The organism is Microcoleus sp. F10-B2 (genome assembly GCF_036704965.1).
In the GTDB taxonomy this organism is placed as follows: domain Bacteria; phylum Cyanobacteriota; class Cyanobacteriia; order Cyanobacteriales; family Microcoleaceae; genus Microcoleus.
The window spans coordinates 1-57,671 of record NZ_JAUBTB010000003.1; the positions used below are offsets into that span (position 1 = coordinate 1).

Annotated in this window: 51 protein-coding genes; 24 read left to right on the top strand and 27 right to left on the bottom strand. The window is 44.6% G+C overall.

The genetic code is table 11. The features are described 5' to 3' along the window. Positions 1 to 459: 459 nt before the first annotated feature. Positions 460 to 2,118 carry an alpha/beta hydrolase gene (locus QUA99_RS01635; RefSeq protein ID WP_333236493.1) on the top strand — a complete coding sequence of 553 codons (1,659 nt, stop codon included), beginning with the start codon at positions 460 to 462 and terminating at the stop codon, positions 2,116 to 2,118. Between the two features lie 937 nt (positions 2,119 to 3,055). On the opposite strand, the gene ilvC is transcribed toward QUA99_RS01635, so the two are convergent. Next, entirely contained in the window at positions 3,056 to 4,105 is a 1,050-nt protein-coding gene (gene ilvC / locus QUA99_RS01640) for a ketol-acid reductoisomerase (protein ID WP_333236491.1), read from the bottom strand. A 308-nt stretch (positions 4,106 to 4,413) separates the two neighbouring features. Here ilvC and gloA2 point away from each other — a divergent pair, with 308 nt between their 5' ends. Both gloA2 and QUA99_RS01650 read left to right on the top strand, forming a co-directional pair. Next, on the top strand, positions 4,414 to 4,800 hold the full coding sequence (gene gloA2 / locus QUA99_RS01645; protein ID WP_333236489.1) for an SMU1112c/YaeR family gloxylase I-like metalloprotein: 387 nt from the start codon (positions 4,414 to 4,416) through the stop codon (positions 4,798 to 4,800). 125 nt (positions 4,801 to 4,925) lie between these two features. Next, positions 4,926 to 6,218: an endonuclease/exonuclease/phosphatase family protein gene (locus tag QUA99_RS01650; protein WP_333236487.1), complete on the top strand. Its 1,293-nt coding sequence runs from the start codon at positions 4,926 to 4,928 to the stop codon at positions 6,216 to 6,218. On the opposite strand, the gene QUA99_RS01655 is transcribed toward QUA99_RS01650, so the two are convergent. The 4 genes from QUA99_RS01655 to QUA99_RS01670 all read right to left on the bottom strand — a co-directional run bounded on the left by QUA99_RS01655 (position 6,185) and on the right by QUA99_RS01670 (position 11,047). Continuing rightward, positions 6,185 to 7,867 carry a dynamin family protein gene (locus tag QUA99_RS01655; protein ID WP_333236485.1) on the bottom strand — a complete coding sequence of 561 codons (1,683 nt, stop codon included), beginning with the start codon at positions 7,865 to 7,867 and terminating at the stop codon, positions 6,185 to 6,187. The two genes, QUA99_RS01650 and QUA99_RS01655, sit on opposite strands and share 34 nt — an antisense overlap. 14 nt (positions 7,868 to 7,881) lie before the next feature. Then, the gene (locus tag QUA99_RS01660; RefSeq protein ID WP_333236483.1) at positions 7,882 to 9,960 is read right to left on the bottom strand and encodes a dynamin family protein; all 2,079 of its coding nucleotides are present in this window, start codon (positions 9,958 to 9,960) and stop codon (positions 7,882 to 7,884) included. Positions 9,961 to 9,993: 33 nt separating this feature from the next. Beyond that, positions 9,994 to 10,326, bottom strand: coding sequence for a hypothetical protein (locus tag QUA99_RS01665; RefSeq protein ID WP_333236481.1), 333 nt, complete (start codon positions 10,324 to 10,326; stop codon positions 9,994 to 9,996). Between the two features lie 199 nt (positions 10,327 to 10,525). Next, positions 10,526 to 11,047, bottom strand: a complete 522-nt coding sequence (locus QUA99_RS01670; RefSeq protein ID WP_333236479.1) for a pentapeptide repeat-containing protein — start codon at positions 11,045 to 11,047, stop codon at positions 10,526 to 10,528. A gap of 228 nt (positions 11,048 to 11,275) precedes the next feature. Here QUA99_RS01670 and QUA99_RS01675 point away from each other — a divergent pair, with 228 nt between their 5' ends. After that, complete coding sequence (locus QUA99_RS01675) at positions 11,276 to 12,814, top strand: SagB/ThcOx family dehydrogenase (protein WP_333236477.1); 1,539 nt, start codon at positions 11,276 to 11,278, stop codon at positions 12,812 to 12,814. 265 nt (positions 12,815 to 13,079) lie between these two features. Here QUA99_RS01675 and mnmE read toward each other — a convergent pair whose 3' ends face one another. Further along, a complete protein-coding gene (gene mnmE / locus QUA99_RS01680) occupies positions 13,080 to 14,465 on the bottom strand; it encodes a tRNA uridine-5-carboxymethylaminomethyl(34) synthesis GTPase MnmE (protein ID WP_333236475.1) in 1,386 nt (461 codons plus the stop codon). A gap of 134 nt (positions 14,466 to 14,599) precedes the next feature. Then, complete coding sequence (locus QUA99_RS01685; protein WP_333236474.1) at positions 14,600 to 14,725, bottom strand: hypothetical protein; 126 nt, start codon at positions 14,723 to 14,725, stop codon at positions 14,600 to 14,602. 515 nt (positions 14,726 to 15,240) lie between these two features. Here QUA99_RS01685 and QUA99_RS01690 point away from each other — a divergent pair. Both QUA99_RS01690 and QUA99_RS01695 read left to right on the top strand, forming a co-directional pair. Next, on the top strand, positions 15,241 to 17,439 hold the full coding sequence (locus QUA99_RS01690) for a tetratricopeptide repeat protein (protein WP_333236472.1): 2,199 nt from the start codon (positions 15,241 to 15,243) through the stop codon (positions 17,437 to 17,439). Continuing rightward, positions 17,396 to 19,810 (top strand): tetratricopeptide repeat protein, encoded by a 2,415-nt coding sequence (locus tag QUA99_RS01695; protein WP_333236470.1) that lies wholly within the window; start codon positions 17,396 to 17,398, stop codon positions 19,808 to 19,810. Before QUA99_RS01690 ends, QUA99_RS01695 begins: the two co-directional genes overlap by 44 nt. A 301-nt stretch (positions 19,811 to 20,111) precedes the next feature. Here QUA99_RS01695 and QUA99_RS01700 read toward each other — a convergent pair whose 3' ends face one another. Then, on the bottom strand, positions 20,112 to 21,545 hold the full coding sequence (locus QUA99_RS01700) for a protein adenylyltransferase SelO family protein (protein ID WP_333236468.1): 1,434 nt from the start codon (positions 21,543 to 21,545) through the stop codon (positions 20,112 to 20,114). A 311-nt stretch (positions 21,546 to 21,856) separates the two neighbouring features. Continuing rightward, positions 21,857 to 23,473: a Ppx/GppA phosphatase family protein gene (locus QUA99_RS01705; RefSeq protein WP_333236466.1), complete on the bottom strand. Its 1,617-nt coding sequence runs from the start codon at positions 23,471 to 23,473 to the stop codon at positions 21,857 to 21,859. Positions 23,474 to 23,683: 210 nt separating this feature from the next. On the opposite strand from QUA99_RS01705, the gene QUA99_RS01710 reads away from it, so the two are divergent. Further along, entirely contained in the window at positions 23,684 to 24,568 is an 885-nt protein-coding gene (locus QUA99_RS01710; protein WP_333236464.1) for a 4-hydroxybenzoate solanesyltransferase, read from the top strand. A gap of 69 nt (positions 24,569 to 24,637) precedes the next feature. Here QUA99_RS01710 and QUA99_RS01715 read toward each other — a convergent pair whose 3' ends face one another. From QUA99_RS01715 to QUA99_RS01730, 4 genes are all read right to left on the bottom strand, one after another. Then, entirely contained in the window at positions 24,638 to 26,728 is a 2,091-nt protein-coding gene (locus tag QUA99_RS01715) for a WD40 domain-containing protein (protein WP_333236462.1), read from the bottom strand. A gap of 9 nt (positions 26,729 to 26,737) precedes the next feature. Then, a complete protein-coding gene (locus tag QUA99_RS01720; protein ID WP_333236460.1) occupies positions 26,738 to 27,364 on the bottom strand; it encodes a DUF1822 family protein in 627 nt (208 codons plus the stop codon). After that, positions 27,357 to 27,707 (bottom strand): hypothetical protein, encoded by a 351-nt coding sequence (locus QUA99_RS01725; protein WP_333236458.1) that lies wholly within the window; start codon positions 27,705 to 27,707, stop codon positions 27,357 to 27,359. The genes QUA99_RS01720 and QUA99_RS01725 overlap by 8 nt, the downstream gene beginning before the upstream one ends. Positions 27,708 to 28,426: 719 nt before the next feature. Beyond that, positions 28,427 to 29,344: a hypothetical protein gene (locus tag QUA99_RS01730; protein WP_333236456.1), complete on the bottom strand. Its 918-nt coding sequence runs from the start codon at positions 29,342 to 29,344 to the stop codon at positions 28,427 to 28,429. 293 nt (positions 29,345 to 29,637) lie between these two features. Between QUA99_RS01730 and QUA99_RS01735 the strand changes: the two genes are divergently transcribed. Beyond that, positions 29,638 to 30,366: a hypothetical protein gene (locus QUA99_RS01735; RefSeq protein WP_333236454.1), complete on the top strand. Its 729-nt coding sequence runs from the start codon at positions 29,638 to 29,640 to the stop codon at positions 30,364 to 30,366. A gap of 104 nt (positions 30,367 to 30,470) precedes the next feature. Continuing rightward, complete coding sequence (locus QUA99_RS01740; RefSeq protein ID WP_333236452.1) at positions 30,471 to 30,752, top strand: hypothetical protein; 282 nt, start codon at positions 30,471 to 30,473, stop codon at positions 30,750 to 30,752. 293 nt (positions 30,753 to 31,045) lie between these two features. Here the strand turns inward: QUA99_RS01740 and QUA99_RS01745 are convergent, their stop codons facing one another. Continuing rightward, on the bottom strand, positions 31,046 to 32,200 hold the full coding sequence (locus tag QUA99_RS01745) for an ISL3 family transposase (protein ID WP_333236450.1): 1,155 nt from the start codon (positions 32,198 to 32,200) through the stop codon (positions 31,046 to 31,048). A 74-nt stretch (positions 32,201 to 32,274) separates the two neighbouring features. Between QUA99_RS01745 and QUA99_RS01750 the strand changes: the two genes are divergently transcribed. Further along, entirely contained in the window at positions 32,275 to 36,039 is a 3,765-nt protein-coding gene (locus QUA99_RS01750) for a S8 family serine peptidase (protein ID WP_333236448.1), read from the top strand. A 113-nt stretch (positions 36,040 to 36,152) separates the two neighbouring features. Here QUA99_RS01750 and QUA99_RS01755 read toward each other — a convergent pair whose 3' ends face one another. Next, a complete protein-coding gene (locus tag QUA99_RS01755; RefSeq protein ID WP_333236446.1) occupies positions 36,153 to 36,278 on the bottom strand; it encodes a hypothetical protein in 126 nt (41 codons plus the stop codon). On the opposite strand from QUA99_RS01755, the gene QUA99_RS01760 reads away from it, so the two are divergent. Next, positions 36,277 to 36,645 (top strand): GIY-YIG nuclease family protein, encoded by a 369-nt coding sequence (locus tag QUA99_RS01760; RefSeq protein ID WP_333236444.1) that lies wholly within the window; start codon positions 36,277 to 36,279, stop codon positions 36,643 to 36,645. The two genes, QUA99_RS01755 and QUA99_RS01760, sit on opposite strands and share 2 nt — an antisense overlap. Then, positions 36,642 to 36,887, top strand: coding sequence for a hypothetical protein (locus tag QUA99_RS01765; protein WP_333236442.1), 246 nt, complete (start codon positions 36,642 to 36,644; stop codon positions 36,885 to 36,887). Before QUA99_RS01760 ends, QUA99_RS01765 begins: the two co-directional genes overlap by 4 nt. 150 nt (positions 36,888 to 37,037) lie before the next feature. Here QUA99_RS01765 and QUA99_RS01770 read toward each other — a convergent pair whose 3' ends face one another. Then, entirely contained in the window at positions 37,038 to 37,364 is a 327-nt protein-coding gene (locus QUA99_RS01770; RefSeq protein WP_333236439.1) for a type II toxin-antitoxin system RelE/ParE family toxin, read from the bottom strand. Continuing rightward, positions 37,361 to 37,624, bottom strand: coding sequence for a type II toxin-antitoxin system ParD family antitoxin (locus QUA99_RS01775; protein WP_333236437.1), 264 nt, complete (start codon positions 37,622 to 37,624; stop codon positions 37,361 to 37,363). The genes QUA99_RS01770 and QUA99_RS01775 overlap by 4 nt, the downstream gene beginning before the upstream one ends. A gap of 370 nt (positions 37,625 to 37,994) precedes the next feature. Between QUA99_RS01775 and QUA99_RS01780 the strand changes: the two genes are divergently transcribed. The 4 genes from QUA99_RS01780 to QUA99_RS01795 all read left to right on the top strand — a co-directional run bounded on the left by QUA99_RS01780 (position 37,995) and on the right by QUA99_RS01795 (position 39,525). Further along, positions 37,995 to 38,267, top strand: coding sequence for a hypothetical protein (locus QUA99_RS01780; protein WP_333236435.1), 273 nt, complete (start codon positions 37,995 to 37,997; stop codon positions 38,265 to 38,267). Positions 38,268 to 38,405: 138 nt separating this feature from the next. Continuing rightward, positions 38,406 to 38,744, top strand: a complete 339-nt coding sequence (locus QUA99_RS01785) for a PASTA domain-containing protein (protein ID WP_333236433.1) — start codon at positions 38,406 to 38,408, stop codon at positions 38,742 to 38,744. Further along, positions 38,741 to 39,142 (top strand): hypothetical protein, encoded by a 402-nt coding sequence (locus QUA99_RS01790; RefSeq protein ID WP_333236431.1) that lies wholly within the window; start codon positions 38,741 to 38,743, stop codon positions 39,140 to 39,142. Before QUA99_RS01785 ends, QUA99_RS01790 begins: the two co-directional genes overlap by 4 nt. Before the next feature lie 188 nt (positions 39,143 to 39,330). Then, complete coding sequence (locus QUA99_RS01795; protein WP_333236429.1) at positions 39,331 to 39,525, top strand: hypothetical protein; 195 nt, start codon at positions 39,331 to 39,333, stop codon at positions 39,523 to 39,525. A 113-nt stretch (positions 39,526 to 39,638) separates the two neighbouring features. Here QUA99_RS01795 and QUA99_RS01800 read toward each other — a convergent pair whose 3' ends face one another. The 3 genes from QUA99_RS01800 to QUA99_RS01810 all read right to left on the bottom strand — a co-directional run bounded on the left by QUA99_RS01800 (position 39,639) and on the right by QUA99_RS01810 (position 40,549). Further along, entirely contained in the window at positions 39,639 to 39,896 is a 258-nt protein-coding gene (locus QUA99_RS01800) for a type II toxin-antitoxin system prevent-host-death family antitoxin (protein WP_333236427.1), read from the bottom strand. Then, positions 39,893 to 40,216 (bottom strand): addiction module toxin RelE, encoded by a 324-nt coding sequence (locus tag QUA99_RS01805; protein ID WP_333236425.1) that lies wholly within the window; start codon positions 40,214 to 40,216, stop codon positions 39,893 to 39,895. Before QUA99_RS01805 ends, QUA99_RS01800 begins: the two co-directional genes overlap by 4 nt. Positions 40,217 to 40,339: 123 nt before the next feature. After that, positions 40,340 to 40,549, bottom strand: coding sequence for a toxin-antitoxin system, antitoxin component, Xre family protein (locus QUA99_RS01810; RefSeq protein WP_333236423.1), 210 nt, complete (start codon positions 40,547 to 40,549; stop codon positions 40,340 to 40,342). A gap of 66 nt (positions 40,550 to 40,615) precedes the next feature. Here QUA99_RS01810 and QUA99_RS01815 point away from each other — a divergent pair, with 66 nt between their 5' ends. From QUA99_RS01815 to QUA99_RS01830, 4 genes are all read left to right on the top strand, one after another. Further along, a complete protein-coding gene (locus QUA99_RS01815; RefSeq protein WP_333236421.1) occupies positions 40,616 to 41,113 on the top strand; it encodes a TIGR00725 family protein in 498 nt (165 codons plus the stop codon). An 8-nt stretch (positions 41,114 to 41,121) separates the two neighbouring features. Then, positions 41,122 to 41,643: a hypothetical protein gene (locus QUA99_RS01820; protein WP_333236418.1), complete on the top strand. Its 522-nt coding sequence runs from the start codon at positions 41,122 to 41,124 to the stop codon at positions 41,641 to 41,643. Positions 41,644 to 42,127: 484 nt separating this feature from the next. After that, a complete protein-coding gene (locus QUA99_RS01825; protein ID WP_333236416.1) occupies positions 42,128 to 43,012 on the top strand; it encodes a substrate-binding domain-containing protein in 885 nt (294 codons plus the stop codon). Positions 43,013 to 43,017: 5 nt separating this feature from the next. Then, positions 43,018 to 44,982 carry an ATP-binding protein gene (locus tag QUA99_RS01830; RefSeq protein ID WP_333381134.1) on the top strand — a complete coding sequence of 655 codons (1,965 nt, stop codon included), beginning with the start codon at positions 43,018 to 43,020 and terminating at the stop codon, positions 44,980 to 44,982. Between the two features lie 43 nt (positions 44,983 to 45,025). On the opposite strand, the gene wecB is transcribed toward QUA99_RS01830, so the two are convergent. After that, entirely contained in the window at positions 45,026 to 46,156 is a 1,131-nt protein-coding gene (gene wecB / locus QUA99_RS01835; protein WP_333236411.1) for a non-hydrolyzing UDP-N-acetylglucosamine 2-epimerase, read from the bottom strand. A 261-nt stretch (positions 46,157 to 46,417) separates the two neighbouring features. On the opposite strand from wecB, the gene QUA99_RS01840 reads away from it, so the two are divergent. Continuing rightward, positions 46,418 to 47,008 carry a pseudouridine synthase gene (locus QUA99_RS01840; RefSeq protein WP_333236409.1) on the top strand — a complete coding sequence of 197 codons (591 nt, stop codon included), beginning with the start codon at positions 46,418 to 46,420 and terminating at the stop codon, positions 47,006 to 47,008. Positions 47,009 to 47,088: 80 nt separating this feature from the next. On the opposite strand, the gene QUA99_RS01845 is transcribed toward QUA99_RS01840, so the two are convergent. Further along, complete coding sequence (locus QUA99_RS01845; protein ID WP_333236407.1) at positions 47,089 to 47,934, bottom strand: hypothetical protein; 846 nt, start codon at positions 47,932 to 47,934, stop codon at positions 47,089 to 47,091. A 195-nt stretch (positions 47,935 to 48,129) separates the two neighbouring features. Here QUA99_RS01845 and ctpB point away from each other — a divergent pair, with 195 nt between their 5' ends. The 3 genes from ctpB (at position 48,130) to QUA99_RS01860 (ending at position 51,833) form a co-directional block, all read left to right on the top strand. Further along, positions 48,130 to 49,449 (top strand): carboxyl-terminal processing protease CtpB, encoded by a 1,320-nt coding sequence (gene ctpB, locus QUA99_RS01850; protein WP_333236406.1) that lies wholly within the window; start codon positions 48,130 to 48,132, stop codon positions 49,447 to 49,449. Positions 49,450 to 50,064: 615 nt separating this feature from the next. Then, on the top strand, positions 50,065 to 50,958 hold the full coding sequence (locus tag QUA99_RS01855; protein ID WP_333236404.1) for an FkbM family methyltransferase: 894 nt from the start codon (positions 50,065 to 50,067) through the stop codon (positions 50,956 to 50,958). A 122-nt stretch (positions 50,959 to 51,080) separates the two neighbouring features. After that, positions 51,081 to 51,833 carry a cupin domain-containing protein gene (locus QUA99_RS01860; protein WP_333236402.1) on the top strand — a complete coding sequence of 251 codons (753 nt, stop codon included), beginning with the start codon at positions 51,081 to 51,083 and terminating at the stop codon, positions 51,831 to 51,833. 67 nt (positions 51,834 to 51,900) lie between these two features. Here QUA99_RS01860 and QUA99_RS01865 read toward each other — a convergent pair whose 3' ends face one another. From QUA99_RS01865 to QUA99_RS01885, 5 genes are all read right to left on the bottom strand, one after another. Further along, positions 51,901 to 53,205 (bottom strand): Nramp family divalent metal transporter, encoded by a 1,305-nt coding sequence (locus QUA99_RS01865; protein ID WP_333236400.1) that lies wholly within the window; start codon positions 53,203 to 53,205, stop codon positions 51,901 to 51,903. Positions 53,206 to 53,518: 313 nt separating this feature from the next. Beyond that, complete coding sequence (locus tag QUA99_RS01870) at positions 53,519 to 54,439, bottom strand: vitamin K epoxide reductase family protein (RefSeq protein ID WP_333236398.1); 921 nt, start codon at positions 54,437 to 54,439, stop codon at positions 53,519 to 53,521. Between the two features lie 69 nt (positions 54,440 to 54,508). Further along, positions 54,509 to 56,509: a heavy metal translocating P-type ATPase gene (locus QUA99_RS01875; RefSeq protein WP_333236396.1), complete on the bottom strand. Its 2,001-nt coding sequence runs from the start codon at positions 56,507 to 56,509 to the stop codon at positions 54,509 to 54,511. A gap of 241 nt (positions 56,510 to 56,750) precedes the next feature. Then, positions 56,751 to 57,083 (bottom strand): type II toxin-antitoxin system RelE/ParE family toxin, encoded by a 333-nt coding sequence (locus tag QUA99_RS01880; protein WP_333236394.1) that lies wholly within the window; start codon positions 57,081 to 57,083, stop codon positions 56,751 to 56,753. Continuing rightward, a complete protein-coding gene (locus QUA99_RS01885) occupies positions 57,080 to 57,331 on the bottom strand; it encodes a type II toxin-antitoxin system ParD family antitoxin (RefSeq protein WP_333236391.1) in 252 nt (83 codons plus the stop codon). Before QUA99_RS01885 ends, QUA99_RS01880 begins: the two co-directional genes overlap by 4 nt. Positions 57,332 to 57,671: the final 340 nt, after the last annotated feature.

A 57,671-nucleotide genomic window follows, 5' to 3' on the forward strand; every position in this document is an offset into this window, starting at 1 on the left:
GCGGGGAAAGAGGAAGAAGGAAAGAGGAAGAAGGAAGGAGCCAGAAGAAGTGTTTTTACAAATATGAGATGCTCCCGGACAAGCGCAACTACATACCTAAAATTTAAGCTTTATTTGTGACAATTGTGTAAGTCTTATATTTAATCCTAATCCAACGGAATTGCTAGCAAAAATTCCGCACTTTTGCGCGGTTGGGAAATACACGATAGCGCTCTTTTCACTCGCGAAGTTTGTATTTTTTGGGAGGCAGATTAAAAAATCCTTCAACTCATCATCATTAGCACCCGCAGAAGAAGTGCACTTAGGTACGGAATGTGCGATCGCCAAGTAAATATGCGTAGAGGTCTTGCCGAGCGCACTCCGATGGAGGCAATTTCTCGGCATCTAGGACAATTTCTCGGTATCTGGGAGAATTTTGAGAATATGGTGATCTATCCTCTCTAGTTCAATAAGGTAAAAATGAGCATCAGACCAAATTTCAGATGGTTTTCTTCAGTGGCGAGTGTTTTGGGTTCGATTTCGATTAATCCTTTCAGCGGCGCGACATCTTCTGTAAAAGCTGCAGAAACGGTTGTTGTCCGCAAAGGTATTTTAGAATCGTCAATATCGGTTGCGGATTTGCGCGAACTAGCAGAAACAGGAAAAGTCCCGGGCAAACTGCAAGCTTATGCCAATCTCCTGTCTGAGGAACAGCGGAGTAAAATTTTTCGGGCGCTGCAAGCGAAAATTCCCCTAAATGTAGTCGGCCTGAGCAACTTGCTCAATACGGGCATCGGCACTGCCATCCTGACGGATTTGACTACAGTCATACCCAGGCGCGACGGTGGGGGTGTGGAAGCGCTGCGAGCGGCTTTGGTGCAGGGAGCGAACGCGCCGGAAGGCTTATCGGTATTGAGTTTCCTTGAATCTTATCCGAGTTCGCCGGTGGTGGTGGATCTCGATCGAGCTTTCGCAGTTTTGGGAAATATGAACGCAAGTTTTTGGCAAACTCAGCGCTTTATGGCAGCGATCGCACCTCAGTTAGCAGCGGTTAAACCCGCGTTTAACCTGCCTTTCGATCCCACCCAGCCCGGTTCTAATTCCGTGCGGGTACGGGCGCTAGATTTGAACGATAGCGCCCGCAATCGGCGTATTCAAGTCGATGTTTATTGGTCGAAAGCTGCGACGGCCGACAAACCGACGATCGTCTTTTCTCACGGGTTGGGCTCCGTGCGCACGGATTTGCGCTACTTAGCCGAGCATTTGGCGTCTCACGGCTATGTGGTAGCTGCTTTAGAACATCCGGGCAGCAATGAAACGAATACTAATGCTGCAATTGCGGGTAAGTCTCCCTTGCTAGCTCCTCAAGAGTTTTTAGACCGTCCCAAAGACATCAGTTTTGTACTCGACGAACTGACAAAATTGAACCAAACTGATGATAATTTGCAGGGGAAAATCGCGATCGACCGATCGGTAATAATTGGCTATTCCTTCGGCGGCGCCACAGCCTTGTCCGTGGCCGGCGCCGAACTGCAATTGAGCGGACTCAAACAGCGGTGTCAGGGGGATTTGATTGGGTTTAGCTTGGGCGAAGGCATTCAGTGCGCGGCGGCCGGATTGCCCGAAGAACGGTATCAATTGCGGGATGGGAGGATTAAAAGGGCGATCGCCATGAATCCGATCGCATCATTATTATTTGGAGAAACGGGTTTAAGTGCAATTCAAATCCCCACATTAATAGTAGCATCTTCTGCAGACAAAACAACTCCCGCCTTAGCCGAACAAATTGCCGGATTCCCAAAAATTCCATCTCCCAAATGGCTAGTCGGTTTTGTAGGAGGAACCCACTTAAGCGTCAAAGATCCGAGTACAACTTTAGACCAAGTTCGCAGGCCGAACACAGTAATTAGCGGCGATGAAGTTGTGGGCGACCGAGCTGCTAGCATACGCAATTATATTAAAGCTGTAAGTTTGGCTACCGCCGCGCAACTAACTGCCGAAGCTGACAAATATGCAGTTTTTCTAACGCCCGAATACGCGCAATTTGCTTCGACCAACGCAATTCCGGTGCGGCTGGTAACAGAAATTCCCCCTGAAACTAATGCAGTTATCCAAACTTTCATTCAACGAAATAAGTAGTGATTAGTGATTAGTGATTAGTCATTAGTCATTATTCATTAGTCATTAAGTAATATGATGTCCGGTCGATTCCCTCCGCTTCGCTTCGCCCGAAATTAGGTAAGGGCGGGTAAACCTGCCAATATCTGCCAACAATCTCCAATCTCAAAAACCCGCCCAGGCCGGGATATTACGGTCAATCGATCGGACATGATATAATATCAAATCCGGTGACATCGGAATTGATATTACCCACAGTCAGGACACCGCGCCGTGCCGTTTTCCTACAATTAATCGGGCGATGGTTACATCTTTCATCGAAGAAGATTGATGATTTTGGGGCACGGCCGTGTCCGAGATTGCTGAGGTGTATTTTTATTCTTGAGCCGTTGCTGATATTTTTTGTCCGTGCCAGGGCAAAATATAACAAACTGCTTCCCAAACTCTACTCCCAAACTGCCATGCCTAAAAAAAATCTTATCCCGCTATTGCTTCTGTTGGCAGCCCTGTTTACCCTTTACGGTGACACTTTAACTTTTCTCCCCAAACCTGTAAGAGATACTAGCGTGGCAAGCCGAAAGTTCTTCGTCGGGTTGTGGCCAGATTGGTTGAGGCCGAGAGATTTCAACGAGAAAAGGCAACAGGATATTGATAAATTGCAAAAAAGTCCTAGCCCGAGTCGATAGTTTTGAGCTACCAGCGAGAAACCCGGTTTCTTTAACAATACCTAGCCATTTTCTTGTAGCTTGGGTGAAGCGAAGCACAACCAAACAAGACGATTTGAGATTGTAGATTTTAGATTTTTCCTTCAATCTCAAATCGATTTAACTTGAGATTTTAGATTTTCCTCCCAGCGGTAAGGTGTGCATTGCACACCCTACAGATAGAGGTTATGCGTCCAGGACTATTTTAGATCGAGCCTCCCATCTAAAATCTAAAATCTAAAATCTAAAATTGATTAAGCGTGCTTTTTCAACCAGCTAAACATAGCTCGCAAATCTTTACCAACTTCTTCAATAGGATGTTCTGCTTCCTGACGGCGCATGGAGGTAAAACCTGGCTTGCCGGCTTGGTTTTCCAAAACGAATTCGCGGGCAAATTGGCCGGATTGAATTTCGCTGAGAATTTTACGCATTTCGGCGCGGGTTTGATCCGTGACGATGCGGGGGCCGCGAGTTAAATCGCCGTATTCTGCGGTATTGGAGATACTGTCGCGCATTTTGGCGAGGCCTCCTTCTACTACTAAGTCAACGATAAGTTTAACTTCGTGCAAACATTCAAAATAAGCTAATTCCGGTTGGTATCCGGCGTCAACTAAAGTTTCAAATCCAGCTTTAATTAATGCGCTCAAACCGCCGCACAAAACTACTTGTTCGCCAAAAAGATCCGTTTCTGTTTCTTCGCGGAAAGTGGTTTCCAGGATGCCGGCTCTGGTGCCGCCGATACCTTTAGCATAGGCCATTGCCCGATCGCGCGCTTGACCGGAAGCATCTTGATATACTGCAAACAAACTCGGAACGCCTTCCCCTTGTTCGTAAGTCCGGCGCACCAAATGTCCGGGGCCTTTGGGCGCAACCATTACTACGTCTACATTGGCAGGGGGAACAACTTGGCCGAAGTGAATGTTAAAACCGTGAGCAAATGCTAAAACATTTCCTTCTGAAAGGTTCGGTTCGATTTGTTCTTTGTAAATAGTTTTTTGAACTTCATCGGGCAATAAAATCATGATGAAGTCAGCGGCGGCGGCTGCTTTGTCTACCGGGTGAACTGTTAAACCCGCGTCGGTTGCTTTGGCGGCAGATTTGCTACCGGGATACAAACCGACAACGACATTCAGGCCGCTGTCTTTGAGGTTGAGGGCGTGGGCGTGTCCTTGCGAACCGTAGCCGATGATAGCAATCGTTTTGTTGGCTAAGAGGTCTAGGTTAGCGTCGGTGTCGTAATACATACGGGCCATAGTGCTTGTTTCCTGAGATGCAAATTGGGTGATTGACTGCAAAACTCTCATTTTATCAAGGTAGGGTACTTTTTTTGCATAATTTTTTTGGGTTAAGATTTGGGCGGGGGAAAATAAAGGTCGATCGCGCTGAATTTAGCAGGGTTTGTCGCCGAGTCTGCGATCGTCAAATATAATTGTCAATAGCGTGCTGTGCATTTGGAAAAACCTCACATCTTGCACCATTCTCAAGAACAGGTAAGATGCCTGTGAAGCGAAGAGTGAGTTTTATTGTGGAACAGGCATCTTGCCTGTTCATAAAAAGCTTATTGAGAATTGTGCAACATCTCAGAAAAACGCAACTAACTAACTTTTTTCAGATGAAAATAAAAGCAATACATCATGTGGCGATTATTTGCTCGGATTACGAAGCCTCGAAAAAATTTTATGTAGAAGTATTGGGATGTTCGATTATCAAAGAAACTTTCCGAACCGAGAGGAATTCTTACAAACTAGATTTGCGAGTCGGCAACGGCGACACCATTGAGCTTTTCTCATTTCCCCATCCTCCTGAAAGAATTAACAATCCTGAAGCTTGTGGTTTGAGACATTTAGCTTTTGCAGTTGAGGACATAGAATCATCCGTTGCTTACTTAAAATCCCAACAAGTAGAAGTAGAAAATATTCGCCTTGACGAGATTACCGAAAAACGGTTTACATTTTTCCGAGATCCCGACAACTTACCGTTAGAAATATATGAAAGTTAAGGAGTATCTCTATTTTGTCAAGCCGTTATTAAGTCAACCAGTCCGTAGTGCTGACTATACAAACTGCAATCATTCATTCCCAATCTAAAATCTAAAATCTAAAATCTAAAATCTAAAATTGTATAATGGACTCTATCATCAGAAACACAATCACGGTCGGATTGCCGACTTTAATGCTCTTTATAGCCATAGTAGCTACAGGGAAAACAGGTGACGCAGCCGTTTGGTCGGGTTTGGTCAAAGTAGGTGGTTCCTTTGGTATGCTGATCGGTTTAGGTGTGTTGGTATTGGCAGGATTTGTTGCCAATTCGTTTAGTTATTTTGTGATAGATAGCTTGCTGGTGAGATTTTATCAAAAGCGGCGAGAGTTGCACCCGCCAGAACAACTGGTAAGAGAAATTGATAAATTGCCGATTACTAACGACCTTAAAATCAAGCTAAAATGGGCGGTGATGCACAGCATACCCAACAAAAACCTTAGCTTAAAGCACGTAATTTTAAAATGGTTTATTATCGCAGCAACTGTAAATGCCCTATTTTCAATAGTCGGTTATTTAGGAAAAATCAACATTTTTTTTGAATTGAGTTCTCATTTTAAACTACAATATCTGCTGGTTGGTTTCTCTACTTTGATATTCTTCGCTCTGGTGCGCTCAAAAAAAAGATGGTTGCTGGTGAGCGCATTTTGTATTATCCTTAACTTGGCGGAAATTGTTCCTTGGTATTTTCCAGCGCCAGCATTTGCAGGAGCAACTCCCGCACACAACTTGCGGATTTTGCATTCAAATGTTTTAACGAGTAACCGACGCTATTCTGAGGTGATCTCGCTGGTTAAAGCAGAACAACCTGATATCGCGGTTTTTGTAGAAGTCAGCCCATCTTGGGCAAAACAGTTAGCAGTTTTAAGCGAGATATTTCCTTACTCTTGCCATTATCAAGAATCTGAGAGATTTGGCAGTGCAATATACAGCAAGCTGCCTTTAAACAATCCTTTTGTTAAAGCCTTTTCAAAGCAAAGAAAGAGCTTGTTGGCGGATGTTCAATTTCAAGGTAAAATCATTTCTTTGATTCTTGCTCATCCGACTGTGCCGATCAAACAGCACAGTTTTATCGATCGCAACCAACAGCTAACAGCCATCGGCGAGTATGCAGGCCAAGTAAAAAATCCGCTAATTGTGGTTGGGGATTTCAATACCACAATGTGGTCGCCATTCTACAAAAATATGGTCAAAACCGGAAACTTGCGAAATGCGCGATCGGGCTTTGGCATTTTACCGACTTGGCCGACTTTTATGCCGCTGGCTTATATTCCGATCGATCACTTTCTAGTCAGCAAAGAAATTGGTGTTTTAAAGATTCGTACTGGCCGCAATGTCGGTTCGGATCATTTGCCGTTAATTACAGATTTGGTCATTTGAAGGCCGGATTCGATATTTTCTAACAAATTATTGATTAACTGTATCTGGTATTGCTGAATATTTGTCTGTAGCGGCTCTTTGCTGTCTTGAAAACAGATAACTTTTCCGGCGATTTCCTTGTAGTGTTGCAGCATGGAAAAAGTATCGGTGCTGAAGCGAGCGAGATAGTTTTTAGCAGCCTCGCTGCAAATTTCCTTTACTTGATTTAGATAAGCTTCTGACGATTCAGGCGGCTTTTCATACCCAGTTCTTTTATTCAAAATATAGCTAGCACCGCCGACTACTGCGGCTCCCACAGGCCCGCCCAACAGCCAACCTAAGCCGGTGGCGATCGCCACTGGAGTCACTTCGCTGTCGATCGACTTTTGTGGTGGAGGTGGTGGCGGTTCCGGTAAGCTGACTTGCGGGGCTGGAGGAAAGGAAATCAAAAGTGCGATCGGCTGTTCTTTCTCAAAGAATTCGCAAGCTTGATTTACCCATTCTGCGATGGTTTGCTGCTGATGTAACGCCTCTCGCTGAAATTTTAGCTTCCACGCATCAAAACTCCCTTCCTGAAGCGACAGCGCCATTTCCGATTGATACCGCTGTAAAAGTGTGGGCTGGTAAAGCCAAATCTCGAAGTCAGAAACGCTGGCTTGAAAGCCTTTTGATATCAATTTTTCGGCTTTTTGTTTAATTTCAATTTTGTTTTTGTGCTTTTGTTGAGCTGCGGCTATTTCTGCGGTGACAGTTTCAGATTTCCCTCGGAGAGATTGGCAAATTTTAGCAGCTATAGCTTCAATTCTAGGCAACTTAACTGCTAGTTGTTCTTGTTGAGCTGCCACAATACTTTGCAAAGCCGATTCAAACGCGGCAATTCCTGTAGTTTGGGCGGCCGCCACATCTCCTTTCAGCCTCGCCCTCAAAGCCGGCAAAGCATCGACGCGGTAGATATTGCTGATATTGTTCGGCAAATTGGAGCGAAAACTTTCGGCAACAAACAACAACCGATTGTATACTTGTTTTTGGTCGTCTGGTTCGAGTAGATTGAGAAAATTGGCAACAAAGAGTACAGTGTTGATGTGGCGATCGCTCAACCAATCTCTTAAATTCTCCCGTTCACCTAAAGTCATCAATTTGCGAGCATCTAAAACCTGCACAACTAAATCAGCCGTTAGCAATTTATCCCGAACCAAATTATCCTGTTCTTCCCGGTCATTGGTTCCCGGCAAATCCAGCAATTCCACACCTGTTTTCAGGAAGGGATGGGGACAATAAACATTCACCGCGGCCACATCATCCCGCATTTGTCTCGCGTCATCAAGGATGGCATAGCGTTTCAAAACATCAGTCCCCGGTTCGCTAACTTCCGTGCCGTCTTTCAGGGTAATTTTTGCGTGCAATTCCTCGCCGTAGTTGACATAAATGGCAGCACCTGTAGTGGGCACAAGGTCGATCGGCAAAGCACGATTTCCAAGCATTGCATTGAGCAAAGTTGACTTGCCGTAATTAAACGGGCCAAAGACAGCAATTTGAAAAGTTGGTTTGGCGAGATAGTCGCAGATTGAGGTTGTATCTCGATACAGTTGCGAGTTTTTGTCAAGTTCGAGAATACCGAGTGCTGATTTGAGATAGTCGGTCAGGTTTTGATAAATTTCGGGTTGTTGCATATTGTTGTTTTATTTCATCTAGCTGATGCTAGGAAAGCTTGATATAGCGATTCAATACTCTGCGACTCGGCAGAAACATCAGCCTCCAATTTTTTCAACCGCTCAGATTCAGCCTGACAATTAATCTCGCGAGATTCCTTTTGTTCGAGCAAATTATCTAACTCCGCTTTCCGAGAATTAATATCCGCATTCATGCGATCGCCCACTTCCCGCCCGTAAACATCAAAACACTCTTTCACAGCATCGTGAATCGGCTGCCACTGCTCTTGAGCCACCTGCGGCAGATATTTCACCAACTCTTTTTTCGCCGCTTTCACTAACTCTTTGCGAGCTCCGTCTGCTTGCAAAAACCCAACACCCATCCCCAATAAAGCCAAGTACAGCGGTCCCAAAACAATCCCCGTCAAACTAGCAAGAATCGTACTAACGCTTAACACAGTAATTAAATTCAGCAAGATATTTTTCCAATCAAAACCCGCTCCTGCCATTGCTACGCCCGCCAGATTTCCGGTCGTTAACGAGAACAATCCCATCGCCCATTTTGCCCAAGCTGGCGAGTTATCTTCGTTGGAGTTACTGACTGCTGCTGGTATTTTTTGCCCGGTCAGTTTTTCGGTGATTTTTTCAGTCACTTTCGTGTAAGATGCTCCGTAATTTGCCGCACTTTTCGATAGCTGCGAAAATGCTGAATTCATCTCTTGTTCTGCTGTGAGAGTCCAAGCTGCTAATTTGTCGTTGATGTACTGTTCTAATGCTCGTTTTAGCGATGCTTCAAAGGCTTCTCGCTTGCCTTGGCTGAAGAAATCCAGAAATTTCAGATCCGGTTGATACCGCAAGAAATCTGTTTCAAAGGTATTTTCTAAATTGAGAACGTAGGCGCGGAAAGAATCTGCGATCGCCCGCGATTTACTATCTCTAACGCTGATAATTTCTTGTTGAAATTCATCGCGAATCTGAGTCAGCTTTTTAAACTCCGGCTCAACGGAATTAATCTTTTCTTTCAACTCATTGACATCGCGATCGAGTAATGGTAAACGGCGTCCAACAGCTTCGCGGACGCGAGCAGAAATTTGACGCGCCAGAGTCCTCGCCGGACGCAATTCTGAAATCGCTCTTTCCTGCGTCAAAAACGTATTCAGTGCCGCCATGAACTCGGGAAAACCAGTTCCTGCCAAATCCGCATCCGGGTTTTTGATCCGCAACCTGAGCGCCTTAATTGAGCTAATTGCAAACACTCGCTCGTCGTAAATATCGTGTCCTTCTGTTAAACAATATTCAGCCAAATTAGCTTGAAAAACCCGCCGCAGTTTCCCTTCTGCTTCTGCTAATTCTTCAGGATCGTCCGGGTCAATCAAACTTTCCCGCACCTGATCCCAAGCATTAATCAGAAAGAAAATGCTCAAACCGCGATTTTTGATGTAATTTTCTAGATAGCGTCTTTCACCCATCGTGCAAGGCTGAGTTGCCCTGAGCACGAACAAAATAGCGTGGCAGTTGTTGATGTAACCGAGAGATAATTCATTGCGGGCTTCTGTATCGTTAAGTCCGGGACTGTCTACTATTTCTATGCCTTTTTCCAGCAAAGGTAAGGGATATTCTACTACGGCGCAGTCGATATCGGGAAATGCTGGTTTCTTTTCTGCTTCTAGGCGTTTTGCCTCAGCGGGGTCAATTGTGTAGTTCTGTTTAAAACTTTTAAAATCGAGCTGTTTTGGGCTTTTACCGTCATTGAAATACACGGTAACTTTTTTTTCTGAACCGTAGCGCAAAATCGTCAGCAAAGCTGTACAGGGATTTACATCGCTGGGCAGTAAGTTTTCGCCGATTAAGGCATTGAGAAAAGTGCTTTTACCGCGTTTCATGTCGCCTAGCACTAGCAGCCGAAAGACTCCTTGGCGCAAGTTGTTGCTGGCGATATTGATGTCGGCGCTGTCGGTTTCTAAACCTAGTTTTCCTGATGCTTCCACTGCTGCTAATTCTGATTGGTTGATTGCTGCCGCGATGTTGCTGAGGCGAACGGCAATTTCTCGGCGGACGGCGGCTACTCGCTCTAAATCGTTGAGAAAGTTGCTAGTTTCTACTTTAAGGTTCATGGGTATTTCCTGATATTTTCCGGCTTGACATTTTCAACTTCTGTGTTCTTCAATAAATATTTTGTAAGCGATCCAAGCAATGCCTCCAACTATCAGTGCGCCTGCCAGCCAAGATGCTATGCGAACTGCAACGATAACAGCAATGACAATACCTGTAAATTGAGCGGCTGCTATAATTTTTCGACGCCACTGTTTGAGTTTGCCGTTAACTTTGCTGTCTGGTTCTTCGTACTTGCTCGTTAGATATTCGGGGACTGAGCGGTCGATTTCGGCTTCTAGTTCCCGGAGCCGAATTTCTTGTTCGCGCTTCCGCAGTTCTTGTTCTTTGTGCCGGAGTTCTCTTGCTTTTTTATCGGGAGAGTTCATGAATTTTACCCTGTTTGCTAGGGGAAAAGTGTGTTATTTATTTTCTATTTTGCAAAGCGATAAGTTCTCTACGACTGTAACTCACGTTTTCAGCCGTGTCGAGAGATGTTAAGAAATTTTAAAAAGGGCGATTCCCTACGGGATAGCTACGCTTCACGACTAATTAAGCCGATCGCGCTAGACTAGGCGCTGGGAATCATCAATATCCTTCGGGCCCGATAGTAGTGCGATCGCACTCAGCTTCCGACAGATCGACCAAGCGGGAGCGAAATAAGTTGCAGCCTGCTAATTTAGCTTTAGTTAACTTTGCTTGTTCCAAATTAGCTCGGCTCAAATCCGCATATCTCAAATCGGCATTCGTCAAATCTGCATTGTACAAATCCGCCCCTTGCAAATTGGCTTTCTGCAAATTTGCACCTTGTAAATTGGCGTGGCGCAAATTTGCTCTTGATAAATTGGCTCTTGATAAATTAGCTTGCGACAAATTGGCTTGATAAAGTTTAATATCCCCCAATTCAGCATCTTGCAACTCAGTTTTATAAAGATTGGCTTGAGTCAGATTTCCGTAAGGCAAATAAGCTCGCCTCAGAACGCTATCAGAAAGATTTATTTCTGGCAAATCTGCTTGAAACAAGTTATCTTCACTTAAGTCAACGGCGTTAAAGTTTCGCTTGCCCTCAGCGTACTGAGCGAGCAATTCCTCAGCGCTTAGCTTTTGCATTTTCACCCCTTCATGACGACAGCTACTGCAGTCAATCCATAACGATAATTAATGGTTGCTATCCTGCGTATTTATACCTAGGTATTCTTTTATGTTAAGCTTATGTAACAAAGGTCGCATTTTTTCTAAGATTTTTTTTATATTTGTAGATTTGTGCCTTGCTCCACCAGTAACCGGTCAGTAATGTCAAGATCGATAAACAAACCAAAGCCAATCCTCTATTGAAATATGCCAGAACTTCCTCTCTCCTTTGCTCAGCACTACCACGAACGGACAAAATACGACCCTGAAACCATTGCTGCCAAAAGCAAACGGCTAGATTGGACAGAGCAACCTGTGCCTTTCAAAGAATATAAAATTGGAGCGTGTTTTGACCTCAAGCCTTATCTAAAAGACCTCTCGGAGGAGTCCGAGACCACTGCGGATGACCGTTGGTGGCACCGATTGTCCAGCTTGTTGCTGTGCAGCTACGGGTTGACGGCGAAAGTGCAGACGCTAGACGACAGCTACCTGTATTTGCGATCGGCACCGTCGGCGGGCGGGCTCTACCCAGCAGAGGTTTATTTGATATCCCGCGGCACTGCGCAGTTGCCGGCGGGACTTTACAACTATCAGTGCAGAACTCATTCGCTGGTTCATTTTTGGGACAGTCAAGTTTGGCAGGCCTTGCAAGCAGCTTGTTTCCAGTCGCCAGCGCTAGAAAATACCCAATTGGCGATCGCCATTACGACTGTTTTTTTCCGTTCTTCTTGGCGTTACGAAGACCGAGCTTATCGGCGAATTTTTCTAGACACCGGCCATTTATTGAGCAATATCGAGTTAGCTTGCGCCATCAACGATTACCGACCTCACCTGATTGGAGGATTCGCCGACGAAGCTCTCAATCAATTGCTATACATCGACTCGGAGCAAGAAGGAGCGATCTGTTTAGTGGCTTTAGCCGACTTGCTAGATATCGACCAAAACTTGCCAAAGTTCAAAACAGCTTTGCCCGGAAACACCGCCACAGATTACCCGCAACTTTCCGAAGGTCAACTGTTGGCATACCTCCACAAAGCAACGCAGTTAGAATCAGATACCACCGGAGCGGATGGCTGGAAATTTAATGAAAGTGAAGGGGAATTAGACGATAAATACAACTTTCCCTTTTGTACTAAAGTTTCGACTGTCACTCCTTCGATTCCTTGGGGAGTGAACCTGGAAAATTTAGGAAGCACGATGCTCAAAAGGCGTTCTACCCGTGCTTATACAGGTGCTTCTTTGAGTTTGGGCGAACTGCTAGCCTTGCTCGATTTTACTTACCAGCCACAGCACTATATCGACCAAGGATTAGACGCTGCTCCCGACTATTTCGATCTGAGTTTGATCGAAACTTTTATTGCTGTTTCGGGAGTGAATGGGCTAGAAGAAGGCTGTTATTATTACGCTCCGAAAGCTCAAGAATTGCGGCAAATTCGGTTTAAAAATTTCCGCAGGGAGTTGCATTATTTGTGTTTGGGGCAAGACTTGGGCAGAGATGCGGCGGCGCTGTTGTTTCACACGGCGGATTTGAACAGGGCCGTAGCAAAATATGGCGATCGAGTTTACCGGTATTTGCACATGGACGCGGGTCATTTAGGCCAGCGGTTGAATTTAGCAGCGATTCAACTGCGTTTGGGTGTCAGCGGTATCGCGGGCTTTTTTGACGATCGCGTCAATGAGGTTCTCGGTATTCCTGCGAGTGAAGCTGTGCTTTATATTACAACTCTGGGAAGACCTCGATCGTAAGAATGAGCCAATCGATTTTAGATTTTAGATTTTAGATTTTAGATTGAAGGATTGGCGTTGCTGATTTACGGTATGAACCACTCAATCGATTTTAGATTTTAGATTTTAGATTGAAGAATTGGCCGGGCTGATTTACGGTACGAACCACTCAATCTGCAAAAAATCAAACAAGCGAGTCAGTCAATCTCCTGCATTTTCAAGTTGTAGCGCTAAAGTCAGCATTGTCAACCTGCAACATAGAGGTTTTACGTAAGTTTTACAATTGTTATTTGCCAATGCAAAACCTGCTAAATATTCGATCTAGCACTGATTCTGTCACTTCTTCGCCCGTAACTTCACCCAATGCTTGAATTGCACCGCGCAAATCTATTGTCCAAAAATCTAAAGGCAATTGGTTGCTAATAGTCTCCGTGCATTGTTCCAGAGAAATTTTAGCTTTGGTTAACGCCGCTGCTTGTCGCTGGTTGATTGCTAAATCTGAGTTTGCTGCTTGCAAATCTCCCCCGCTGACGGCATCTAAGATTGCTGTTTCTAAGTCTTCTATGCCTCGTTCTAGGGCGGCGGCTGCGGTAACTATGCGGTGAATTTCTGGGGTAAAAGGTAAATCGGGAATTGTTGTTACTAGGTCAATTTTGTTAATAATTATAATTAGCTGGCGGTGCTTTACTTGTTCGTAAATTTCCGAATCGCCCTCCGTCCAACCAGATGCCGCGTCAATTGTCAACAGCACTAAATCGGCTTGTTTTGCTGCGGCGCGCGATCGCTCAACGCCAATTTTTTCTACCTTGTCTTCGGTTTCTCGAATGCCCGCAGTATCGAGCACCTGCACCGGAATTCCGCCCACAACTAGCTGCGATTCTACCACATCCCGCGTCGTACCGGGCAAATCCGTGACGATCGCCCGATCGCTCTTACTCCACGCATTCAACAAACTCGACTTTCCGACATTCGGCCGCCCGACAATCGCTACTTTTAAACCAGTTCTCAACAATTCTCCGCGATCTGCGGTTGCCAAAATTGTTGACAATTCCTCCAAAATATGATTTATTTCCAAAGAAGTTTTAGCTTCATCTAAAGGCGGTAAATCTTCTTCAAAATCAATTCTTGCCTCAATTTCTGCGAGCACGTCCAAACAAGTTGTTCTCAATTTGCGAATTGGCTGCGCTAATTTTCCTTGCAAAAGGGCCAAAGCACTTTGTGCAGCAGCGGGCGATTTTGCTCCCACCAAATCTGCAATACTTTCAGCTTGAGTTAAATCCAGTCTCCCGTTCAAAAAAGCGCGCAGCGAAAACTCTCCCGGCTGCGCCAATCTCGCCCCATTTTCCAAACACAACTGCAAGACTTGCTGCACGGCCATAATCCCGCCGTGACAGTGAAATTCCACCACATCTTCCCGAGTAAAAGAACGCGGTGCTTTCATGATTAGCAGCAAAGCTTCATCGACTAATTCTTGAGTTTGGGGGCGGCGGATGTGGCCGTAAAGAATGCGGTGAGACTCCCAAATTTGCCGTCCTGGGGCGCGAAACAGAGTTTCGGCAATTTTTAAGGCTGCGGAACCGGAAACTCGCACAATGCCGACGCTGCCTTGTTGGGGAACTATGGCGGTGGCGATCGCTGCGATCGTTCCTCCTTTTGTTAATGATTCAGACATTTTTATTGTTCACACATTTAAAAGTTCTCTCAATCTCCTGTTTTTGAGTATCAGGCAATTGCTTCTCGGTATTCGAGGATATAAATCTCTGGTTCGTCATTCAAAAAATTTAAATTCCCGCCCTTTTGGGCAAGCTACACGAGTTTCATAGTCAAAGAGCAAAGGAGATTTTGTAATCTTTTTCCTGCGATCGCTAATTGATCGCCTGCTGCGAGAGACAGGATAACTTGAATTAGGGATTCAACCAGTTGTACGTTCATTTGAGCCACCTCTGCCCCGGTTGTTAAATTATACAGTTTTCATTGAGAGGATAAACAATTTCAGCATTTTTTTTCTAAGATATTAGAAGAGCGTGGCTACAGCGCTGGACTTGGCTCGCCAATCCCATCGCCCGTTTGCTCAGTCAGTCGATTTTAGATTTTAGATTGTAGATTTTAGATTGACTCCACAGATGAATCGGGGATCTTCAACTCGGGTCTAAAATTTGGGGAGGCTAACGACTCCTGTTGGAAAGCAACTATCCGTTTTTGGGTGGGAGTCACGGCTCGATCGAACTTAAATTACTCAGCCAAATATTTTGGCTATTCTGATTTCATGCGATAATGGAAAATTGACCGAAAGCATCCAGGATACAAGCCCCCGGATTCATCCGTCCAGAAATAAAAAACCTGTATCCGATGAAACTTGTCCCCAGAATTTATCTGTGGGGTCAATGCTTCAATCTAAAATCTAAAATCTAAAATCTAAAATCGATTGACAGGGTAGAGGGCAAAGCATGATTGGTCAACTTCTAGACAGACGTTACCGCATCATTAAAGTCACAGACTCAAGTGAGGTGGGAAAAACTTATCTAGCAGCAGATACTCACCGTCCCGGGTATCCGCAATGCACGGTTAGAGAAATGCGACTCCCCGGCACAAGTTCGCAAACTCCAGAATTAGTCAAAGTTATATTTCAAAGAAACGCAGAAATAATTGAAAAATTGGGGAAACACGACAAAATTCCCGAATTATTGGCGTATTTTGAGGAAAATCAAAGTTTATACTTAATAGAAGAATTTATTGCCGGATCACCTTTAAGTCAAGAACTAATACCCGGTCAACCTTGGGATGAAGACCAAGTAATTGGTCTGCTATCAGAAATATTAGAAATTTTGGTGTTCATACACGAGAAAGGTTTCATTCACCGCAGAATTCAACCAGACAGAGCGATCCGGCGCGAGTCAGACGGCAAATTTGTATTGGTAGACTTTAGCTTAGACAAAGAAATTAACCCGGAACTTGCTAACTGTCATTTGTTGTCGCCAACTTCCCCGAACTCTGTTAAACGGCATGAGGCAAAAAAACAGGATTTGGGGGCCCAGGAGTTATACCTGCCGATCGAGCAATCGATCGGCAACCCCCGTTACAATAGCGACATTTACGCTCTAGGTACGATCGCCCAGCTTGCCGTGACGGGACTCTCACCCAACGAACTGAGTGCCTTAAAAAACCACAAAAGCCAAATTCCGTGGCGAAATCGGGCAACTTGTTCGGCAGCCCTAGCAGATATTATCGATCGAATGGTGCGCCCTGACTGCGAAGAACGTTATCAGGAGGCAGCCGAAGTTTTAGCAGACCTCAAACAAATCGCCGTAAAATTGGAGGTTGAGCCGCCGCCAGCCACAATCATCACGGACGCTATGAGTAAACCGCCGAGACAGCGCCAAACCAAACTGCTGCTGTTGGCTGCAACAGCGGCAGCTTTAATCTTGACAGCAATCATGATTTACTTTTGGCAGAGTCAAAATCCGGGGAGGGCAAAAGAATGGTTCGCCCGCGGGGTTGCCAAAGCGCAGCAAGGCGACAAAACAGGTGCGATCGCCGATTATACTCAAGCGATCGCCCTGAATGCCAGCGATGCGGAAACTTACTACAAGCGGGCAAACGCTCGCTACGACATGGGCGCAACGGAGCAAGCAATACAGGATTACACGCAAGCAATTAAAGTCAATCCCAGCCACACCAAAGCCATCTACAATCGAGGTCTGGCCCGCCGCGACACCGGCGACAAGCGGGGGGCCGTCGAAGATTTCACCCAAGTAGTGCGACTCAATCCCAGCGACGGTGAGGCATACTCTCAGCGGGGTTTAGCTTACTACGATTTGGGCGACTACCCCCAGGCAATTGAAGACTACACTCAAGCAATTCGGCTCAGTCCCAACGATGCTACAGCTTACAGCAATCGGGGTTTAGCTCGATCGGCAGCGGGCGACAAAACAGGGGCAATGGCAGATTTTACTCAAGCGATTCAAATTAGCCCCAACCAAGCTGGCGTTTACTACAGTCGCGGTCGATCGAGGTTTAATCTGGCAGATTATCAAGGAGCGATGGAAGATTATACTAAGGCGATCGAATTGCAACCAGATCTCGCTGATGCTTATACCAATCGGTGCAGCGCTTACTTAAATTTGGCCACCTACGACAAAGCGATTGCAGATTGCACCCGAGCAATTAGCCTCGCTCCCAAAGATGAAGCAGCTTACAACAACCGCTGCATTGCTTATCTGAATTTAAAACAATTTCAAAAGGCGAGCGAAGATTGCAGTTTGACGATCGGACTCAACGGCAACAATCCCAAAGCATACAGCAATCGAGGATTGGCTCGATTGGCTTCGGGAGACAAGCAGGGCGCTGTGGAAGATTTTACTCAAGCAATTCGACTCAATCCCAGCGATGCCGTAGCTTACAGCAATCGCGGTACTATTTACTCAGAACTAAAAAATTACCCTTTAGCGGTTGAGGATTTCGCTCACTCGCTGCGGCTCAACCCCAACAATGCTACCGCTTTTTACAGCCGAGGCCTCGTCCGCCGCCAACTCAAAGACCGTGCTGGGGCGATGGAGGATTTTCAGAAAGCTGCAACGCTGTTTCTAGAACAAGGAAGAGCGGATGGTTTCCAAAAGGCACAAGCACAAATCAACGATCCTAAATAAGCTATTAGTCGTCAGTCAAATGTTAAAAAAAGAAGGAAGAAGGAAGAAGGAAGAAGGAAGGAGGAAAGAGGAAGAAGGCCAAATTACCAATTCCCAATTACCAACTCCCAATTACCAATTCCCCGTTACCAATTCCCCATTACCAACTCCCCGTTACCAATTCCCCATTCCCGATATGAACATGGTTGGTCAACTTTTAGACAGGCGCTATCGCGTAGTGCAAATTCTCAGTTCAGGAGCTTTTGGACAAACTTATTTAGCTGTCGATACTCGCCGGCCGGGCCACCCTCAATGTGTAGTCAAACAACTTCGCCCTCCCAGCAACACCTCCACAGTTCTCAAAACAGCTTACCGCTTATTTAAACAAGAAGCAGAAATATTAGAAAAGCTGGGAAAACACGATCGAGTTCCATTTTTACTCGCTTATTTTGAAGAAGGAAATCAATTCTACCTCGTCGAAGAGTTTGTGCCCGGACACGCCCTAAATAGGGAAATTGTGGCAGGTCAACCTTGGCGGGAAGAAAAAGTGCTGGATCTGTTGGAAGAAGTGTTACAACTTCTCGCCTTCGTACACTCTCAGGGAGTGATTCACCGCGATGTTAATCCCTCCAACTTAATCCGCCGCAAACCAGACGGCAAATTAGTTTTAATTGACTTCGGCTCGGTTAAAGAAGTTGCGAGTCACGTCAGCGAGTACGATACAGAATTTCCGCGCACCATTGCTACTGGAACTCCGGCTTATATGCCGATCGAACAATTTCAAGGCAACCCGCAATTTAGCAGCGACCTCTATGCAGTCGGGATGATGGCCGTCCAAGCGATTACGGGTTTGCCCGGTACGGATTTGCCAAAATTGCAAGATCCGAGTCCTTCTCATACGGGGGAAATTGTTTGGCGAAACCGAACTCAATGTTCTGTGGGACTAGCAAATATAATTGACAAAATGGTCTGTCACCAATTTGGCAAACGCTATCAATCTGCTGAGGAAGTTTTGGCAGATCTCAGCAAGTTGAGGCACCGCCAAGAGCCGGGTAATAAGGCTCAAAAGAAAAGTATTTCTCCGAGCTTACTGTCTTCTAATAGTTTTTTGTCACGTTTGAACACTCGGTTTTGGTGGCTGATTGTAGCTGTCTTCGGGGTAGCAATAATTCTGGTATTTCTGTTTAGTTATTTGACCCGACCGAATCCGCTTAAAGCTAAGGAATATCACGAACAGGGAGTGGAAAAGTCTCGCAATCAAGATGCTGCGGGAGCTTTGCAAGCTTTTAATAAGTCAATTCAATTAAATCCTAACAATCCTGAGAGTTTTTATCGGCGGGGTAATGCTAATTATGATTTAAAACAGTATCAAGAAGCAATTGCCGATTATTCTCAGGCGATCGCTCTCAATCCTAAATATGTTCAGGCTTATTTTAACCGGGGGCTAGCCCGTCACGATTTTAACGACAAGCGCGGGGCGATTGAGGATTACACTCAAGCTTTGAATCTGCAGCCCAAGGATGCTGATACATATTATGAAAGAGGAGTTGCTTATTTAGAATTGCAAGATTACAAGATGGCTATTCAGGACTTTAACGAAGTAATTCGGTTGCAGCCGAACCTGGTTAAAGCTTATCATTCGCGGGGGTTGGCTCGTGCTGGGAGTGGCGATTTACAGGGGGGAATTGGAGATTATACTGAGGCAATTAAACTTGATGCTAAGAATGTTGATGCTTTTTACAGTCGGGGGAGAGCTCGCTTTCACTTAGGAGATTATCAGGGAGCTTTGGCGGATTATTCTCAGGTAATTGCGATCGATCCCAAGAGTGGAGATGCTTACGCTAATCGTTGCAGTACCCAGTTGAATTTGGGAGCCCATCAAGCGGCAATTGACGATTGCACTCAGGCAATTTCGCTGAGCGATGAGGATGGGGTTCCTTACAACAATCGCTGCATTGCTTATTTAAATTTGAAGGATTATCCGAAAGCAATTGCCGATTGCACTCAAGCGCTGACAGTGAATCCGAATGATTTTAATGCTTTTAACAATCGCGGTTTAGCTCGCAGCGCTGGGGGTGACGCGCAGGGGGCGATCGCAGATTTTACAGCAGCAATCGGGTTCAATCCCAACAATGCTGAAGCTTACGCCAATCGGGCTAAGATTTATCAGGAGTTAAAGAATTACAATAGTGCGATCGCCGATTACGTCCAAGCTATTCGGATCAGTCCGAATTATGCTGCTGCTTACTACGGTAGAGGCATGGTTCGCAGCTCATTGGGAGACAAAGCAGGAGCAATTAGCGATTTAGAAAAAGCCGGCAAAATGTTTCTCGATCAAGGACTTACTGGCGGTTACAAAGATGCACAATTTGAGATTGAAAAGCTTAAGTAGTCAATCGATTTTAGATTTTAGATTTTAGATTTTAGATTGAAGCATTGACCCCACGGATAAATTCGGGGGGCAAGTTTCATCGGATACAGGTTTTTTATTTCTGGACGGATGAATCCGGGGGCTTGTATCCTGGATGCTTTCGGTCATTAGTCATTAGTGATTATTTCTTGATGTTATATTTTTATCGGTCAAGATTTTATAATCTCAGATGGCGTAAGGGCTGGTTCACCCTAATCTTTAATACCAACAGAAAATGCAGGTGAACCAGCCCTTACGCGCTATTAATTCAAGCTATTATCAATCAATTTTCTGGGTCTTGAAGTCGTTTAACCAATTCATAAAACGGTTCCCAATTATCATCAATAGCTATGGCTTCCCAAACAGCCTCAATCGTCGGTCTCAACAGCGATTGTTCGGGATTGTGCCTCCGCAACCTGTCCGCCATTTTGTCCATATCATCCGCCGACAAACTTTGCAAAACGTGACAATAAAATTGGCGCCAAGGTGCTATCAAGTCTGCCGGTTCCGCCTCAGAAAAAATTTGACTGGCATCATCTCGCCAAGTGCGAGAGAACTGTCTTCGCAATTCCCAAAAGAAATCGTGATAGCCTACTTGAGACTCCGCCAGCATTTTAATTGTCGCCTTCAGCAACTCATCAGCATCAGCTTCTGGCAAATCCTCAAATCCCAATCTATTGAGCATCAACTGCCGGTAAGCTGCATTATAATAATCGCCAAACTTTGCCAAAGCAGCATCCATATCAGCTTGAGGAATCGCCGCTGCTAGCGGTTGCTGGAGCTTCTCTAAATTGCCCTTGCAAATAAACGGTTGATTCCCGTAACAATAAAGACCGTAATGGTCGAAATAAGCTGCTGTAAATTCCGGCTTGTAAGTTGGGATAAAAGCGAAAGGCCCGTAATCGAAACTTTCTCCAGTAATCGACATATTATCAGTATTCAGCACTGCGTGGCAAAATCCTGCTGCCATCCACTGAGCGACTAATTCGGCTACTCGCTGGACTAAATTTGCATAAAATAGCGCATATTTTTCCGCAGGCGAAACACCTGCCTTACTTGCTTCTAAATGCAGTTCTGGATAGTAATATTCAATAACAAAATCTAAAAGTTTTTTAGTTAAATCCGGGCGGCGGATATAGTACAATCTTTCAAAAGTTCCAAACCGAATGTGAGAATGACTGAAACGCACCATTACGGACGATCGCGTCGGAGATGGTTCATCGCCCCGCCACAAAGCCTCGCCCGTTTCAACTAAACTAAAACAGCGAGATGTCCGAACTCCCAACCGGTGCAAAGCTTCGGCGGCTAAAACTTCGCGAATTCCCCCTTTGAGAGTTAGCCTACCATCAGCGTGCCGCGAGTAGGGGGTGCGGCCGGAACCTTTAGTGCCGAAGTCGTAAAGTCTGCCGTCGGTGCCCCGAACTTGGCCGTACAAAAAGCCTCTACCGTCCCCTAAATTCGGGTTGTATTCGTTGAATTGATAGCCGTGGTAGCGGAGTGCGAGAAAGGGACGGACGCAGTGAAATTCGCCGAATGCTTCGATGAAATGTTGGTCGGTTACTTCTGCAGGGTCTAAACCCAATGTCGGCAATAATTGGTCGTTGCGGAAGCGGAGAATGTGCTGCGGAAAATCGGCGGCAGGGACTTCATCAAAATAGTCGCCACCGAGGGATTCAATGGCGGGTTCGTAGTTGAGGGAAAGCAAAGGATTTGACATTTTTCTATTTTATCTTGAAATTGGCGATCGCTCCAAATTATATACGGGTAAGGTGCGGTGTGCATCGAACCCTAGAGTTTCTATAGCAATTATATTTCATTTGTGAATGAGATTTTTTTTACTAACCGCAGAGAGCGCAGAGAGCACAGAGGAACTATAAAAGAGAGCAAGAGGGAGAGAGATGTTGATAAATTAACGCAATTAGATCGTAGTGTTAATTGATTGTACAACTCATTTACACGCACTATATATACGGGTAAGGTGCGCACTGCGCACCCTAGACTTTCTTGCTTGCAGGCTCTGCTTCCTATTTAAACTGGAACAAAAGTAGGCTCCAAAGTTGCTACTAATTTGAGATTGTACTCATCTTCAAAACACGGCTTTTTATAATCCAAACTCCACAGTTCCAAAGCGCAATCATCTCCGGGATTGAGCGGTTGCAGCCGCAAATGAAACTCTCTAACTTCCGGGCGGTGTTCGCATTTAAAATCAGCAATGGCCCCAACTTGCCGCCTATCTAAAGCCACAGCCAACCGCAGAAAAGGATGCAGTTTACTAACTAATTCTCGGTATTTTTTCGGAAGTAAAATAAAATTTTCGTGCTTCTTTTTCGGAGGATTCTTCCGGTGATAGCGAGCTAAATTGGCAATTACTTCAATTTCAGTTTCCGTGTATCCTAATAACTCACCATTGCGAATTAAATAGTAAGAATGCTTGTGGTGGGCTGAATGACTGACGTACAAACCGCAATTGTGCAGAATCGCAGCCGCCCACAGCAAGTCCCGTTCTTCGCTGCCCCAATTGTGCAGAATTCCTTGAGTTTGGTCGAACAAACTGAGCGCAAATGCTGCGGTTCTTTCGCTTTGTTCTAAATTAACTTGATATTTGTCAGCCATATGCAGAATGCTGCGCTGGCGGATTGAACCTTGATAGCGCAAGCGGTTTTCAATTAAACCGTGGGTCAGCATCCAGTCAACAATTACGCCTTCTCGTAAAGAGCGATCGCAAACAGTCAGCGATTCAATTCCTAATAGTGTCATAGCTTCCTGCAAAATCAAAGCGCCTGCCAGAATAATTTCGGCCCGCTTGTCCGACATTCCAGGAATTGCCAATCTTTCGGCATAAGAAAGTTTGCGAAACCGATTGACTAAATCGCGCAAATCTTTTAAACTTAACTGATATCCGGCTAGCGGACTCGGCACTGTTCCCAACTTTTCGCGAGCGTTAATTGCAGCCAGAGTTTCGATGGTTCCAGCAGTGCCGATCAAGCGCAGAGGTTCGCCAGCATGGAATTGGGATTGCAATTCGTCGATCGGTCTTTCCAGCGAAATCCGAATATAAGCTTGCAAATAAGCAAACTCCTCCCTGCTAATCGGGTCAGTCTTGACAAATTGTCCTGTTAAGCGAACAGCACCAATTTTTGTACTGGTGAGACAGCGAGGTTCTGAACTGTCTCCTAAAATCAACTCCGTAGAACCGCCACCAATATCAATAATCACCTGGGACTGATTGTTAAACTCCATACCCGAAAGAACGCCGAGATAAATTCTCCGCGCTTCTTCCTGACCGGAAATTAAACTCACATTCAGGTCTAATTCTTCAGCAACTTGTTTCAGAAAATCCCGCCCGTTAGGGGCTTCCCGAACCGCACTCGTAGCAACAGCGATAATTTGTTCAGCATTAAAAGTTTTAGCAATATCTTGAAAGCGTCGCAGAGTGGCGATCGCCCTTTCCATAACCTCGGACTTCAACCACCCTGTCTTAACGTCGCAATCGCCCAACCGAACCGTATCTTTTTCTCTAGCAATAATCGTAAACGCGGGCAATTTCGGATCGATCCGCGCCACCACCATGTGAAACGAGTTAGTACCCATATCAATAGCAGCAATAATGCGATTTGACTCCGCAGCAGCGAGTGAATTAACCATTGGAGTATCGGGGTTGACAGATATTTATGATTATTTCACGAATCCAGTTAGGCATTCTATTAAATTAGCAAAAATTTGGAACTGCTGATTGGTCAAGACTTTCACCTGTGTTAAATTTCGGCAGAAGTGCGATCGGCAGCAGAGATAGTAAGTGATTGTGCCTAAAATTTGATAAAATCTAAAATTAAAAATCTCAAATCTAGAATTGAAATGCTTAAAGAGCCCGATCGCCAACCCGAATCCACATTGCTAACCGTCGTGAGGCTGTTGAGATGGGACAAACCAGCAGGAAGGCTAATTTTAATGATTCCAGCCCTCTGGGCCGTTTTTTTAGCAGCCCACGGGAAGCCTCCCGCAGCATTGGTGGGCGTGATTGTGTTGGGAACCCTAGCCACGAGTGCGGCTGGATGCGTCATCAACGACTTGTGGGATCGCGATATCGATCCCGAAGTAGAAAGAACGCGATCGCGCCCGCTAGCATCTCGCGCCCTCACCGTGCAAACTGGGATAGGAGTTGCATTAATTTCCTTTGCTTGTGCGGCAATTCTCGCTTTTTATCTCAATGCGTTAAGTTTCTGGCTGTGCGTCGCCGCCGTACCAGTAATTATCTGCTATCCTTTAGCAAAAAGATTTTTTGCAGTCCCGCAATTAGTGTTATCAATCGCCTGGGGTTTTGCAGTTTTAATTAGTTGGAGCGCCGCCGTTGGAAAACTAGAATTAGCGACTTGGCTGCTGTGGGGTGCAGTCGTGCTGTGGACCTTAGGATTTGATACAGTTTATGCGATGAGCGATCGGGAAGATGATTTGCGTTTGGGTGTGAATTCCAGCGCTATCTTTTTTGGGGATTATGCTGCTAATGCTGTGGGTTTTTTCTTTGTTGGAACTGTCGGTTTGTTAGTAGCAATGGGAATTAATCTGCACTTGCACATTGGTTTTTGGATGGCAATTTGTGCGGCGGCAATTTTGTGGCTTTTGCAGTACAGTCAACTCCGAAAAGCAGATATTCCTAAGCCTGTTTATGGTCAAATCTTTCGCCAAAATGTTTGGGTGGGGTTTGTAATATTGGCGGGGATGATTGTTGGGGAGATTTTTTAATAGACATCGACCATATTTATTGTGGAACAGGCATCTTGCCTGTTCAAAAAGCAATATTAGTAATTATTCTCAGGTGGAAAAACGCCAAATCTTAATAGTTCTGTCTCGGCTACCACTGATGAGAGTTTCTCCGTCAGGACTAAAGGCAAGGCAATAAACAGTGTCTGAATGTCCTAGAGTGTGAATCGGTTCTCCGGTAAATAAATCCCAAATTCTAATAGTGCGATCGGCACTACCGCTGGCGAGATATTTGCCGTTAGGACTAAAGGCAACAGCATAAACATCATCCGTATGTCCTGTCAAGTTGCTTTTGAGTTCTCCACTGCTTAAACGCCACAGTTTTATCGGTTGTTTGACACCACCGCTGGCGAGAGTTTGTCCGTCGGGACTGAAGGCAACAGTATAAACGATGTTGTCGCTAAAGAAAGAACGAGGCCAACCAATAGGGCCGTCACCAGGGCCGTTTAAATTGCGGATTTCTCTGCCTGTGTGAAGATTCCAAAGCTTGATATTGCTGTCGAAACTTCCACTAGCAATTATATTGCCGTCGGGGGCGATCGCAACGTCGTGAACTGCCCAAACATGACCTCTGAGAGTGTGTCGCAATTCCCCGGTTTCGAGGTTCCAAACTTTCACGGTACTGTCAGCGTGGTGTCCGCTGACTAAACTTTTGCCATTGGGGGTTAGGGCGATCGACCATACAGAAAGAACCACCCAGTCATCGCCTTTCAGAGAGCGTTTCAATTGCCAGCTTTGAGTATCCCACAATTTAATAGTACCGTCGGGACTGGCACTGCTGCTGGCAAGAGTTTGTCCGTCCCTGCTGAAAGTAACGCAAGTCACGCCGCCAGAATGTTGGGTAATATTTTCCAGGAGTTCTCCAGTTGCGAGGTTCCACACTTTAATCGTTTGGTCGAGACTGCAACTAGCGAAAATTTGACCGTCTGGGTGAATGGCGACTGATTTAATAATGTCTGAATGATCTGTGAGAGTATATTCGGTTTTCCAATTTTTTTTTACTTCCTGAAATCCATCTTGGAATTTTGCTTCTGTTTTACTGAAAAAACCTTGCCAAGTCGGAGGTTCTACAGCGGGGTTTTGACAAATTATGGGCAACCAAGTCGCCCCCGGAAATTCCTTGTCTAGACCTTCTGTATCCAAACGTTCCCGTGCTTTCCGTGCTGCTAAATATAAAGTTTCTCCACTTGAGTACGCCGTCAGAAAATATTTCAAAAACTCTTGAGCAATCCGATCTGGTACAGGTTCCCGCATCACAATAACTAGCGGAATGTGCAAATCAGCTAAATTTTCTGCTAACTTCAAACCATCACAGGAATTAAAAATAGCCAACTGCAAGCCGTTTTCTATAGCGCAGCGCAAACCGTGCTTCAACTCTAGCAGGGTAAGTGTTTCATCGGAATTGATAGCAAGATTGCCACTGTTACTATCACTCCAACTGTGACCAGCAAAAAATAAGATATCCCAGTTTTGCTCCCAAAGCTGATCGCTTAATTGTTTCCGTCGAGGTTCCGGAATAAAAAGTGGTTTTGTCTGAGGTAAACTTTTGAGAAACTTCTGATCTACTTGAACATCAATTCCTTGGCTACAACCCAAAATAGATAATATTTTTATGTTAGACTTTCCTCTTGACGCTGTAACAATTCTGGGAATTTCTGTATTTTCGGGAGGGCTGAGGACAATTTCAGAATTGGTGTATGTATCCGCAAATAAATCCCATTCCTGCCAAGGAAGTTTTTTCAGTAACTCATCTTTCGTTTGAATGAATACCCTAATTTCGTCTTTTTTATCTAATTCTCCTATAAGTCTTTCCCTGATTTTTTGAAAATCGCTATCATCAGACTTTTTCAACCACTCTTTAATGCTTGCTCTTAATTTTTGAGATGATTGGCGACAATCTTCGGGAACCTTGCCAACATCATTGATAGTTTCTCCCTTCCTGGCTCGAAAACACCAGTCCATGCGTAAATATTTTTTCTGCCAAATTTGATATATTTCAGGAATTTTTGGTGCTGCGGGAAATCTGCCATCAGCTTCTAAAAAAGCAGAATTTCCTGCTTGGTAAATTCGCAAGTTAACTTTAAACCCTTGGTCAAAATTGCCATTATTAATTTTTAAGAAAACCAACTTTACACCTGACATTTTTATCGCCTACCTTGTTGGAAATAAAATAAAATCTTCTATTTGCTTGAAATCACCCAAAGAAACCTCTATCCGAAATGCTTCTCCTGGCAATAAAAATAATTCTTGTATCATTCCTTCACTCTGTAATGGTGCTTGAAGTTCTACTAAAGTTTCTTCTGATTCATACACATCCAGCTTAAGGTTTTCTGGCAGATAAGGTTGACTGCCAATAGGATAGACTCCTAATATTGTGCTGATTTCTTGGTTTTCGGCTGGTGCGATATCGAGAATTAAAGCTACTGTAATTTCTGCTAATGTAATTAATTTAGCTCGTTTTACGGCTTGCGATCTAAATGCTGGATTCCGTATGTTCTTACCCAAAACTTCTTCTACTGTCAGCCATGCTTCCTGAATAGCTTCAACAAAATCATTCTGGAACCATTGGCTCAAATTTATGACTTTTCGCTGTGCTACCATTTGAGATTCTACAATGCCTCCCACATCCAGCACTTCTATCCCAAGTAAATCACTAAGTTCCCCTGCTTCAAAAAGGTTCATAATTCGGTAAAAATCTTCCTGAGAACTTTCAAAAACAAACAAAGTGCTGCTACTATTTTCTTCTGGGTGCTGATTTTTATCAATTTCATTATTCATTTCTTAGCATCTCTATATTTTCTACTTCAAACCCAATTTTTTTCAATTCATTTTGCATTTCAATGCCAGATATTTTATTCCCTTTGACTCTGACAATGAACATAAACCTTTGCATTTCTAATTGTTGAGGTGATTGCTGATTTTTTTTACATCCTGTATCTCGAAAAAATGAGACAACTTTAGGCCAAGGTGGCAAGCGTTTTTCTTCATCTATGCCCATCGTTTGTTTAATATACAGATGTACTGTCTTTGACATATCTGCACTCAGATGTTCGCCTTTTTTGCTGATATTTTTATCTTTGGTATTTATCTCTTCTATTGTCGGGGTTTTGTGTCTAACCATTCTAAAAGCTTTCTCATACCTGGACAGCAAACATAAACACAAACATAAGTAGGAAATTTCCCGAGAAGAAAGTTGGCTTTGTTTGACTGATTTGAGTTTATTTAAAATACAGTTAATATCGAGATTCTCTCTCTGTTCTGCTTCCTGACATTCCAGGCAAGGGGGATTTGATATTTGGGTCATTTTAGCAACGCTCTTTAAGGTGGAGTAACAGACTTCACGTACAGCAGTCTATTAGGAGAAGTATTTTTAACCTTTCCAACTTAATTACCCAACTTGTTTTGGATTGTTGGGTTCCATGTTGGAATCAGACATTTATAGAGTGGGTATGTAGACAGCAGTTAGGCCTAACTCAGTTGTCCTTTGTTCAAAAAATTGACTTGGAGACAAGAGTATGAATTGCAAAGTCTTGATTTCACCCCTCCTGATGGGCTCGATCGCACTCGGCATAACTTTGGTAGTAGCCGCAGTTTCAGGCACTTCAATCGATCGAATCGCTCTTGGGTCAGCCACGAATAACATGATACCCCGAATTTGTAAGGATCGAGATGGGAATGAATACCCATGTCCTTGATTAAGGCTAAATCTCAAACAAGTGCGATCGCACTTAAGTAAATCCACCTAAAAAACACAATTACCCGATACCCGAATTCTTAAAGAATTCGGGTATCTCACCGCGCGATTCCCTACGGGATAGCTACGCTTCACGCATTTTACATTTAATTAGAACCACCTAATTGCTTCAGACGCTGACGAGCCTTACCAATATAAAATTCTTCATCTGGCTCATCGGACTTAGCATATTTCAGACAGTTTTTCCAAGATTTCACAACTTCTGCATCATTCCCCAGATTTTCTTGCACTTGGGCCATGATGCCATAAGTTAAACCCCGATCTTTCTGTAGTTTAACAGCATCTTGCAACCTGTCCAAAGCTTCTTCATAGCATCCTTCTTCCTTCCAAGCCCAAGCAAGGTAAGTTAACAACCCTGCTTTGACTATTTTGTCATACTCAACTTGCTCAGTTTCCAGCAGCTTTAAACCGTTCCCTATTTTTTCAACTGATTTTCGCAAATCTTTATATTCAATGATATACAAACGGCCCAACTTGCAGTAAGCAGCAGCCAACCCTAGGAATGCTGCATCCTGATACAGTTTCATAGCCAGATCGACTTTCCCGGCTTCCTCATGCATCAACGCTTGATTGTAGTAAGTCACTGCATTATCTGGGTTAATTTTAAGAGCAAGCTCGAACTCCTTTCTAGCTGCGACGAGTTCGCCAGCTTGTTTTAAGTTAAACCCTCGATTGTTAGCATCCCTCGCCGCCTCAAAAAAAGTCATTTCTCTTGCTGGTGCTTCCGGGTGCGATCGCTTCTTGACTGCTTCTTGCATCGCCAGCTTCGATGTTTTTTTAGTAACTTTTTTTCCTTCTCCAATCACCTCTGATACTAGAGCCCACAAACCTTTTGCCAGCCTTCTCTCCACATAGCTAGGGCTATAGCCAGGAATGTTCATGTCCGCATAATCCACATCCATCCAGCTTAGACGAATAATCTCTTTCTCCGCAAAATCCAGCGACTTGCCTTTCTTTTCCAAAACCCACTTATCCAACAAGCTCAACATTTCTTCAACTTCCATCGCTTTCCCCAATAAATCTATTTTTTTGAATTATAAAATAATTTTTGTGAGTTTTGTGAGTTTTGTGAGTTTTTTGTAATTGTTTGTGAAGTTTATTGTGAATTTTAGCCTTGTTTTGATTGAAAAACTACTGGAGAATGTGTGGAAGTAAGCAACTGTACAAAACTATGTGTAGGTTAACCGTCCTTATTTTACCTACAAGCGCTCGACTTAGTTCAATCGTTTTCATACCTACCAAGTTAGCTCAAAGTTTTCACAGTCTTACATCCATTACATTCACTAAAAGGGTGATTATGGCTCCCATAGATGAATTGAGGTTGGCACTGGAACAATATTCCGATCGCACTCCCAAAGACGAGCGGTTATGTCAGCTAATTTTAAATATCTGCTTGCTATCACGGGATAATCCGCAGCGTCGAAAATTGGTCGATCGATTATTGCGGCAACTGCAACTCTTACCAAAATTGTCAAAAAGTTCTCATCCCTATTATTTAGAAGCCCAGAATAAAACTTGGGAATGGTTAGACAAGAACCTTCACAAGTTTCATCCCCAACGTTCTCCGATTCAAGCCAGTCTCGTCACTTGGGTTAACGGTCATCTCAGGTATCGAATTCACGATTTACATACTACCAAAAATCAAAAAGAGCTGTCCTTAGATTTAGATGCTTTAGAACGCAGCGGATTTTACAATGACTATTTAGATGGTTTGGAGGTGGAAATCGAACGGATTGAGAGACAAGAAAAACAAGCTGTAGCAAGGGCGATCGTCAAATACATCGATCGAGATCCAGAATACGAACTTCGGAATTGTTATCCTCGAAACCGTCCCGACTGCAACTGTCAAATTCTTGTTCAAAGATTGTTTTTGCAGCAGTCGCCAGAAAAAATGGCAGTAATCGCCCGACAGTTAAATATTAAGACACAGACTATTTACTCTTTTTGGAAAAGGAGGGGATTGTCCAAAATCCAAGGAATTGGCCGACATATTGCTCAAAAAAATTCTGATTTTATGTCTGGCTGATTGCTGATTGTCTGAATCTGGCGCCATTTATACGCCAGATTTAGAAAGGATCTCGCCCTTCATTGAATTTTTTTTCATAATCTACCAACACAAGGATAACCACAATGTCAGCAGAACAAACTAATCCAATGTTATTTAAAGGTGTTGCCAGCGATGGAATATTCAAAGGCAAAGTGATTGAGGGCAAACTCGACATCAAAGTCAACGTCGAGTCGGTGACAGATCAACCCAAAGAAGAACCGAAGCCGGCACCTTTTGGTTGGGAGACAATTTTATTCGCGGTGTTTTTTTTGTTAGTTCTTAATCAAGCAGCAGGCGACCCCAGAGGCATGAGAAAATACCAAATTCCGCAAAGGTCTTCTCACCATCAGATTTTACCACAATAGGGAGAACAGCCATTAGCCAATCGCAATTACATCCATCTCCCTGAGTGTGAGGTGGATGTAAAACCTTGATTCCCGGTAGTTTGTGTAAAGTTATGCTACAAAGACTGAAACTTTGCATAAAAACTAAAGCTTACTCCAGATAAATAAGTAGCGATGGAAGTTCAGCGAGTTAACCCCACACTCTTTGTGAAGTTATATTACAAAACGCATAAAAACTCCGACGCACTTCAGATAGATAAATATCAGCCCAAAGTTATCGAATGGCTCTCCTGAACTTATGGTTATAAGTTTATCTAATCAGAAAAGCAAGCTAATACGCGATTCCTAAAATTATTAAAATTAGAAAAACCATACCCTTGCCGCATTATCAACTTAATCCGATTGTTGATTCCTTCCATGACTCCACTTGTGGTGCGATGAAGAAAGTAGTTGCAAATACCCTCAAAATGATTCTCAATTGTTGATGCAGATTCTCTAAAAAATACTTGTGCATGATTTAGCCATTCTTTGATTTTGTTCTGCCCTTCTTTGACCGTCAAATTAGTCTCATATATTTCTCTAAATTTTTCTTTCATCTCATACGCAATTCGCAAACATTCGGATTTTCCTAGTGTCACTTCTAATTTATCAATCTGAAGAGGATTCAATTTTACTCGATTACTTAATAATAAATATTTACTTTGCCTGTCTGTTATTCCGGCTGCTCTACGTAACTTATTTAAGTCTTTGTTAACTACTTTCATTACATGAAAACGATCGATAATAACTTTGGCGTTTGGGAATACTTTTTTGATAACTTTAGGGAATCCTCCCCACATATCAACACTCACTTCCTCAACTTGTTCACGAACTTCAATTGGTTGTTCTATAAGGACTTCAATGATTTCTTCACAGCGATGAGAATCAATCATCTCAATTAAATTACCTTCGCCCAGGTCACTCACAACAGTCACAAAATTTCCTTGACCTTTTCGCATACTTATCTCATCGATACCAATTCGTTTAACCCGTTGCCAATTCGGTTTTTTTTTGAGGGTGTTTACCTGCTCAAATATTCCTTTTATTTTGTCATAACTCAGTCCTTCTTCTCGGACAATTTGCTCCATGCTCGATTGTTTTACACGCTCATAAATATCTTGTTCGTATCGTTGAGTATGCCGTCTTTTAACGTCCAAAAAATCTAATTTTTCTGTGGGATACCGTTGACACATAGGACAGTAAAACTGCCGTCGTGGGATTTTTAGATATACAGGACGACCAAAAACAGACAAATCTCTTACTAAAATTGGTCGATTTTGATGCAGTTTTTCGGTAGGATTGTTACAATGATGACAAACAATTCCTTCTGATAAAATGCTCAGTCCCAAGAAAAATTTTCCCTCAACTTGAGTACAAGTTTCAACCCTGACTCCAGGCAAGGCTAATAGATAGTCTAGATGGAAGCTCATAACGGTAAATGTATTAGTAGGTACATTTTACACCATAAACTCAGGAGAGCCTATCGAATTAATCAAGGTGCAAAATGTCTAATATATCGATCGGCAATCTGAACGACAACTATATCTCTATCGACTTCGCAGGTAAAACTGACCCCACAGACACCTATCGTTTTAATCGACTCAATACAGGCAGCTTTCGAGTTACCGCCGAAGGGTTTAGTTCCGTTGTCGGGATGCAACTCCTCGACAGCCAGGGAAAAGTCGTCAAAGACATCGAAACCAACGGCACAAATTCGGGAACTTTTAGCATCGATAATTTGGGCGCAACCAATTATGCGCTCAAAATTTCCGCACCTTCGGGCGATACAAATTATCAAGTTAGTTTAACCCCAGACGGCAAAGTTGACCCGCTGACAGGTTTAGGGGTTGACTCCGGCTTTTTCGCTACAGATTCCACGGGACAAGTTGGCTTTGATTGGTTGCACGACGGCGGCAATTATCAAGGTGAAGTTGCGATTTTTAGCGTGCAGGGAATGGAGAAATTCACCCCTGGTTCTCCAGAATTCATCAAAGAAGCGGCAAGGCGAGCTTTGAGCAATTCTTTATTCGGTCACGTAGTAATTTCTGACCCCACAGAAGGTGCAAATCCGCTATTTAACGGCAGTTTAGGAGAGGGAAATGATAACGAGGGACTCTACAGCGGCCCGAAAACATTTGCGATGAAACCGGGAGAGGCTTTTGCGGTAATGCTGGTGCCGAACGGTACTGTGGAAGATGTGTTTAATAATCCCGATGCTGATGGTGACAAACGCCCACTGCTGTCATTATCTAGCACTAATCCAGATGATGCTTGGTTGTACGGGCAAGTAGCAGATGTCACTGGCAAGGGTAAGGCATTTGCGATGGAAGATCAGCGAGTCGATGAAGGATCAGATAAAGATTACAACGATTTGGTTTTCAATTTAACAGGTGCGACGGGCAAAGCAGTGTCGATCGACAAAGTTATCGATAAGAGCAAAGATTGGACTAAACTCGATGGCGGCAAGAAATTGATCGATTATGTCAAATCAAAGCAGCCGATTGCTGTCGCGCCTCCTGTGGAAACGCCACCGATTGAGACAAAGCCGCCTGTTGTGACAACCCCCGCAGTTGAGACAAAGCCACCTGTAGCTGTAACGCCGCAAATTGAGACAAAGCCGCCTGTAGCTGTAACGCCGCCAGTTGAAACAAAGCCACCTGTTGTGACAACCCCCGCAGTTGAGACAAAACCGCCTGTAGCTGTAACGCCGCCAGTTGAGACGAAACCGCCTGCTGCTGTGGAACCGCCAGTCGTCGCAACCCCCGCAGTTGAAACAAAGCCACCTGTTGCTGTGGAACCGCCAGTCGTCGCAACCCCCGCAGTTGAAACAAAGCCACCTGTTGCTGTGGAACCGCCAGTTGCGACAACGCCCGCAGTTGAGACGAAACCGCCTGCTGCTGTGGAACCGCCCGTTGCGACAACGCCCGCAGTTGAAACAAAACCGCCTGTGGCTGTGGAACCGCCCGTTGCGACAACGCCCGCAGTTGAGACAAAATCGCCTGTGGCTGTGGAACCGCCCGTTGCGACAACGCCCGCAGTTGAGACAAAATCGCCTGTAGAACCGCCGATCGCACCTGTACCTCCGATCAAATCAAAACAGCCCGTGCAACCGCCTACGATCGCCCCAGAACCGCCTCTAGTTGAACTTCCGATCGACCCCGAACCACCTGTTGAACCCGATTTACCGATTAGTTCGCCGCCAGAAAATCGCGCATTTATCGGCATCATCGATACTGGGTTTGCTGCGAACAATCCCGATTTGGATTACTCTAAAGTGACTATGGGGCGCGATCGCATTGACAAAGACAGCAATCCTTTGTTTACTGCTGGCACTGGTAACGAACACGGCACATTTAGCTGGGGTTTAGTGAGTGCAATTCAAGGCAACGATCGAGGTATTGATGGCTACAACGATAAGGCAAATGTTTATTTAAGTCGGGCAATTGGTTCTGGGGAATGGGATTTAGCTTTAACTGATTTTGTAAGTGAAGCGAAAGCACAAAAGCAGAAGAATGCGATCGCGCTTCTTCCCCTCGATTTAACTCAAAAGAATGCAGACGGAAGTATTACCACTCGTTACGAATTTACACCCAGAGAACGTGCTGCGCTAGAAAATGCGCGTCAGAATGGAGTGCTGTTAGTTGTTGCGGCTGGGAATGACGGCGGTGTGATGTCTGTTTTGGGTCAATCTTCCCAGGAGTTTGAGAATATTCTCACGGTTGGTTCATCTGATGGATTTGGGCGATCGGATTATTCCAGTTACGGTTATGGTTTGGATATTTTAGTGCCCGGAGGTGCGATCGACAATCCGACTTTATCGACTGTTGGCGATGATTTAGGCACGATGGCGGGGACTTCTGTTGCCGCGGCCAAGGCGGCGGGGATGGCGTCTAAGGTTTGGGAGAGTAATCCCGATTTGAATCCTACTCAAGTGATTGACATTTTGACTGGAAGTGCGATCGATTTGAAGGACCCCGGATGGGATGAAGAAACGGGTTTTGGGGTGGTGAATTTGAATAAAGCTGTGCAAGTGGCGAAGGAAACAGCACCGCAAGCTTATATTCCGACACCTTTCTCGAATCCGACAACTTGGGGTAAGGAAGGGTTAGTGACGCCATTAGAAAGGGCGACGGCCGATCAGTTTAATGGCAATGGCAAATACTATGATTGGCAGTCTTACACCATTAAATCAGGAGATACTCTGAGTCAAATTGCACTCGACACAATGGGCGATGCTTCTGCTGATGCTTACAACTTCATTGCTCAACACAACGGTATTTCCAATGCCAATGAGATTCAGGCGGGGGCTACAATTGAGATTCCCAAGGAGGTACAACCACCTCAGCAACCCACGAATCCTGGCCCAACACAGCCACTTAATTCAATTTCCCTCAACGGACACACAATTAATGGCAATTTCTATCCAGTTTTCAAGAATTATCAAGGGACACTGGGCCATCCCACTTCCGATGTCATCAATTATGGTAGTGTCAGCTATCAACTATTCGACAAAGGGTCGATCGTTACCAGTAAAAATGGAACTTTCCCGCTTTACGGTGGCATCCGTCAAGCCTTTTTGAAAACAGGTGGATTGGAAGGGTGGTTGGGTGCTCCAAAGAGTGAGGAAAAAGGGTTGGGTAATGGGAATATCATTCAATACTTTGACAATGGCTACATCTACTGGAATGGTAGTAAGGCAACTGCTTACAAAGAAGGTAGCGGTATTTCGTTTGATAACACTTCCAATCTTGGTAATCAACCAATTTTGAACGACAATAATTCTCAACCTTCTCTCTTTGCTAATCCAACTTCATTTAATCCTTTAGTCGGATTCAAGAATCCTTTACAAGGTGCTGGCAGCATTACACAAGGACCAGGTGGTTCAACTTCACACACTGGCATATCGCAATATGCCATTGACTACGGTGTTAACCTAGGTACACCTGTATATGCAATGCGTTCAGGTACAGTGAAAAGAGTAATAGATACGAATCCAGACACAGGTGGTGGTCCAGAAAAAGCGAATCAAGCAAACTTAATTACGATTGAGCATGATGGAGGATATCATTCTGCTTACTTACATCTACAACGCGGATTTAGCTCAAAAGTGGCAGGGGGAATAAAGCCGGGTAATACTGTCAAAGCAGGACAGCTAATTGGGTACAGTGGTAATTCGGGTTGGAGTACAGGCCCTCACTTGCATGTACAAGTTCATAAACCAAATAGTAATGGTACTTTTGGTCAGACTGTCCCATTCAGAATTAGTTAATTTCTTCTAAATTATGTCAGCCGATCGCCCATCATTCATCAAAAGAGCGAGATCCCTTCTTGCATCTGCGTTAATCTGCGTCCGTCTGCGGTAAAAAAGATCGATCGCCCTTTCTAATAATTCAGAAGGGCGATCGCTATTTGGAATGAATTCGCGATCGCCCTTTTCTGGAGTTCATCAAAAGAACGATCGCTTCTACTTGTAGGATGGAATAACCGCTTGCATCTGGCAATTTCCATGACCAACCCCATCCAGCAAGAAGCTCGCCAAATTCTCGACAGTCTCGCCTTTACCCCCTTTGATAGATGCCATCCCCTCAGCCGCGACTTCGACACCATTCCTGCTAAAGTTGGTTTGTACGCCTTTCGACATCGCATTCAAGGATTACTCTACATCGGCAAAGCCAAGAACCTCCGCGATCGACTCCGAGGTGGTCACAAAGCCTTCCTCTGGGGCTGGCTCGATCGCTACGATCCAGATGATGTAAGGATCGCCTTTGTTACCCTCAACCAATGGCAAAAACCAGGGTTATTATATGAATTAGAAACCCTCATCCTTCAAGCTACAAATCCTCCCTACAACGTTAAAATCCCCAGAGAACAATGACTCAGACCCTCAATATCCAACACTTACCGCCAGAAGCTATTCATTCGCTGATGACCCATTTGCCTGACTATGTGAAAGTCGCCCTGATGGAAAAAGCTGCGGAGTTAGAATGCTCTCTGGAAGCTGCGATCGAAATGGCGATCGCTAGTTTTCTAGACTCAGAAGCTTTGAGCTTTGAAGATTGCCTATTATCGCAACGTCTTAAGGAATCAGAATTGGTAGAATTTAGCCAAAAGAAATAGGGTGCGATCGCCCATAATTCATCAAAAGATCGATCGCCCTTCTTGCATCCGCGTTAATCTCCGTCCATCTGCGGTTAAAAAAGAGCGATCGCCTTTCTAATAATTCAGAAGGGCGATCGATCTTCAACTTCCCACCTCAAGACTAAATATTTACTCATTCTCATCAACATTATCAAAAATATCTTCGATGTCCCGTGCGCCGTGAATCACGCGCAAAATTTCCACCCCTGAATCTATAAGACGGTAGAAAATCAGATATCTTCTAAAACCTTTAATAGCTTGTTGTCGCACATCGATTAAATTAGGATGAGAAAATTGACAGCGTTTTCCCATTTTTGGCGCTTGGGCTAATTGTTTAAAGGTTTCTTCCGCCGCGACAAGAAAGCGATCGGAAGCATCCATATTATCTTCCGCAATGTAAGTGGCTAATTCAATCAAATCACGGATAACTTGCGGACGTTTTTGGATCGAGGTCATTTTTCTCCCTGCAACCCCTGCTGCTGGGAAATACGCGATCGCACAGCTTGACGAATCTCCATCCAATCTTCCTCAGTCATCGCCGTAGGATTTCCTGATTCCAAACCCTCTAATAACATCGCTTCCAAACGTTCTGAAGCTTTACGTTTTTGGTCTTGGCGAATTAACTCACGAAAATACTCGCTAGCTGTACTATAACCCCCTTGGGCTACCTGTTCTTCTATATAAGTTCGCATTGAGTCAGGCAGAGAAATATTCATACTTGTCACGGGTATTACTTACCTCATTTAACTCGTTATCTTATTATGGCAGATTTTGCCATTTTTTGTCAAGTCTCAGACAACGTGTAATTTTATAATAAATTGGGAAGAGCCAAATCCCTTTTTTACCCAGACTCAGAAACTATCTGGCCCATAATTCATCAATCATGGCGATCGCCCTTCTTGCATCAGCGTTAATCTGCCTTCATCTGCGGTTAAAAAAGATGGTGAAGCGGAGCTATCCCGTAGGGAATCGCCCTTTCTAATAATTCAGAAGGGCGATCGCCCGTTTTATGCTCTATCATGGCGCTCGCCCCGATCCCATTTGCTATAATCTTCAGTAATATCTCATTTACGCACAGCGATCGACATGAGCGATGAAGAGCTGAAGCAACTAATAGAAAGCAACGCTAGGGCAACTCAAGCTATGTTAGATAACATGGCAGAAGCAAGACTCGAACGACAGGAACTTCGAGAAGGAATGGTACAACTACAAAATGCTGTGGTGCAATTGATTAACGTTCAGTCAGGAATTGCTAACTTACTTACTTCTCTAGATGAAGATCGTCCAACTGTTCTGAGAAAGCTAACCACAATTGAAAACAAACTCGATCGACTTCTAGGACAAGAAAATGCTCAGTAAGTAAAAGAGCGAGATTCGTTAGTCAAGAAGATCGATCGCCATTCCTGCATCTGCGTTAATCTGCGTCTATCTGCGGTAAAAAAAGATCGCCCTTTCTCTGCCAGATTCAGAAGAGCGATCGCCCGTTATACAATCAAAATGGCGATCGCTCAAAATCTTTCCCATTCACAACCAATGAATCCAGCCGCACAAAAACTTCCAGATTTAACAGGGCAAACCTTATCAGAAGCGATCGCCATACTGGAGAGTTACGGCTTCCAATTTCAAAGCAGCACAAAAGGTGGCTATCAAACCTTTGAACATCCAGACGGCAGTATCATTCATATTAGACCAAATGGTGAAATAGTCCGTACAGGGCCAAAGATACGCGGGACAGATGGCAAAACTTACCGTCGTAGATACAATCGAGATGGAAATCAAATAAAATTTGCACCAGGGGCTAAGACACATAATACCGGAGAAAAAGTGATTCTATGACAACCGCGATCGCACTCAACCTCAAAACCTTTTTAGAAGACTTAAAAAGTGCCGATTTAGTAGGAGTTTCACTCCGCCCTCAAAATCTTGGCTTGCGTTTAGACTTCACCTTTGGGCCCGAAGTGGGAGATGTAGCGATCGAGTTCGATCGCATTCTTCACCTAGTGATTTCTCGCCCCATCAATTCCGATGATGAAAATTACTGTTTTTGGGTAGGAGAAGTCGAACTCAGAAAGCTTGAAGAAAATGCTGAAACTTTTTTATCTTCCCTGTCCTATCCTTTCAATTTTCCGGATAATTTAGATTTATCTGCTTTGAGTTATTTTCGGTTAGAAGGGGATATTTTTATTGAAATAATTTGCGAATCTTATAAGATTTTTCAGGAAGTGAAAAATTAATGTTTATTTTTTAAGCTTTCTCAATCAAAAGAGCGAGATCCCTTTATCAGCTAGATTCAGAAGGGCGATCGCCCTTCCGTTTGTGCATTTAACTAACAAAAAATTGTCAATTTAGTCAATTATTGCTAAAATAATTACAAAAAACTATTCTGATTAGCCAATGAGCGACATCTCTATCAGCTTGCCAGATGACTTACTCACATATGTCAATCAAAAAGCGCTCAACCAAGAGTGCTTTGATAGAATTTATCTTAAAACAATCGCGAAAACAACAAGAAAACCAAGCTTTAGCAGAAGCTTGCAAGCTAATTGATGAACTAGATTTAGGATGGGATGAGGAATGGCAAGCTCAAGCGATTACCGACTGGGAAGTATCCCGATAGCTAGATTCGATAGCGATATCCCTTTTGGAACTATCAGAAAAGGGATCTCACCCATTATACAATCAAAAAGGCGATCGAGCTTTAACTTACTCATATTAAATTTTTACGAACATTCATTCACCGACTAAATCCCAAAAATCCTCTGACTTCAATCCTCCATTTTCTTTTAAACTTTGCCGAGATTCATCCAATATATGATTAAATTTTGGATTATTAGCTAACAAGAAACGCTCTAGAGCTTCCGGTTCTATAATCAAAGTCATAGCCGCTACAGGTTGACCATTTTCTGTAAGCAAAATTGGCTCTCCCTGCGAGACTTGCAAATACTCAGCAAACTTTGCTATCATTTCAGCTAAAGAAACTATTTTCATGATTCAATCTCCTCTGTTCCTATAAATAACTGATTACCAACTTTCACCCCAATTGCTAAGATATAAACTTCCCAGGTATCAAGGTTAGTCTCATAAAACACTCGAAATCGATTATTTTGCCCAAATCGTAGCTCCCAAGTAGCACCTAGTTCCGAAGGTTCCAGTAAGGGCTTGCGGTTCCGCGTTTCTACCTCTGGCTCATAGGTTAACTGCTCCTCTATTGTACTGCGTATCAACGAATAATACTTGCGGTCGATCGCTGCGAGATGCTGGAAGACTGGGCGTGTAAAGATAATTTCAAACTTCTGGTGAGTTGTCATGCTTAGTTGAGGTCATTATTGTCCCATTGCGAACACTATAAGATATTCCAGGAAGTCAAAAATTAAATTTTATTTCTTAACTTTCCCGAAAAAAGAAACGTAACTAAAACCACATCACCAAAACTATAACTCGTCATACTCAGCCTCCTCTAAATTATCCCAAATTTTAGCAAAAGCTGCTTCCGAGAGTTTAGTCGCACTATAAGTTACAAAACTATGTTCACTTTGAGTTAATAGGAAGTCGAGGAAATCTTCTAATACCGTAATTTTATCGGGCGGTAAGCTACGAATTTTTTCTATCAGCTTGGTTTCGGGACTTTTCGCGATATTCATGTTCTTTAACCGTTTTATTGAAAAAACAACACACATTCTTCTCAACTAGATATTTACCCCAAAACTATGAAAAAAATCATCATCGGCATCATGGGCCCGGGCGATAGTGCCACATCAACCGACTTAGAAAACGCCTATCAACTCGGACAACTCATCGCCGAAGCAGGATGGATATTGCTAACTGGCGGTAGAAATGTCGGCGTCATGGATGCAGCCAACAAAGGAGCAAAATCAGCTAACGGTTTAACAGTCGGCATCCTTCCGGGAAATGACACTCGCGGTATTTCTGAAGCTGTAGATATTGCCATTGTCACCGATATGGGAAACGCCAGAAATAACATTAACGTTCTTTCTTCAGACGTAATAATTGCCTGCGGTATGGGGACGGGTACTGCTTCGGAAATTGCCCTCGCCCTCAAAGCTAACAAACAAGTTATATTGTTAAATCACAGCCGTGAAAGTCAACTTTTTTTTCAAGGTTTAGCACAATTTAACATCTTTGTGGTAAACAATGCTGTAGAGGCTATGAATCAAGCTCGCGAAATCCTAGTAAATTCAAGATGAAATCCAAGATGAGAGTAAGCAAATTCAACTTTTGTGCGATCGGCATTTTCCTGACTTTGGGGATTTTCCTCACTACCAAAGCAGACGGAAGAATTGCACAGTTCAGTTTCAGCGACAAATCCACTCCTAAATTAGCACAAACCCTCCCTCCGCCTCCCCCTTTCGCACCGCCTGTTACCGAACAAGAAGCGCCACCTATTCGCAGTGAATCCGTACCCGATCAAATAGGTTTAGCAACCCATTTGCAGACCATCAAAGCTAGAATGTACGGTGCTTACTGGTGTCCTCACTGTCACACGCAACAAGAACTTTTCGGCAAAGAAGCATTTACCGCCATTACTTACATAGAGTGCGATCCCAGAGGCAAAAACGCTCAACCGGATTTGTGCAAAGCTGCCAATATTAAAGCTTATCCCACTTGGGAAATTCGGGGGAAATATTATACAGGCCGGCAATCTTTGGAAAAACTTGCTATTTTATCCGGTTATAAAGGTAGCAGCAATTTTCGGCCACCTGTTCCCTCTCCTTAAAAATATCTAATTGACAAGGCCAACATTCTTAGCGACAGCACCGAAACTCACCTAAATCAAATGATTTCGGATTTTAGTCGTTTTACCTCGATCGCAAATCGATCTATGAAGGTCAACAAAAAAAACTCATCTGTAACTGGCAATTAAGATAAATTAGTCAGGATAAAAGCTTCCAGATTGAGCTGTTACAGTAATTTTACATCGCTCGGGCTGCATTGTATGCGATCGCATTTCTCATAAGTATGATGCGGTCGCCAATCATTCATATCAAACAGCATCACAAAACGTGGCGCTCGACTCATTGCAAATTTTAATTATTTAGCATAAAATTTAGGAGGGTGAAATCAACCGTGAGATATCAACTTTTTTTTTTATAAAAAATCAAAAATTATTGAGCGAGTTGCGATCGCGATAAAATACTCAAAAACTCGATTTTTGAGTACCCAGATCATCTTTAATAGCGTAGGATCATAGGAATTTGAACATGAAACAGAATTTACTTACGCTAGCTTTAAGTGCGATCGCCCTCCTAGGGCTGCCCAGTTGCAGTACGACGACCAGCAGTGCCACCACCACAACAGCGCCCACGACTGCGGCAACGCAAACCCAAACCTCGATCAAAGTTGGGGGGTCAAGCAGCACGTTGGGTGTGATTAAGGTCCTGCAAACCAACTACGAAGCTACCGCAAAAAACGTCAAAATTACCCAGCTAGAACCGGGGCAGTCTGAAAATATAATTGATGGGATTAAACAGACATTAGTCGATCTAGGTGTAATCTCGAAAAAATTAAAGCCAGAAGAAAATGATGGCACATTAGAGTCTCGCGAGGTGGTTCATGATGCCCTTTTAGTTGCCACTCATCCCAGCGTCACAGGGGTGAAAACCCTCACGACTGAAGACCTCAAAGGTATTTATAGTGGCAGCATCACCAACTGGAAGGAACTCGGAGGAACCGATGCTAAAATTGTACTTCTCGATCGCCCAGAAGATGAATCTGCCAAGCGACTCTTGCGGGAATATTACCTAGGAGCAGATTTGAAGAATTCATTAGAAGCAATCGTATTTCGGAAAGAAGGGGAATTGATCGAGGCAATTCAAAGCACTCCTTACAGCATCGGTACCTTTTCCCTGGCTCACGCCATTTCCGAAAAACTACCTGTCAACCGCCTCAGCCTCAACGGGGTTGAACCAACACGAGAAAATGTCAAAGCGGGCAAGTATCCGATGGTTAGGACAATTTCAATTCTGTGGCACAAAAAACCTTCAGAGGCTACCCAAGCGCTAATTAAATACATCTCTAGTCCGCCAGGAATCAACGCGATGGAGGAGTCTGGCTTTATTTCCGTGAGCCAATCCGCCAAGGATTAAGAGCTATGACCATCCAGTCCAGATACGCGCGGTTACCCGTTTCCGTCAAGTTGTTATCACCTCTATTGTTGGCATTTCTGAGTCTATGGACTGTCGGAACCTTGGGTTTGGGTTATTTTGCTAGAAACAACTTAGAACAAATGGGGCGAAGGGAGATCGTGGATCTGGCTAGTATGCTGCAGGAAGCTCTAAAGCAAAGGCAAGAATCACTCCGTGTGAAAGCCCGTTCGGTGAGTGAAAATAATGATGTCATCAGAGCAGTAATAAAGGGCGATCGCCCTTTATTGCTGCGGACAGTATTACCACTACAAGCGGGTTTTAAACTGGATTTGATCAGAATAGTTGACGCTGATGGTCAAGTCTTAGTGTCTTCACAGTTGGGAGCAATCAGACAGGCGAGATTGCAGGATGGCTCTGTGAACCGTGCCGCCCGAACCGGACTAGAGTTACCGGGAGTTATCCTGGCAGAAAACTGGGCTCCGGCTTCCATGATTGGGTTAATATCAATCAAATCATCTCAAAAGATCCTAGCTGGTTTGGTGGCGGGATTAGCCATGGACGACACAGCGCTCCTGTCGCTTCGCGGCGACACATCCATACATTTGGTGGCTTTTGACGGCGAGAAGGTAACGGCTGCTACTTTGCCACTTAACCGCGATCGGTCTTGGCATTTTCCCCAGCCAGACGGGTTGCCCACTAAGATCGGGATTGCTGGTGAAGCATACCTGATCAAAACAATCAAGCTACAAGGTTTTGATGGGGTAACTCTCAAAATTGCTGTACTGCATTCTGCCAAGGAAATCGAGCAAGCACAACAGCGGTTGTGGTTTGTGGTGGGTAGCTTTGGGCTATTGGGAAGTGTTCTGATCGCAGTTGTGACGATCGGAGGTTTCCGTCTGACCCAAACTCTGAGCCATCGCATTCAAAGACTGACTAAGGCAACCCAGGAATTGGCCAGAGGCAATTTAGCGATTGGTATTCGGGTTGACAGTCAGGATGAAGTGGGGCTTTTAGCTCAGGGATTTAACAGTATGGCAGACCAACTTAGGGCTCGCGATCGACAACTGAGCCAACAGGTGCAACAACTAGAGATTACCCTTGAAGAACTGCACCGCACCCAGAGTCAGATGGTGCATAACGAAAAAATGTCGGCACTGGGGCAAATGGTGGCAGGGATAGCGCACGAAATCAACAACCCGGTCAGCTTTATCTACGGCAACCTGTCTCATCTCAACGAGCATATCCATGACTTACTGCGATTACTAGATGCCTATCAAAAGCATTATCCCAACTCGTCCCCATCACTTCAAGATGACCTAGACGATGTGGATCTAAACTACTTAAAAGAGGATCTCGCTAAGATTCTTAAGTCGATGAAAATGGGCACCGGTCGCATTCGGGACATTGTGGTTTCGTTGCGTAGCTTTTCTCGTCTGGATCACTCGGAATTCAAGGCTGTCGATATCCATGAAGGCATTGATAACACCTTGATGATTTTAGAACATCGCCTTCAAGCCCTGCCAGAACGCCCAACCATTGAAGTAGTCAGACAATATGGCGATTTACCGTTGGTAGAATGCTATGCAGGTCAACTTAATCAGGTGTTTATGAACTTGCTATCAAATGCGATCGATGCTTTGGAAGAGAGCAATGAAGGACGTAGTTTTACGGATATTGCTGACCAACCGAATCGGATTTGGATTAAGACTACCAAAACAAAAAAACAGTGGGTGCAGATTGCGATCGCCGATAACGGTACGGGCATTCCAGAGAAAGCGCGATCGCGCCTATTCGATCCCTTCTTCACTACTAAACCCGTAGGCAAGGGGACAGGATTAGGCTTATCCATTAGCTATCAGGTAGTGAAGGAAAAGCATGGAGGAAAACTGTGGTGTGATTCCACCCTGGGCGAAGGCACGAAGTTTGTGATTGAGATTCCCATAGATCGAACTCAGCCAACAAATACTTGAGAATGGGTTTTCAGTTGTTCGACTCACTCTCAACCGTCAACCGTCAATTGTCAATTGTCTTCTCACTAAAATACTCTTCAACAATTTTCAAAATCCGCGACGCTGCAAAACCGTCACCAAAGGGATTAATTGCCATTGCCATTGCGTTGTATGCTTCGGAATTGCTGAGCAAGTTTGCCGCTGCTGTGAAAATTGTATCATAATTCGTACCCACAAGTTTAGCTGTGCCTGCGGAAATTGCTTCTGGTCTTTCTGTGGTTTCTCGCAATACTAAAACTGGCTTGCCCAAACTAGGTGCTTCTTCTTGCAAGCCACCGGAATCTGTTAAAATTAAATGACATCTCTGAATCGCTCCTACTAATTCGGCGTAATCTAAAGGTTCAGTTAAAAATACTCGTGGGTGGTCGCCCAAAAGAGCTTGCAAAGGTTTTCTGACTGTGGGATTTCGGTGCAGGGGTAGCAGTAAAGCTGTATCAGGAAATTTATCTAAGATTTGAAGAAAGGCGTGAGCAATTCCTTGTAAGGGTTCGCCCCAATTTTCGCGGCGGTGAACTGTGGCTAAGATAGTGCGATATTTGCTCCAATCTAAATTGGGAATTTTGCATTCGGGTTCGCGTTTGGCAACAGAAAGCAAAGCATCGATTACTGTGTTGCCTGTACGGTGAATTTCTCCCCAAACTCCCGATCGCCCTAAATTCTCTTGGGCCAGCGCTGTCGGGGCAAAATGCAGCCTTGTGAGCTGAGAAATCAACCGTCGGTTAGCCTCTTCGGGGTAAGGATTGAACACGTCGTCTGTCCGCAATCCGGCTTCTACGTGACCTACGGGTATTTTCTGGTAAAATGCAGCCAAAGCAGCGGCAAACGCTGTGGTTGTATCGCCCTGAACTAAGACGATTTCGGGCTGCAATTCTTTAAACAATGCTTCCAAACCCTGCAAACTGCGGGAAGTAATATCCGTCAAGGTTTGCTGGTGCTGCATAATTGCTAAATCCCGATCGGCTTTTAGATCGAACATTTGCATTACTTGCTCGACCATTTCTCGGTGCTGACCGGTTAAAATTACTTGGGTGTCAAAGGTTGGCGAACTTTTGAAGAGTTGAATTACTGGGGCTAGTTTAATCGCTTCTGGGCGAGTTCCTAAGACGATGCAAACGCGGTGTGTGGCTTCGGACATGGTAAAATTGGGTAGTTGAGATTGGCGAGGCTCTTAAAGGCTGAATATTTTATAGCAGGTTTGAATCGTTGGTTAACAAGATTTATTTTTTTATGAACCGCAGAGGGCGCAGAGGGCGCAGAGGAGAGAAGAGAGATAGAAAGTGGTTTGACGTTGGGTGGGGGCGGGTTTTTGAGATTGTGAGTTTTAGGCAATTATTGTTGGTGAAACCCGCCCCTACAAATTTATTGACATTAGTACATTTTTATTTTTGAATTTGTCATGCCCTATCGTTACATTCTATTTTATAAACCCTACGATGTTTTAACTCAATTCACTGACAACTCCAGCGAAACTAAACGCAGCACTCTGAAAGATTATATTCCGATTCCTAACATTTATGCGGTGGGAAGGCTCGATCGCGATAGTGAAGGTTTGTTGCTGCTAACCGATGACGGACAAATGCAGCACCGCCTCAGTGACCCGAAATTCGCTCATCCCCGCACTTACTGGGTGCAAGTTGAACGAATTCCCGATGCAAGTGCGATCGCAGCTTTGCAGACAGGTGTGACTATTCAAGATTATCGGACTCGATCGGCAAAAGTGCAATTATTGTTAGAAGAACCACCTTTGCCACCCCGCGAACCGCCGATTAGATTTCGCAAAAACGTGCCGACAGCTTGGCTGGAAATGACCCTTACAGAAGGCCGCAACCGCCAAGTCCGCAGGATGACCGCAGCAGTAGGGTTTCCGACGCTGCGGCTGGTCAGGTGTGCGATCGGGCATTTGCGTCTGGAAGGTCTCAAACCCGGTGAATGGCGGGAACTAACTCAAGCTGATTTTAGATTGGGGAATTACAGTCAACAGTCTTGACATTCAGGACATTCTTGATAGCTGAAACTATTACTGCGGCTGCATTTCCCTTCTTCCTTCTTCCTTCTGCTTACTTCTACTTACTTTCGAGGGGGCAAAATAAAACTCTCGTTTCCATCCTTATCTTTTTGCACCTGAGCTCCCAACTTGACAAGAGCTTGTTTCGCCCTTTGACGCACCAATTTATCAGTTGTTTGAGCATAAACCGTACTCCAAGCAGTAAACCGCACCGGCACGCTATCGGGATCTCGGCGCAAATACTCAGCAGTTGCTCGAAACATCGGCGCCAATGTCGGCCCTTGCGGGGTTTTTTCCACCCAATCAGCGGCCATTTCGTGAGAGTTAATTGACTCGGGAATATCCCCCAACAGCAGCAACTCATCAAGACCTTTAGTTCGCCACACTATCCACGATTGGGAATGAATTTGCGGCGAAAGGGAAAGGGCGCTAGTACCGCGCTCAATCAACTCAACAGCAGTTTCAGGCTTTCCCTGATAAAAAGAAATAGCTGTGGAAAGAAACAGGTAGATGTCAGTCCACCGCGGGTCGCGCCGCGTAACTATGTCAAAATAATCTTGGCTCAAATTGTAGCCCGTCACATCTCGCGCTTCGTCGTCGCCAAAATATTGCAAAAATTTGAGAAATGTCCAATCTGCAATTAAATTGTCAAAGCCAAAACTAGGGAGAGTTTTGAGCATTTTCAGCCGCAGGGCTTCTTGCTGCGCTTCTTGCTGTGCGGCTTGCTTGAAACTGGCAGCAGACATTGCAGAGAGGGGCTTTTGCCCCTGAACGCCAACAGATGGCATTCCGCCCAACTCCCCGCTCGACTGCATGGCGACGACCCCTGCCAGCGCTGCTAGACCGATAAATCCATTAACTAGCAGGCTCAACCACTTACGCGAAAATTGTTCGATTTTAGCTTCCACGGCACTTTGAAATCCAAGTTTTAAATTAAGTTTATTGAAAGAGAGTAATAATTGGTTGGCGATCGACAATGAATCTCGTTAAACTGTCCAAAGGGATGGTGGAGCCTCCACGCAATAGTTTAAGTAGTAGTTTGAGATTTTTTAGCAATATAAAATCTCAAATCAAAAATCTAAAATCGAATTGAGCCAAATTCAATGAATCAAGCCCGCAGACGCTTTTCTAAGTTACAGGCAGCCCTGTTCAGTGGGGCGATGGCAACAACTGCTTCGATATCTTTACTCGTTCCCGGCCTGAGTCAATCAGTCCGCGCCGAGCTTCAAGATAGCCCCAAAGCTGTCTTAGACGAAGCTTGGCAAATTGTGAATCGAGAGTATGTTGATGGCAGCTTTAACAAGACTGACTGGCAAGTAACCCGCCAAGAATTGCTCAGCAAAAATTATACCTCTCGCGAAGCTGCCTACACCGCCCTCCGCAAAGCCCTAGAGAAATTAAACGACCCCTACACGCGCTTCATGGACCCGAAGCAGTACGAAGCGCTGACGAATCAAACCTCCGGGGAACTGACAGGGGTGGGGATGAGGCTGGAAGAAAACGAGAAAACCAAAGCGATTACTGTAGTCGAGCCGATGGAAAATTCCCCGGCCCTGAAGGCAGGGATTCAAGCGGGCGATACGATTTTGGTGATTGACGGCAAAGCTACCAAAGGCATGACTGTCTCGGATGCGGCTCAGATAATTCGGGGCGCTGAAGGCACGAAAGTCACGCTGCGGATTGCTCGCGAGGGCAAAAGCGAGTTTGATATCACTCTGACTAGGGCGAGAATTGAGGTAGCAGCGGTTCGCTACAGCCTCAAGAATGAAGGCGGTCAGAATGTCGGTTACATCCGCTTGCAAGAGTTTAGTTCCCACGCAGGGGAACAAATGCAGGCGGCGATTAAAAAGCTCTCGGATCAGAAAGCTGACGCTTTTGTGTTGGATTTGCGGGGGAATCCCGGCGGCTTGCTGCGAGTGAGCATTGATATCGCTCGGATGTGGATGGATACGGGGGCGATCGTCCGCACAGTCGATCGCGCGGGCGATTCTCAGGAAATGCGCGCAAACCGCACTGCAATCACTGACAAGCCTTTGGTGGTGCTCGTTGACGATAACTCGGCCAGCGCCAGCGAGATTTTGGCCGGTGCTCTGAAGGATAACAAGCGCGCAACAGTGATGGGCGGCCAAACTTTTGGCAAAGCTTTGGTGCAGTCGGTGCATTCTTTGGCGGACGGTTCGGGGTTGGCGGTGACGATCGCTCACTACTATACTCCCAACGGTACGGATATCAGCCACAAGGGGGTTACTCCCGATATTAAGGTGGAAGTCACCGACGAACAAAAGCTGAAATTAGCTAACAAACCGATGTTGGTGGCGACTAAGGACGATCCTTGCTACGCGCAGGCGATCGCACTTTTGCGAACTACCGCTTCGTCTCCCCGTCCCGTTGCTGGTAATGAGGCTCTTGTTCCTCAGAAGTAGTTGAAACCGTAAGTTATTAACAATTAGCTTTAAGATGAAACCCGCACCGGCGGGTTTTGTTTTTATGGATTAGTTCTTGGTGATTGATTGTGATTGCCAAATGACTGCTGATATCAAATCCGGTAGCATCGGAATTAATATTGCTCTCGCGGTCTTCTCTATATAATTCCCGTGCAACCGGAAACAATATGAAGCCGATATTACCGTCTCGTCGGCCTCTCTCGATACCGCTAAGCCTCCAGCTTCCGATTTCTTTCGATCGCACCCAACCAGGTTTGACAAGGCCCACAAGACTCGTATCTGTTGCCAGACGAGAGATAAGCTGTTGTGCATTTAAATTGTATATTTCGAGTCCCGATCGAAAATCGTCAAATCCTCTCCCCCGATCCCCATCGGACCCTCTCCCCTTCTCCCCCTCTCCCCCTCTCCCTCTCTAATACCATAGGCAATCTAGATGCAACACAGCTTATCTGGACTTGGCTCTCCCCAGAATTCAGGAAGAGCCTCAGCCGATTGCTGACAACTGACGGTCGATCGCTATTGATAGGATTGCTATATGCGCGACTTTGATGTTTAATGGCTAAAGCCAACTATTCGATCGGGTAAAGCGACGCAATGTTTCAAGAATTACTGTCGGAAATTGCCATTTTCAACGAGACTAATTTTGTTCTAGTTGATATCGGTGCATCAGGCGAACCTCACCGCATCTGGCAGGAAATTGCTCCGTTTTCCTACTACATCGGCTTCGATCCAGATTCTAGGGAACTGAATGAGGAAAATTCTTGGAATTTCCAAAAATTTACCATTGTCAAAAAAATCGTAACAGATGATTCCTCTAGTCAAGTCAAATTTTTCCTAACTTCCTATCCCTTCTGTTCGAGTACGCTTCAACCCAACGAGAATTCCCAGCAGTATAGCTTTACAGAAACTTTTGACGTTGAGAGCCGTGTGGAATTACCTGCAACACGGTTGGATGAAGTCATTGGAGAGCTGAAAGTTCATGGAATTGATTGGTTAAAACTCGATTCTCAAGGTCGGGATTTAGATATCTTTCTGAGTATCGATAAATCGGTCAGAGATCGGATGTTAGCGATCGATGTCGAACCGGGAATCATAGCTTTCTATGACGGAGAAAACACCTTCGATCGAGTTCATAAAGCTTTAATAGAGGAAGGTTTTTGGCTGTCGAGTCTCAACTTTCAGAGTTTTCCTAGGGTGATGCAGAGTACGCGGAAAGCCCTCTCCAGTCAACTCGACCAGCAACAGATAGAACGATTACCGGGGAGTCCGACAGCCGCTGAATCCAGATATTTCAGAACCCTAGAGCACCTCAAATTAGTTGATGCTAGTTTGCGCGACTACGTGAGTCTTTGGGCTTTTGCGCTCTTGGATGGCAAGGTGGGTTTTGCCCTGGATATCGCCTTACACGTCGCAGACTCCTATGGCACAGATCCTGTGGGCGGTATATTGCTAGATAAAACGATCGCACTGGCGAAACAGTATAAATAGGCAATAGGCGATCGGCAAGAAAATATGGCACAATTCCTGTATACTGGTTATCTTAACCAGCCTATAGACAATCTGGAATTAATCTTAAATCAACCTTAAATTCATCTTAAATTTCAATAATCATGTCTTCTCAATTTCAGTGGCAACCTCAACCAATTCACAACGACGTATCGAGTCGAGCCGCAGTATTGCAGTCATCGCTAACCTGGTATCAGACCACTTTTACGGGCATTTGGTTTGGTGCCTTTGAGTCCGACGATAACGTTCAAGATCATCCCGTCACCATGCTGACTCGCTTCGATCCGGGTGGCTTTTTCCCGCTGCACGGACACGCCGGTGGAGAAGAAATTTTGGTGCTCCAGGGCAACTTCGCTGATGAAACCGGTGTGTATCCCCCAGGATCTTATATGCTCAATCCTGAAGGGTTTATCCATCGCCCTTATAGCGATGAAGGTTGCCTGACATTTGTTAAATTACGGCAACATGGTGGAACCACTCGCCAGCGGGTGAAAACGAATATTTATGAGTTGTCCTGGCAGCCCGGTATTATTCCCCAAATTGAGGTGAAGCCACTTTACGAACAAGAAGGTTTTCCTGAAAAAGTTTGGGTGGAACGCTGGCAACCCGGCACGGCCTTGTCGAACGTAGTTGAATCTGAGGTGAAAGAAATCTTTGTCATCGAAGGTACTTGGAGTGATGAGTTTGGAGATTACCCAACTGGTAGTTGGCTGCGGTATTCACCCAATTCTCCCTACAGTCCTTCGTCGGCAACCGGTTGTCTGGTTTATGTGAAGACTTATCCTCTAGATTCAACGCGATTTATTGTTGGAGAAGACTTCCGACAGCCTTTTGAGACAACTGAGTCTTGTGGCTAAGGATTCGCAGTGTAAATTGTCAGACAAAACTTCCCCTTTGCGGGGGCTGGACTATAATTGGCAATTGCTAGAAAATAGTTTGTAACAGCAGCCAACTATTTAATCCTACTATAATACTAGCCACGAACCAAGCTACTGCTTTGAGCCAAAATGGATTCACAAACTCTCCCATTAAGCGGCGGTTTGAGGTAAACATTACCAAGGGAATTACTGCAAAGGGTAATTGCAAACTGAGAATCACTTGACTGAAAACCAGTAAATTAGTTGTACTACCTTCCCCAAACAAGATAATTACGATCAAAGCCGGCACAATTGCAATCAGTCGAGTCAGCAAGCGCCGCAACCAAGGCCGCAGTCGAAAATTTAGAAACCCTTCCATCACAATCTGTCCTGCTAGAGTTGCAGTCAAAGTTGAATTCTGCCCCGAAGCCAATAAAGCAAAGGCAAAAATTGCACTGGCAGAACCCACGCCCAGCACCGGAGAAAGCAGTTTGTAAGCATCTTGAATTTCTGCTACTTCTTGATAGCCGGAAAAGTGAAAGCTGGCAGCAGATAAAATCAGAATAGCTGAATTAATAAACAAAGCTATCGACAGCGCTACGGTAGAATCTATTGTGCCAAATTTAATTGCTTCCCATTTTTTATCGGCAGTTTCTTGCCAAGCGCGAGTTTGCACGATCGATGAATGGAGGTAGAGATTGTGCGGCATCACAGTTGCCCCCAAAATACCAACCGCAATATAAAGCATTCCCTGATTTTGCAAAATCTCTAGCTTCGGAACATAACCGAGTAAAACTCCTCCGGCATCCGGTTTGGCAAAAATTATTTCTGCGATAAAGCAACCGCCAATAATTGCAATAAGGGTAATTACCAAAGCTTCGATATAACGAAAGCCTTTTCCTTGTAGAAATAATACCATTATCACATCTAGTGCAGTAATGCACACGCCCCAAACTAAGGGAATGCCAAATAGCAATTGCAGTCCGATCGCACTTCCAACAAGTTCAGCTAAATCGCAAGCAGAAATAGCAATTTCACAAACTATCCACAGCAAAAAACTGACTCGCGGACTGAAATAATCTCGACAAGCTTGTGCCAAATCTCGTCCCGTTGCCACTCCCAAACGCACGCAGAGTGATTGCAGCAAAATTGCCATCAAATTAGATAGCAAAATCACGCTTAATAGCGCATAACCAAATTTTGCTCCCCCCGCCAAGTCAGTCGCCCAGTTTCCCGGGTCCATGTAACCCACTGAAACCAAATATCCAGGCCCTGCGTAAGCCAGCATTTTACGCCAGAAACCTTTGCTGTTGGGAACGGGGATGCTGCGGTGGACTTCTGGAAGGCTGGGTTTGTTCTCCGAATCAGTCATTTGTTTTACGGTTCAATACTTTTCATATTGTTTTCATAATCTCACGAAGGTAGCGGAATGCGATCGGTCGGATCGACATCCGGCAGAGTCACCGTATATATTAAGTTGTGTATATTTTTGAGCTTGAACCGAGGTGCGCGCGATCGACTAAGGATCGCGAATTAAATAATTTACACTCTTGAAAGTGGGGTGGGCTCTCGTAGCCCGCCCTTTCTGGACGGGCGGGATGGGCCCATCCCACAAGAACATCACGCATTGTAAGTTATTTAATTCTCATTCCTAAGATTAGGTCGATCGGCAGAAATCACTCTTGTCAACGTTCCTGATTTGAGAGCTCTTTAAATTCGCGAGTTCCCTGATAGCCAGATAAATCAGCTAACTCCTGCAAAGATTTTTGCCCTGGGTAAAACTTACCGTTAATTTCCCAAGTAGGAGTCCCCTGAATCTTGGCAGCTTCGCAAAGATCGCGGCGAGCATTTTTCCCTTGCGGATTGCACTCGATATAATTGATAATGCGAGCCGCCTCTTTGCCAAAACTTTCCTTCTGCGCTTGACAGTGATCGCAAGTAAAAGAGCCGTACATTTTAGCTCCCACTCTTTTTAAATGTTGCGCTAAAGCAATTTCTGAAGTACCCGAAGATGTTGTAGTCTTGATGCTAGTCTCCTTAGCTGTACCGAGATTATTCACATCGGCATAAAGAGCCAAAGAAGAAATCAGCACTAACATAGACACCAGAATTCCTATAAAAAATAGTTGCCCGATATCATCCCATTCGCGACCGATTAATGCTAAGACAAACAAGCTAGTTGCAAACAAAGCAGACGCAATACAATAAATACAAGCTGCTTTGATATCAACAGCCAGTACATACATCAGATAGCCGCTGAAAATCGTCATAGCTGTGCTACCAGCAAACAGAAATAGTCCCGTCCAAGACTCTAACTTAGAGCGGAGACTCTTCTGTTCTGCGGGATTAACAAGTAGGGGAGCTACGGCAAAAACTATCATGCTCAGATAGCCCAAAAAACCGAACAAAGAAAGAGGCAAACCAAAGACATAGGCATAGGGACTCGAAAGCACGATATCGCAGCCTTCGATCGGACAAACTGCCGTTCCGTTGGATAACTTGACCGCTGTTAGATAAGCAGTGATCGCAGCCCCTATCGAGGCAATTCCTGCCGTAATCGGACGAGAATAACGGTGAATCCAGGGCAGAGAACGTTGACGACGCATAATATTTTTGACCTCAGAATGTATGTCTCTATTGTGGGTAAGGTAGGCAATACTCACCGTAAAAAAACTCTATTTCAAAACTCTAGTCGCATTGAAAATAGCTGCTAAAGCCACCCCAACATCGGCAAAAACTGCCTCCCACATGGTAGCTAATCCAAAAGCACCCAAAGCAATAAATATGCCTTTGACTAACATGGCAAAAATGATATTTTGCCAGACAATATTGTGAGTTTTCCGGGCAATTTGAATGGCTTGGGCCACCTTAGACGGTGCATCTGACATAATTACAACATCGGCAGTTTCGATCGCCGCATCGGAGCCCAAACCCCCCATCGCTATGCCCACATCAGCTCTAGCAAGCACTGGTGCATCATTAATTCCGTCCCCGACAAAGACAATTTTATCGCCTTTTTTAGATTCGCCGATCAGTTTTTCGATCGCCTCGACTTTTCCTTCGGGTAATAACTCGGCTAAATAGGAATCTAAACCGAGCTTTTTCGCAACACTATCGGCTACAGCTTGATTATCTCCTGTGAGCATCACGATTCGCTCAACACCCAGTTTCTTGAGGTCGCGAATAGCCTGTACTGCGTCTTCCTTAAGCTCGTCAGCAATCAAAATATACCCAGCGTAGCGGTTGTCTACCGCTAAATGCACTACTGTACCTTCAGCATTGCAGACATCGTGAGCAATGTTTTCTCGGTGCAGCAAACGGTCATTTCCCGCCAGCACAATTTGATTATTTAATTTTGCTCGGATGCCGTGTCCCGCTATTTCTTCGTAATCTTTCACATCCGATGAATCTATTTTTGGGCCGTAAGCTTCCAGAATAGATTTCGCAACTGGGTGATTGGATTGAGATTCTACTTTAGCAGCAATTGCCATCAACTCTGTTTGGGAAAAACCATTTGCAGGCACAATTTGTGCGACTTGAAAAACTCCTTTTGTCAGAGTTCCTGTTTTGTCCAAAACAACTGTCTTGACTGCTATCAGGGTATCTAGAAAAGTCGAGCCTTTAACCAAAATACCGCGCTTGGCTGCACCGCCAATTCCCCCAAAGTATCCCAGAGGAATGCTAATCACCAATCCGCAAGGACAGGAAATAACTAACAAGACAAGGGCGCGGTAAACCCATAAAAAGCGATCGGCATTAGTTGCTCCTGAAATGAACAAAGGCGGAATTAAAGCCACTGCTAGCGATGCAAATACTACAAAAGGCGTGTAGTAACTGGCAAATTTGGTGATAAATTTTTCAGTTTCAGCTTTTTTGCTTCTGGCATTTTCTACTAATTCCAGAATTCGGGAGATTGAAGATTCGCCGAAGACTTTGGTAACTTTGACGGTGAGAACTCCTGTCTGGTTAATCGTTCCCGCTAAAACTGTTTCTCCAGCTTTCACGGTTCGAGGTACTGATTCTCCAGTTAGTGCAGATGTGTCAATCTGAGAGTTACCGTCGATAATTTCACCGTCTAAGGGAATTTTTTCTCCCGGTTTGACAAGAATGATATCGCCGACGGCTACGGTTTCTGGCGAAACTTTTTTGATGTCGCCGTTGTCCTTGAGGTTGGCATAATCTGGGCGAATTTCTAAAAGCGATTTGATCGATTGACGCGATCGCCCGATCGCAAATTCTTGAAAAAGTTCTCCGATTTTGAAAAACAACATCACCCCGACTGCTTCAGGGAGTTTGTGAATAGCGACAGCGCCGAGTGTTGCTACAGTCATTAAGAAATTTTCATCAAAAAATCGACCTCGCAGAATATTGCGACCCGCACTGGTTAAAACATTCCATCCGCTTAAAAGATAGGCTGGGATGAAAACCAGATATTCACCTATAGAATAGGGCGTGTTGTGGAGTTGTTCTTCAAAAATTAAACCGCCGACAAATAGTACAACAACCAATATCACAGGAATCAATTCTTGATTCAGGTTAAAATCTCCGTTCCCGTGGTCGTGGTCGTGGTCGTGGTTGTGGCCGTGGTCGTTGTGGTTATGATTCTCATGGCTGCGATCGCGGTCGTCATGACTGCAACTACAGCAGCCGGAATCCCTGGATTTAGCTTTTTGCATGGTGTTTGCTGGGTTTGGGCTAACGCCTGATAGTATGAATAGACGTTCATATTATATAGGTTAAAAAGACAATATACTAGATTTTGAACTCAAAATATAGCTATTTTTTAGAAGAATATTCTTAAATTGGTAGTGACTGTGAGAACTAATTAAAATAATAACTATTCTCAATTCTCGGCGATCGTGAGGAAAGCGATCGAGCTTCTACGATCGGATCGATCGGCAATCGGGCAGCACGAGGTTAAACCTCTTCATTGAGGTTCGATAAAATATCTTCCAAATCCCTAGCACCATGCAAAACCCGAAGAATTTCCACCCGATCGTCCTGAATTCGGTAAAAGATGAGATAATCCTGAAAATCCTTAATTCGCCACTGACGAATTTCCCCCATTCGAGAAGAAACCAATCGCACGACCTTCCCCATGCCTGGTATCGTCGCTAATTTGGCAAAAGTAGCTTCAGCTAACTCCAGAAATCGCTCAGCAGCACGAGCATTCCCATTGACCAAAATATAGTTTGCTTGTTGCCTGAGATCTTGAGTAGCGCGATTTTTGACAATTAACTGATAACTCATGTCTGTTGCGAATCGCCACCGAACACCGATGCTCGCAAATTCTCCCAGTATGCAGCCGTCACGGGTTCGCTATCTGAGTCTAAACCCTCTTGCAACAAATTTTCTAACTTGGCTTGTGCCTGTTTTCGCTGGCGATCTTGCTGCACCAAAGCTAGAAAATACTCCACCGCACTTGCATAAGCCCCCGCCTGAATTTGAGATTCAATATAGGTTTGTAGGTCTTCTGGTATGGCAAGAATAACGTTCATCGTCAACACAGATTTAGAATATCTATCATTGTATCAACTGTCGATCGGTCATTCGATTGCGCGATTTTAGATTTTAGATGCTTTCGATTGACTTGCGCGAGATAAATTCGGGGGACGCAAGGATTTTCGATTTTCGATTTGGGATCGATCCCACCGATCGATCCGATCGCGTGGCGGGTACCACCTTTGAAAGTCTTGGTCATTCGATTGCGCGATTGCGCGATTGCGCGATTGCGCGATTGCGCGATTGACCCCAGGGATAAATTCGGGGGACGCAAGGATTTTAGATTTGAGATTTGGGATCGAGCCCACCGATCGATCGCGTGGCGGGTACTACCTT

What these genes read in the sequence shown, in the direction of transcription:
- QUA99_RS01860 (WP_333236402.1), top strand. Translation starts at nt 51,081, where the DNA reads ATGTCTTCTCAATTTCAGTGGCAACCTCAACCAATTCACAACGACGTA.
- QUA99_RS01765 (WP_333236442.1), top strand. Translation starts at nt 36,642, where the DNA reads ATGACTCAGACCCTCAATATCCAACACTTACCGCCAGAAGCTATTCAT.
- QUA99_RS01655 (WP_333236485.1), bottom strand. Translation starts at nt 7,867, where the DNA reads ATGCAACAACCCGAAATTTATCAAAACCTGACCGACTATCTCAAATCA.
- QUA99_RS01690 (WP_333236472.1), top strand. Translation starts at nt 15,241, where the DNA reads ATGATTGGTCAACTTCTAGACAGACGTTACCGCATCATTAAAGTCACA.
- QUA99_RS01885 (WP_333236391.1), bottom strand. Translation starts at nt 57,331, where the DNA reads ATGAACGTTATTCTTGCCATACCAGAAGACCTACAAACCTATATTGAA.
- QUA99_RS01785 (WP_333236433.1), top strand. Translation starts at nt 38,406, where the DNA reads ATGGCGATCGCTCAAAATCTTTCCCATTCACAACCAATGAATCCAGCC.
- gloA2 (WP_333236489.1), top strand. Translation starts at nt 4,414, where the DNA reads ATGAAAATAAAAGCAATACATCATGTGGCGATTATTTGCTCGGATTAC.
- QUA99_RS01810 (WP_333236423.1), bottom strand. Translation starts at nt 40,549, where the DNA reads ATGAATATCGCGAAAAGTCCCGAAACCAAGCTGATAGAAAAAATTCGT.
- QUA99_RS01700 (WP_333236468.1), bottom strand. Translation starts at nt 21,545, where the DNA reads ATGTCAAATCCTTTGCTTTCCCTCAACTACGAACCCGCCATTGAATCC.
- QUA99_RS01825 (WP_333236416.1), top strand. Translation starts at nt 42,128, where the DNA reads ATGAAACAGAATTTACTTACGCTAGCTTTAAGTGCGATCGCCCTCCTA.
- QUA99_RS01675 (WP_333236477.1), top strand. Translation starts at nt 11,276, where the DNA reads ATGCCAGAACTTCCTCTCTCCTTTGCTCAGCACTACCACGAACGGACA.
- QUA99_RS01780 (WP_333236435.1), top strand. Translation starts at nt 37,995, where the DNA reads ATGAGCGATGAAGAGCTGAAGCAACTAATAGAAAGCAACGCTAGGGCA.
- QUA99_RS01695 (WP_333236470.1), top strand. Translation starts at nt 17,396, where the DNA reads ATGGTTTCCAAAAGGCACAAGCACAAATCAACGATCCTAAATAAGCTA.
- ilvC (WP_333236491.1), bottom strand. Translation starts at nt 4,105, where the DNA reads ATGAGAGTTTTGCAGTCAATCACCCAATTTGCATCTCAGGAAACAAGC.
- QUA99_RS01795 (WP_333236429.1), top strand. Translation starts at nt 39,331, where the DNA reads ATGACTTACTCACATATGTCAATCAAAAAGCGCTCAACCAAGAGTGCT.
- ctpB (WP_333236406.1), top strand. Translation starts at nt 48,130, where the DNA reads ATGAATCAAGCCCGCAGACGCTTTTCTAAGTTACAGGCAGCCCTGTTC.
- wecB (WP_333236411.1), bottom strand. Translation starts at nt 46,156, where the DNA reads ATGTCCGAAGCCACACACCGCGTTTGCATCGTCTTAGGAACTCGCCCA.
- QUA99_RS01720 (WP_333236460.1), bottom strand. Translation starts at nt 27,364, where the DNA reads ATGAATAATGAAATTGATAAAAATCAGCACCCAGAAGAAAATAGTAGC.
- QUA99_RS01760 (WP_333236444.1), top strand. Translation starts at nt 36,277, where the DNA reads ATGACCAACCCCATCCAGCAAGAAGCTCGCCAAATTCTCGACAGTCTC.
- QUA99_RS01665 (WP_333236481.1), bottom strand. Translation starts at nt 10,326, where the DNA reads ATGAACTCTCCCGATAAAAAAGCAAGAGAACTCCGGCACAAAGAACAA.
- QUA99_RS01820 (WP_333236418.1), top strand. Translation starts at nt 41,122, where the DNA reads ATGAGAGTAAGCAAATTCAACTTTTGTGCGATCGGCATTTTCCTGACT.
- QUA99_RS01660 (WP_333236483.1), bottom strand. Translation starts at nt 9,960, where the DNA reads ATGAACCTTAAAGTAGAAACTAGCAACTTTCTCAACGATTTAGAGCGA.
- QUA99_RS01755 (WP_333236446.1), bottom strand. Translation starts at nt 36,278, where the DNA reads ATGGAAATTGCCAGATGCAAGCGGTTATTCCATCCTACAAGTAGAAGC.
- mnmE (WP_333236475.1), bottom strand. Translation starts at nt 14,465, where the DNA reads ATGTCTGAATCATTAACAAAAGGAGGAACGATCGCAGCGATCGCCACC.
- QUA99_RS01790 (WP_333236431.1), top strand. Translation starts at nt 38,741, where the DNA reads ATGACAACCGCGATCGCACTCAACCTCAAAACCTTTTTAGAAGACTTA.
- QUA99_RS01730 (WP_333236456.1), bottom strand. Translation starts at nt 29,344, where the DNA reads ATGGAAGTTGAAGAAATGTTGAGCTTGTTGGATAAGTGGGTTTTGGAA.
- QUA99_RS01670 (WP_333236479.1), bottom strand. Translation starts at nt 11,047, where the DNA reads ATGCAAAAGCTAAGCGCTGAGGAATTGCTCGCTCAGTACGCTGAGGGC.
- QUA99_RS01685 (WP_333236474.1), bottom strand. Translation starts at nt 14,725, where the DNA reads ATGAACGTACAACTGGTTGAATCCCTAATTCAAGTTATCCTGTCTCTC.
- QUA99_RS01745 (WP_333236450.1), bottom strand. Translation starts at nt 32,200, where the DNA reads ATGAGCTTCCATCTAGACTATCTATTAGCCTTGCCTGGAGTCAGGGTT.
- QUA99_RS01770 (WP_333236439.1), bottom strand. Translation starts at nt 37,364, where the DNA reads ATGACCTCGATCCAAAAACGTCCGCAAGTTATCCGTGATTTGATTGAA.
- QUA99_RS01775 (WP_333236437.1), bottom strand. Translation starts at nt 37,624, where the DNA reads ATGAATATTTCTCTGCCTGACTCAATGCGAACTTATATAGAAGAACAG.
- QUA99_RS01840 (WP_333236409.1), top strand. Translation starts at nt 46,418, where the DNA reads ATGCCCTATCGTTACATTCTATTTTATAAACCCTACGATGTTTTAACT.
- QUA99_RS01805 (WP_333236425.1), bottom strand. Translation starts at nt 40,216, where the DNA reads ATGACAACTCACCAGAAGTTTGAAATTATCTTTACACGCCCAGTCTTC.
- QUA99_RS01880 (WP_333236394.1), bottom strand. Translation starts at nt 57,083, where the DNA reads ATGAGTTATCAGTTAATTGTCAAAAATCGCGCTACTCAAGATCTCAGG.
- QUA99_RS01750 (WP_333236448.1), top strand. Translation starts at nt 32,275, where the DNA reads ATGTCTAATATATCGATCGGCAATCTGAACGACAACTATATCTCTATC.
- QUA99_RS01865 (WP_333236400.1), bottom strand. Translation starts at nt 53,205, where the DNA reads ATGACTGATTCGGAGAACAAACCCAGCCTTCCAGAAGTCCACCGCAGC.
- QUA99_RS01830 (WP_333381134.1), top strand. Translation starts at nt 43,018, where the DNA reads ATGACCATCCAGTCCAGATACGCGCGGTTACCCGTTTCCGTCAAGTTG.
- QUA99_RS01870 (WP_333236398.1), bottom strand. Translation starts at nt 54,439, where the DNA reads ATGCGTCGTCAACGTTCTCTGCCCTGGATTCACCGTTATTCTCGTCCG.
- QUA99_RS01635 (WP_333236493.1), top strand. Translation starts at nt 460, where the DNA reads ATGAGCATCAGACCAAATTTCAGATGGTTTTCTTCAGTGGCGAGTGTT.
- QUA99_RS01815 (WP_333236421.1), top strand. Translation starts at nt 40,616, where the DNA reads ATGAAAAAAATCATCATCGGCATCATGGGCCCGGGCGATAGTGCCACA.
- QUA99_RS01725 (WP_333236458.1), bottom strand. Translation starts at nt 27,707, where the DNA reads ATGGTTAGACACAAAACCCCGACAATAGAAGAGATAAATACCAAAGAT.
- QUA99_RS01650 (WP_333236487.1), top strand. Translation starts at nt 4,926, where the DNA reads ATGGACTCTATCATCAGAAACACAATCACGGTCGGATTGCCGACTTTA.
- QUA99_RS01740 (WP_333236452.1), top strand. Translation starts at nt 30,471, where the DNA reads ATGTCAGCAGAACAAACTAATCCAATGTTATTTAAAGGTGTTGCCAGC.
- QUA99_RS01855 (WP_333236404.1), top strand. Translation starts at nt 50,065, where the DNA reads ATGTTTCAAGAATTACTGTCGGAAATTGCCATTTTCAACGAGACTAAT.
- QUA99_RS01800 (WP_333236427.1), bottom strand. Translation starts at nt 39,896, where the DNA reads ATGAAAATAGTTTCTTTAGCTGAAATGATAGCAAAGTTTGCTGAGTAT.
- QUA99_RS01715 (WP_333236462.1), bottom strand. Translation starts at nt 26,728, where the DNA reads ATGTCAGGTGTAAAGTTGGTTTTCTTAAAAATTAATAATGGCAATTTT.
- QUA99_RS01705 (WP_333236466.1), bottom strand. Translation starts at nt 23,473, where the DNA reads ATGGTTAATTCACTCGCTGCTGCGGAGTCAAATCGCATTATTGCTGCT.
- QUA99_RS01735 (WP_333236454.1), top strand. Translation starts at nt 29,638, where the DNA reads ATGGCTCCCATAGATGAATTGAGGTTGGCACTGGAACAATATTCCGAT.
- QUA99_RS01875 (WP_333236396.1), bottom strand. Translation starts at nt 56,509, where the DNA reads ATGCAAAAAGCTAAATCCAGGGATTCCGGCTGCTGTAGTTGCAGTCAT.
- QUA99_RS01710 (WP_333236464.1), top strand. Translation starts at nt 23,684, where the DNA reads ATGCTTAAAGAGCCCGATCGCCAACCCGAATCCACATTGCTAACCGTC.